This window comes from Prevotella sp. E9-3, from assembly GCF_022024015.1.
In the GTDB taxonomy this organism is placed as follows: domain Bacteria; phylum Bacteroidota; class Bacteroidia; order Bacteroidales; family Bacteroidaceae; genus Prevotella.
Map to the genome: position 1 here is coordinate 2,133,841 of NZ_CP091786.1, position 57,671 is coordinate 2,191,511.

A 57,671-nucleotide genomic window follows, 5' to 3' on the forward strand; every position below is an offset into this window, starting at 1 on the left:
TAATGGCTCTTGCTGGAGCAGAGATTCTAATCTACCCCACCGCTATAGGCTATGAAAGTAGTGACACGCCCGAAGAACAAGAGCGCCAACGTATGGCTTGGCAAACGGTAATGCGTGGACATGCAGTAGCAAATGGATTGCCTGTAGTAGCTGTGAACAGAGTGGGTCATGAGCCTGATCCCAGCGGACAGACCAATGGTATTCAATTTTGGGGCACCTCGTTTGTATGCGGACCTCAGGGAGAAATTCATTATGAGGCCTCAACAAATGAAGAGGAAAGCATTATAGTAGGAATTGATATGCATAGAGCTGAACAGGTTCGCCGTTGGTGGCCATTCCTGCGCGACCGACGCATAGAAAATTACAACGACATAACAAAGCGATATATAGACTCACACTAAGAGACAACAATGAGCAATTTAAGATTTCAGGTAGTTGAAGAGGCGTTCAAGAAACACGCTCTCGAAGTAGAAACCCCAAGTAAACGTCCTTCGGAGTATTTCGGTAAATATGTGTTCGACCGAAAGAAAATGTTCAAATATCTTTCAAAGGAAGTTTACGACAAACTGGTTGATGTGATTGACCATGGTGCAAGATTAGACCGTTCTATAGCCGACGAGGTGGCTGCAGGCATGCGACAATGGGCCATTGAAATGGGGGTTACCCACTACACGCACTGGTTCCAACCATTAACAGAAGGTACTGCGGAAAAGCACGATGCCTTTGTAGAACATGATGGAAAGGGAGGTATGATTGAGAAATTTAGTGGAAAGTTGCTTGTACAACAAGAACCTGACGCTAGTTCATTTCCAAATGGTGGTATTCGAAACACGTTCGAGGCTCGCGGATATTCAGCCTGGGATCCTACTTCACCTGTATTTATCATTGATGATACACTCTGTATTCCTACAATCTTTATTGCATATACAGGTGAAGCGCTCGATTATAAAGCTCCACTATTACGTGCTCTTCATGCTGTAGGAAAAGCTGCAACAGACGTTTGTTCGCTGTTCTACGACAATGTAACAAAGGTACAAGTAAACTTGGGATGGGAACAGGAATATTTCCTTGTTGATGAAGGACTCTACTCTGCCCGCCCCGACCTGATGCTGACCGGCAGAACTCTGATGGGACATGAAAGTGCAAAGAACCAGCAAATGGACGACCACTATTTTGGTACTATACCTGACCGTGTTCAGGCTTTCATGAAAGATTTGGAGATCCAGGCATTAGAACTGGCTATTCCTTGCAAGACACGCCACAATGAGGTTGCTCCCAATCAATTTGAATTGGCGCCAATCTTTGAAGAATGCAACTTGGCTGTTGACCACAATATGTTGCTGATGAGTCTAATGAAGAAAGTTGCTCGCAAGCACGGTTTCAGAGTACTACTACACGAAAAGCCATTTGATGGTATCAACGGCAGCGGCAAACACAACAATTGGAGCCTCTCAGCCGACAATGGAGTATTATTGCACGCTCCTGGGAAAACACCTGAAGAGAACTTGCGTTTTGTGACATTTATCGTGGAAACACTGATGGCAGTTTACAAGCACAACGGACTGCTGAAAGCTTCAATCATGAGTGCCACAAATGCTCATCGCCTTGGAGGCAACGAAGCTCCCCCAAGTATTATCTCATCATTTCTTGGAACTCAGCTCACTGAACTGCTTGACCATATCGAACAGAGCGAAAAGAAGGAGTTATTCAATCTGAAAGGCAAACAGGGAATGGTAATTGATATTCCACAGATTCCCGATCTTATTGTTGATAATACTGACCGTAACCGAACTTCACCATTTGCATTTACCGGAAACAGATTTGAATTCCGTGCACCTGGTTCAAGTGTTAATTGTGCATCAGCTATGATAGCACTGAACTCAGCAATGGCAGAATCTCTAAACTGTTTCAAAGAACGAGTTGATGCGCTGATAGCTAAAGGAGAAGATAAGATTGTTGCCATATTAGAAGTCCTAAAAGAAGACATCAAGATCTGCAAACCTGTACGTTTCGACGGAAATGGCTATAGCGAAGAATGGGTGAAAGAAGCCGAGAAGCGAGGATTGGATGTAGAGCGTTCTTGCCCAGTTGTATTCAAACATTATTTAGATGAAGATAGCATAAAGATGTTTGAAAGTACTAAAGTGATGAACCGCAAGGAACTTGAAGCTCGCAACGAGGTAAAATGGGAGATGTACGTAAAAACTGTTCAGATTGAGGCTCGAGTAATGGGAGATTTATCAATGAATCACATCATTCCTGTAGCTACCCACTATCAGAGTCAGTTGATTAAAAACGTACAAGGCATGAAAAGCGTGTTCAATACAGAAAAGGCTGAAAGGCTTTCGGCTCGCAACATGAAACTGATAGAAGAGATTGCAGAGCGTACAGAGCGTATTGAACAGTTAGTTGAAGAACTGACTGATGCACGCCGCGTTGCTAATCGCATCAGCGATATAGAGCAACGAGCCGTAGCTTACCATGATACTGTTTGTCCGCACATGGAAGCCATTCGCAATGAAGCAGATCATCTTGAAATGATTGTGGAAGATGGTCTATGGACGCTGCCAAAGTATCGTGAGCTATTGTTTATCAGATAATTAACTCTCACTATTAAATACAAAATTGGGCAAGCATCATTTGAGTGCTTGCCCAATTTCATATTAGAACAGAAGAGATTATGCATCACTTACATTGACATTCTAATACACGACGATCTTCAATAAATCCTTCAAGCAGATCGCCCACAGCTACAGGACCTACTCCAGAAGGAGTACCTGTAAACAACAGATCACCAGTCTTCAAGGTAAAATAACGTGATAAATAGCTAATAATCTCATCAACCTTAAAAAGCATATCACCCGAAAAACCTTGCTGTACGGTTTGACCATTTTTGTCCAAATGAAAATGAAGCGATTGAATATTGTCAGATAGTGGCAACCATTCACCTATTATTGCACTACCATCAAAACCTTTACATATTGTCCAAGGAAGTCCTTCTATACGAGCTTTAGCCTGCATCTCCCTAGCTGTAAAATCTAAGCCAATGGTAACTGCATCATAATAGCGATGAGCAAAACGTTCAGGAATTGCCTTACCCAACCGACATATTCTTACTACAATCTCTGCCTCATAATCAATACGTCCCATATCATCAGGTACAAAGAAAGGTTTACGATCTTTTAGTAAAGCAGAATCAGCTTTGGTAAATATGACAGGCTCTTGAGGAGTGTACTCTCTGCCATCCAATTCCTTTGTATGCATGAGATAGTTCATGCCCACAGCAAATATTTTCATTGCAAGAAACAATAATTTACGTCGTAAAAGAAAAAACTGGAAGAACCTTTTCGATTCTTCCAGTTCTCATATCATATTAGCTAAATAATTTACTCTGCAGCGAGAGTGAAGCGACGGAAATCGCAGATAGCCAACTCTTTGTCCTGCTGACTGAGCCACTGAGCAACAGTAGCCTTATCGCCATCACCAAACTGGAACTCCTGATCTACCAGACAGTTCTCTTTCAAGAACTTTTGAACACGACCCTTTGCAATGTTCTCAATCATGTTCATGTTCAGTGTTGCAGCTTTTTCAGCAGCAGCGCTCTCTTTCAGTTTGCGAGCCTCGTCAGCCTGTTCCTGAGTGAGCCAACCTTTAGCCATATTTGACTCGATGTGGTCTTCGCTATCAACAAGATTGGGGTTAATACCTGCTTTTTTCAGAACAACCTCTACATACTTCTCAACCTGCTCAAGCTTAGTCTTTTCAACAGCTGTCTTGTACTCTTCGTCAAGAATAGCTTGGTCAACATGAGCGGCATCAAGAGCTACAGGCTTCATAGCAGCAACCTGCATAGCTACCTTGTGACCGGCATCAGCATTGGTCTTGTTAGTCTGAACCATAGTGCAAAGAGTATGCTTACCCATATGGTCATAAGCCTCAATATTATCACCCTCAAGAATCTGGTAGCCATCGAGCTCCATCTTTTCACCAGTGATACCAGAACGCTGAGTAACAGCCTCCTGAGCCTTAACACCATTAATATCGAGTTCTTTCACCTCATCAAGAGTCTTGCACTTATTAGCTACAGCTGCATTAAGAATGCTCTGAGTCAGGGCAATGAAGTCTGCGCCATTAGCAACAAAGTCTGTCTCACACTTCAAAGCAAGAATAGCACCAAAACCGTTTTCAACTTTGGTCAAAACACAACCATTTGAGGTTTCACGGTCGCTACGCTTTGCTGCGATAGCCAAACCACGCTCACGGAGAAGCTCTTTAGCACGGTCGAAATCGCCCTCTGCTTCGGTAAGAGCCTTCTTTACGTCAGCCAAACCAGCACCGGTCATGGCGCGAAGCTTCTTAATATCATCAATTGAAATTGCCATAGTTTAATTCTTCAATTAATTAATCTTTCAAATACTAATTACTCTGCAACTGGAGTCTCTTCAGCGGTAGTTTCCTCGGCAGGAGCATCGGCAGCTTTGCGAGCACGACGAGCTGGACGCTTTTCTTCAGTTTCAGCCTCAGCCTGGGCTTCAGCAGCTTTCTCGTCAGCCTTCTCAGCCTTACGTTCTTCCAAGCCCTCAGCGATAGCAGCACAGCAAGCGTTCAAGATAACTTCAACGCTATCCTTAGCATCATCGTTGGCAGGAATTACGAAATCGATATTCTTGGGATCAGAATTTGTATCAACAATACCAAATACGGGGATACCAAGACGATTAGCTTCACGAACAGCAATATTCTCTTTTAGAACGTCGATAACGAAGAGAGCACTAGGGAGACGAGTCAAATCAGCGATAGAACCCAGGTTCTTCTCCAACTTAGCACGCTGACGAGTAACCTGAAGCAATTCGCGCTTTGAAAGGTTACCATATGTACCATCGTTCATCAATTTATCGATGTTTGCCATTTTCTTCACAGCCTTGCGGATTGTGGGGAAGTTGGTGAGCATACCACCAGGCCAACGCTCGATAACATAAGGCATATTTACACTTGTAGCTTTCTCAGCAATTACTTCCTTAGTCTGTTTTTTAGTACCTACGAAGAGGATTTTCTTACCCTGACGGGCGATGGCCTTCAATGCCTCTGCAGCGTCGTCAACCTTAACAACGGTCTTGTGGAGGTCAATGATGTGAATACCGTTACGCTCGGTATAAATGTAGGGAGCCATGGCGGGGTTCCACTTGCGCTTCAGGTGTCCAAAGTGACAACCAGCCTGAAGCAGCATATCAAAATTTGTTCTTGCCATTTTCTTTTTCTTTAATTAAATTGTTTACTTTCTTTTTAAATCTTTGTTAGATCAACTAAGTGGTAGTCTAGTTTGACTAGTTCGACTAGTTTTATCTAGTATAACTAGCCAGAATCCACAAAGTTTAGATACTAAACATGTCCAGTATATATTAACGCTTACTGAACTGGAAGCGACGACGTGCCTTTGGCTGACCTGGTTTCTTACGTTCTACCTCACGGCTATCGCGGGTAAGGAATCCTTGGGTCTTTAAAGCTTTCTTATCCTCAGCATTGAGTTTAACCAATGCACGAGCGATTGCCATACGCAGAGCCTGGCTCTGACCGGTAAAGCCACCGCCATCGAGGTTTACTTTGATGTCATACTTTTCAGCAACTTCAAGCAGGTTCAGTGGTTGTTTTACCACGTACTGCAGAATAGCTGAGGGGAAATACTCCGTAATATCTTTTTTATTGATCGTGATCTTACCAGTACCTTCAGTAAGATAAACGCGAGCTACTGAACTCTTACGACGACCTATTGCGTTAATTACTTCCATTTTCTTTTACTTATTTATACTGGTTAATATCGATAGCTTTTGGCTGTTGTGCCTCATGCTTGTGCTCTGTTCCCTCGTAAATATAGAGGTTATTCAACAGACTGCGACCGAGAGGTCCTTTGGGCAGCATACCTTTAACTGCATGGCGAAGCATCTTATCAACACCATTTGGCTTCTTACGGAGCTCAGCAGGAGTGTTAAAACGCTGTCCACCAGGATAGCCAGTATAACGAGTGTAGACCTTATCGGTCTCTTTCTTGCCGGTGAATACCACCTTGGCTGCATTAATAATAATAACGTTGTCACCGCAATCAACGTGAGGAGTGAAGCTAGGCTTGTACTTACCACGAATCAACTTAGCGACCTTTGAAGCGAGGCGTCCTACCACCTGATCGGTAGCATCGATTACGACCCACTCCTTTTTGGCTGTCTCACTATTAACTGAGACGGTCTTGTAACTTAATGTGTTCATTCTTAAAATTAATTTTACTAAAAAACAGTTTTTTAATTTTGCGGCACTGCCGCATTCACAATTGTTTGAATGACGATTCACAAACCACGTAGTCCGGCCAAAGACAAACGCTATTTACACGTCACCCGCGGGGATTCTAAGAACCTCCCCTAATAATCGGACTGCAAAGGTACAACTATTAATTGATATTCAAGAAAGCATATTCTTTTAGCATGTTAATATTTATACTTATTTAACAAAACACCCCCAATTCTCGTTTAAGAATTGGGGATATAATACATTATTAATATTATAATATCAATCTTATAATATAATCATTTATTTACCTGAAACTTGGTATCTCCATCCTTGAAGAAAGCATTAATTTGCTTAGCAGCAGCAATACCAGCATTAATGTTGGCCTCAGCAGTCTGAGCACCCATCTTCTTAGGAGTTGAGAAGTAACGACCCTCGAACTTCAGGAACTCGTCATTGGCATCGGGCATGATATCGGTAACGAATTTCAAGTCCTCACGCTCAGCCATCAGCTTGATGAGTTCAGGCTCGTTAATCACCTCCTTACGAGCAGTGTTAACCAGCACACCACCCTTTTTCATCTTACCAACTAGTTCAGCGTTAATACTCTGTTTGGTCTCAGGTGTAGCAGGAATATGGAGTGAAACCACATCGCAAGTTTCGAACAACTTCTCCGGACAGCAAACAGCATGTACGCCAGCAGCTTCGATTACGTCTGCAGGGCAGAATGCATCGTAAGCATAAACTTCCATACCGAAGCCCTTGGCAATACGAGCCACGTTTCGACCTACATTACCAAAAGCCAAGATACCGAGTTTCTTGCCAAGCAGTTCGCTACCGCTCTTACCGTTGTAGAAGCCACGAACGGCCATCACAAGCAAACCGAAAACCAATTCGGCTACAGCATTAGAATTTTGTCCTGGAGTATTCTCGGCTACTACGTTGTGAGCTGTAGCGGCAGCCAAATCGATATTGTCGTAACCTGCACCTGCACGAACTACAATCTTCAACTTCTTAGCTGCGTCAAGCACCTCAGCATCAACTTTATCCGAGCGGATAATAAGTGCGTCGGCGTCGGCTACTGCAGCCAAGAACTGAGCCTTTTCTGTATATTTCTCAAGCAGTACTAGCTCATTGCCGGCTGCCTCAATCTCTGCTTTGATTCCATTGACAGCTGCAGCTGCAAATGGCTTCTCTGTTGCAACAAGAATCTTCATAATTTCAATTCTTCATTTTTTCAATTCTTTGACTCTTCAATTCTTAGTGCTGAGCTTCAAATTCCTTCATGCAAGCTACGAGGGCATTAACACCTTCGATTGTCTGAGCATTGTAGCATGATGCACGGAAGCCACCAACATCACGATGACCTTTCACACCAACCATTCCCTTTGAAACGGCGAAATCAAGGAAGTCCTTTTCAAGTTCCTTATATTCAGGAGCCATAACAAAGCATATATTCATCAGTGAGCGATCAGCTTCCTGAGCAGTACCTACAAACATCTTGTTACGGTCAATTTCGCCATACACAATCTCAGCACGCTGATGGGCCAATTTATCCATAGCCTCTACACCACCCTGCGCCTTGATCCAACGCAGATTTTCAAGAGCGCAATAGATGGGCACTACAGGAGGAGTATTAAACATAGAACCCTTTGACACATGTGTACGATAGTCAAGCATAGTAGGAATCTCGCGTGGAGCTTTGCCAAGAGCATCATCCTTAACAATCACAATAGTTACACCAGCCATAGCCAGATTCTTCTGAGCACCAGCATAGATAGCATCATACTTAGCAACATCGATAGGACGGCTAAAGATATCAGATGACATATCAGCAATCAGACGCACAGGAACATCAAGATCCTTGCGGAGTTCAGTACCATAAATAGTATTATTAGTGGTAATATGCAAATAGTCGGCATCAGCAGGAACGGTCCAATCTTTTGGAATAAAAGTATAGTTGGCATCAGCTGAAGAAGCCACCTCTACTACCTCACCGAAAAGTTTAGCTTCCTTCATGGCTTTCTTTGCCCAAACGCCAGTGTTCAAGTAAGCAGCTTTATTAATGAGGAAGTTATAAGGAATCATACAGAACTCGAGTGATGCACCACCGCCAAGGAAAATAACTGAATAGCCCTCAGGAACCTGCAGCAGTTCCTTAACCAATGCTACAGCCTCATCAACAACGGGCTGGAAATCCTTTGCACGATGGCTGATCTCCATCAGAGAGAGACCCGAGCCATTGAAGTCTAAACACTGTTGAGCGGTCTTCTCAATAACTTCGCGAGGAAGCATCGAAGGACCGGCGTTGAAGTTATACTTCTTCATAATTCTTGAATGTTTATTGAGTTTAAAACGTTTTCTGTTATTGCGGTGCGAAATTACAATTTTTCCACGAAACGGGCAAATATTTTGGCACAAATTAATCTAACAACGCCATTTTGTAATCATTTTGCAAACTCTAGCTAACAATTAGCTATAAAAATGACATTTTAGCAATTAATTATAGCCAACACCTAATGTTCCTCATTTTATTGTAACCTGCGTGGCCCCATATCCGTATTCTTGAAAAGAAGCATCCTGATAGGTATAGTTTTTGAATCGATAGCGTAGATCGTTTATCAAAGCCTGCCTGAGTACCCCTTCTCCCTTACCATGAATAAAGACAATCTTAGTGCCTTTTTTCTTAGCATGTTCATTCAGAACTTTACGGAATGTATCGAGTTGATAGTTCAAGATATCAGCAGCATTCATTCCTGCAGTCGTTTCCAATAATTCATCTGCATGAAGATCGATCACTATAGGGTCTCCTTCTTTTCTTGCAGGGGTCACTAACGGACGAGAGAGTTTTTGGTTCCCAACCGACTTTTGAAACATCTGTTCTTTCAAAGTATCTACACTCACCACGAGAGGTTTCATAGGTCTATCATTTTCAATAAGAGTATAGATAAGTGCAGGTTGTTCAAAAAAATCATTCTGCTGAAACGTGTGCAGTTTGTAGAACTTTACAGCATCCAAACGGAACTGAACATCGATGGTAGGTTTTAGCAGAAAAGGTTTCTCACGTTTATAGGGCAAAATCTGAACAGTAATACGTTCCATATCGTTCAGCATCTCGCGTCCGAATTCCTCCAAATAGAGCTTAGTATTTGGTTCGACCTCAGATGTGGTACGAAGCTGCCAACTGTTTCCTACCGAAGAAAGATAGGTAAAACGCATATAATAATTGGAATCGTTCACAAAATAGGTTTCGAAGCGTGTCTGTGAGAGTTCTTTTACGTCCATTGGAACAAAAGCCAAATAAGCCGAGAGTCGTTCTCCTCCCTTTCGCTCTTCAGGCTGTGCCTTGAAAGTTACAGGACGGTCAGCAGGTTCTTCTTCCTTAGACGTATTCTGCTTGGATTGTTGTTTTACTTCCACTATATGCTGAGTTTCATAGTTTTCTTCACCAATAACAACAACCTCATTTGCTCGCATAGGTACCTGAAAGCCATCCTCGTCTTCAACAAGAACAATATCCTTTCCTTGGAAACCAGCCACTCGACCGCCTCCTATCTCACTTAAGAATCTTACTTTATCGCCAATTTTCATTATCTTATAATGTTTTTATGATAGCAACTGTCAACAAATAATATATAGACTCTACCTATTTATGGAATTAACAACGAACTGTCTCCATAGCTCAGGAATCGGAAATCATGTGCCAAAGCATAGTCATAAATTTTATGCCAATCGCCATGAACGAATGCACTAACCAGTAAAAGTAAAGTACTCTGAGGCTGATGGAAATTAGTGACCAGCATCTTAACGATTTTATAATCATAGCCTGGAGCAATAATAATCTGCGTACTGCTATGAAGTGTTGGTAAATGATTGCGATCAAGCCAGTCAAGCAAAGCCTTAATACTTTCTTGTGGAGAAGCTATAAAACTCTCCGAGTGTTTCAAAGAAACGCCTGAAGTGTTTGGCTGAAACTCTCCATAAGGTTCCCATTGACGAACATGAAGTTGATCTTCTTTGATATCAGGATTGTGAAGCACTTTACAACCCATATAATAGAGACTTTCCAAAGTTCGAACGCTGGTCGTTCCGACAGCAATTGCCTGACAATTATGCTGCAATAGTTTTTCAAGCGTTTGGCGGCGTACTGCAATATATTCAGTATGCATCTCGTGTCCCTCTATTTCTTCACTTTTGACGGGTTTGAAAGTACCGGCCCCAACATGCAACGTTAATTCTTCTCTATCAACGCCCTGTTCATCCAAACGAGCCAACACCTCTGGAGTAAAATGCAGGCCAGCAGTAGGTGCTGCAACACTACCTTTAATCTTTGAATAAACTGTTTGATAAGTTGTTTTGTCACTTTCTTGTGTCTCACGATTCAAATAGGGAGGAATAGGAAGTTCACCAATAGCATCAATTATCTCAGCAAATGACACTCTTTCATTATCCCAATCGAAATCGATACGATGGCTCGTTCCATGTACCTCTCCGCGAGATGCCTTGATGGTTACTGGTACATCTTTGACAGTAATAGTGCGTTGAAGAGGCTCACTTTTCCATTTTTTCAAATTACCCACCAAACAATACCAGGCACAATGACTATACGATTGGAACATTAGTTCATAGTCGTTTGGTTCTGCTGGTTCCAAGAGAAAAATCTCTATAAGAGCACCCAACTGACCATCTTTCGCACTTTCCTTACGGAAATGCATACGAGCCTGAATCACTTTAGTATTATTAAAAACCATTAAAGCACCTTTAGGCAAATATCCCGGAAGGTTACAGAACGTATCCTCACTCACTACACCTTTCTTATATATAAGGAGCTTCGAATGATCGCGCTGAGCCAAAGGGAACTTGGCTATGCGCTCATCAGGCAAAGGATAATTATAATCACTAATGCGTATATGTTTTGTATCCATTATCTACAAATATAATTATTTACACATAAAGAAAATAGCAGGCTCTCAGAATGGCATAAAATAGTGTGAATACAAGCACACATATTACCACATCAATATCGCTAACCATATAACCTGTTGAAGTGTACTGTTCAGAAACATAATGACGAGGAAAGGCCCAGCGTTTTCTTATTTTTTGATGGACATACCATACAAAAGTTCCAACGGTACCTCCCCATAGTAAACCTATCAGAATATCGCCAGGATAGTGAACACCTAGATACAAACGCGTCCAGCAGTTTATGAGCGACCATCCAATGAGAAACAAAGAGAATATCCGGTTTCTGATAAGCAAAGAAAAGAAAACTGCAATACTGAAGGTGTTGCTGGCATGAGCAGAGAAAAAACCGAAGTTTCCGCCCCTATATCCATTAACAACATCAACAAGAACACCTATCTCCGGATCGTGTGTAGGACGCCATCGGGCTACCAATGGTTTCACCAGCAAATCATCGACTGAGCCTGCCAATAACACGCAAAATGCTGCACATACAACAATCAACAGAATTTTCTGTACTGTGTCATTATTCTTTAACACGACATAGAAAAGAGCCAAATAAAGAGGAATCCAAGTTGCGGCAGTAGTAAGCGTCTTAACAAGTCCATCCAAGAACAACGAGTCGCTACCATTTAGCATCAGTAGCAACTGTTTGTCAAATTCAATTAATGAAGCCCAATCCATCGCGTAACAATAATATTATTAAATAATCTCAATCTGCTTAACCTCAATCCACCCCTGCTTACCGTCGGCTACACGTACCTCTTTCCAGTCACGCATTGTATCGTCGATAATCGTCACTTTTGTTCCTTCGTGAAGAATGAACAAATCAGTACCATTGTTGGCTGGCGTACTTTTAACATTAACAGCAGATTCCATAATGATAGCCCCCTTCTGAGAAGCCAGATTATGTTTTTGTTGCCAAGCCAAAAGATTGCCAACAAAAAACAGGAAAATGGCAAAAACGGCTCCAAAGAAGCCAATCTTTCGTAACCATAATGCATTAGCAAAAAGGTATAGGAGTGCTAAAACAACTGCCAAACCTAACATAATCAAGGCCATAACTCCCCATCCGTCAACACTCTCCATATTGACAAGCGAACGATACCAAGTCACAAAAAACATTTCCGACTCAGGAACAATCTTGTCAATAGTCTTCGAACGAGCCATTTGTAAGTTAAATCGAACATCCGAATCGCCAGGAGCAAGCTGTAAGGCTCGCTCATAGTTTAAAACAGCATGAGTCATATCGTCAAGACGATAATATGCATTACCGAGATTGTAATACAGTTCATAACTGATACCTTCAGACAGTAGTGAATTATATAGAGAAATAGCCTTTTTATAATTTCCCTCGACATAGGCACTATCGGCCTCCTCCTTTGTTACGGCCTGAGCCATTGTACTGATACCTAAGAATGAAAGTATGATAAAAAACCACTTTTTCATATTATTCGTTCCTCCTTACTTCTTAATTGTACCCTCAATCTTTTCAATAGCTCCCATAGCCGACTTATACACTTTCTGCATATTACCTTTTGGATCACCAGGTGCATAACGTTGGAACTCACACTCGTCAAGGGCTTCTATAAACAGTTTAACAGTGTCACTATCAACCTTACGTACAGAAAGACGTTCCTGAATATTCTCACGCGACAGTTCAGTTACAGGAATATTCAACTTATCGCCTACATACCCCCAAAGTGCACGAAGCACCTCATCAAAGAACTCGCCAGCTTTTTCATCCTTCATCAAACGTGCAGCCTTTTTCAATCTCTTCGTGGCTACCTTATTAGCTTTCCCTGCACGAGCACCCACAAGATCAGCATTCGCTAAGGCACGTTGACGGAAGATAATGAACAAAGATATGAATACTGCCAATAGAACAGCAATTGTTATCCAGTAGAATGTGCTTCCAAAGAAATAATCTCCAGCAGCATGCTGACGTACACTTCCTTGTTTGATATGGCGAATATCCTTTGCCAATAACTGTACATCTTCCTGACCAGTGAAGTCCTGAACGGTATTACCTCCGCCCTCACCTTTATCAACATGCAAATGGAACGATTCCGACTTAATTGTCTTGTATTGCTTAGAGGCAGTATCAAAATAGATAAATTCAACAGCAGGAATATCATAATCGCCTTGGTGCCGTGGCACAGCAAGGAAATCATAGACCATGCTTCCTTCTACACCATTAGTTGTCAGTTTGGTTTTGTCGGTTAGTTTAGCATCATAACAGTCAAAATCCTTAGGAAAACCAACAACCGGTTCCTTAATCAATTTCAAATTACCAACGCCACTCACTGTCACACGAAGATTGATTGGGTCATTGGCCTTCACTTCATTCTTATCTAAAGTAGCTGAAATACTAAATTTACCAACGCCTCCTGAAAAACCTACAGGGCGCTCTGGCAGGGGATCTACTTGAATATCTATACCTGGAGCATTAATTGCTTTCTTCACTTCTACATAACCTGAGCCACCATTAAAGAATGCCTCAAAAGGATCTACATTACGATTGCGTTGTACTACTATACCATTGAAAGTAATACTTGGTATTTGCAGTTTACCTGTTATCTGAGGAAACATCACATACTGACTCCATGTCACAGTCCTATAGGGTCTTCCATTCAGTTGTTCAACAGAGAAGCTCTTCTGCTGGGGTAAAGGAACCTCCTGCGTATGGAAACCTTTCAAGTCTGGCATTTTTCCTTCCAATTGAGTAAGGTCAACCAAAGTATAGACCTTATAGGTGAGTAAGACAGGTTCCTGCTCTACCACTCTTTTTTTATTGGCACTAACACGAATAAATAAGTCGTTAACACTTATAGCCGTTCCGGCATCTCTCATTTCATGATCCTGCTGACGCTGACGTCCATTTGAAGTGCCACCATTTTGAGCCTGACCACTAACAACAATCTTCACAGTATTCGATGAAACCTTAGCACCATTAATATTGATTGTTGCTGCAGGAATTGTAAACGTTCCGTTTTTAGTAGCACTCAAAATATATGTATAGGTAACCGAGGATGACTGCGAAGTTTTTCCATTTATCATCTGGAAACTTGAGGAAGTCGAAGTACTCGGGCCCATCAATGTCTCAAATGCATCTGGTATTTGTCCGATACGGAAACCATTCACATCATCCGTATCAGCTGTATATGTTAGTCTGAACTGCTGTCCTACGGCTACCTGCTGGGGAGCACGAGCTGTCAGTCTTTGAGCCAATAACTCATTGGTATAAAATGAACAGTACAATATTATTAATGCTACAAATACTGCCCACCTGTTTCCTATCATTATCTGTTTCATCATAACTCTCTTTGAAATCACTTACCAGTTCTTATCATTTTGACGGCGCTGACCTTGTTTTTGAGCCTCCTTCATTCTCTTCTGGGTCTGTTTTTCTTGCTGCATGGCCGCATTTAGCAACTGTTCCGCATTCTCTTTACTCATCTGAGGTTTCGGCTGTTCTTGCTTTTGCTGTTCTTGCTTTTGCTGCTGGTCCTGTTTCTGCTGATCTTGTTGTTGATTTTGTTGATTCTGATTATTCTTCTGTTGATCCTGTTTTTGCTTTTCATGCTGACACAACACAAGATTATATCGTGACTCATCATCGCTGGGATTCAAACGCAAAGCCTGCTTATAAGCCTCAATCGCCTCACCATACAATTGTTTTTGCTGGCATACTACCCCAGTATTATGATAAGCCTGAGACTTGCGGAGCGGATTAGTTTCCAACTGCCCCGCTTTCTGAAAATGTTCAACTGCAGCAGAATCTTTATGCTGGGCCATAAAGGCATTACCCAAATTAAAATGGGCCTGTGCATTCTTATCATTTTTTTCCAAAGCCTTACTATAGGCAACCTCAGCATGCTCAAAATCTCCCTTTTCAAACATCTTATTACCTTGACGAACATATTGACGATCTGTCTGAGCATACGATGGTGTTGAAATGGTAAAGAATGCTATACTCATTAGAAACAGTATCAATATACGTTGAACGCTCCCTACCCCATCTTGACGATTAACAAGACTGCGCTTACCAAAAAGTGATACTTTCTTAAGCATGGGATTCTTACTTTCAAGAATCATGACCTCAATAACTAAAAGTAAAAGGATTATAATTCCAATAGCCTGAAATTGTTCATCGAAATCACTATAAATAGTACTATCTGTTTCGCTTTTTTCCAACTTGTCAAGTTCTTCATTTAGTTGTCGCTGCGCATTAGAGTTATTTTCCACATGTATATAGGCGCCTCCACCAGCTTGAGCCACCTCCATACACATCTGCTCGTTAAGGGCCGACATAACAGTATTTCCGCTATTATCACGCATATAGTCACCTGTTTCAGGATAAGGTATAGGAGCACCTTTAGTCGATCCTACACCTAATACATACACACGCATTCCACGCTCACGAGCTGCCTGTGCTGCTTCTATAGCACCACCTTCATGATCTTCACCATCAGTAATAACGATAATGGCCTTACCAACATTTTCCTGTTGGGTAAAACTATGAACACCCATTTCTATAGCTGCAGCCAAATCTGTACCTTGATTCTGCATCATATCAGGATCAATACTATTCAGGAACATTTTGGCTGAAACATAATCACTTGTGATTGGCAATTGTACAAAGGCATCTCCAGCGAAAACAATCAATCCGATCTTATCGTTTGTAAAATTGTCAACCAGGTTTTCAACCATCATTTTGGCTCTATCCAATCGACTAGGCTCTACATCCTGAGCTCTCATGGAATTACTAATATCCATTGCGATAATAGTTTCAATACCATTTCGTTTCTCATGACTGATTCGAGTACCAAACTGAGGACGTGCCAACATAACAAAAAGTAATGCCAAAGCAGACTCTAATAGCCAGAACTTCACAACAGGACGAAAACGCGACACGTTTGGCATGAGTTGGCGCAACAGTTGTGGGTCACCAAACTTGCGAAGACGACTACGCTGCTTGCGATAAGTAAGAAAACGAACCAGTGCCATCAATACTACAAGCACTAATCCATAAAGATATATAGGATCTTCAAATCTGAACATTATGGTATTCTTCTAAAAACGGTTATACGGAGAAAAATTTCTAAAAGCAGAATAAGCATAGCTGCAAAAGCGAAAGGTTGATACGCCTCATAGCGACGACTGAACTGTTTCACATTGAGCTTAGTTTTCTCCAACTTATCTATTTCATGATAAATCTGATTCAACTCCTTGTTATTTTTAGCACGATAGAAATCGCCATCAGTAGCCGAAGCTATTCCTCGCAAGGTATTTTCGTCAATTTCTACAGGAACGTTTACGTATTGTATAGTTTCTCCATAGTTCATTGGATACCGGGCAGTACCTGTAGTACCTACACCTATCGTATAGACACGGATACCAAGACTTTTTGCAATTTCAGCTGCCGTCATAGGCGAGATATCACCACGATTGTTCGAACCATCGGTAAGCAGAATAACTACCTTACTTTTGGCTTTCGAATCTTTCAGTCGGCTCACGGCATTAGCCAATCCCATACCAATGGCCGTTCCATCCTCAATAAGGCTACGTGCCGCTATATCTGTTCGAACATTATGAAGTAATGACAACAACGAAGAGTGGTCAGTGGTCATAGGACATTGAGTGAAGGACTCACCGGCAAAAATTGTCAGACCAATATTATCATTCGGGCGCCCTGCTATAAACTCAGCAGCCACATTCTTTGCAGCCTCAATACGATTGGGCTTCAAATCTTCAGCCAGCATCGAAGTTGACACGTCCATCGCCATCATAATATCAATACCTTCAACTGTCTGATTCTTCCATGAGTTTTGTGTTTGTGGACGAGCAAGGGCTAATACCAAAGCAGTAAAAGCAGCAATACGCAATATCGGAAGAATTGGCATTAAAGTAACACGCCAACTACGTGGAGCATAACGGAAAGCAAATGTATCAGCCATGCGCATAGTGGGCTCACTCTTCTTGCGATACATGACATACCAAATAAGATAAGGTATAATCAAGAGAAGTGCAAACAGATATTCTTTATTCGCAAATTCCATAGGGCTAAGCTAATAACATATAGAGACTGTAAACAATATAAGCCAACAAACCTGTTCCTATAAGGGCAACGCCCAATATAGTTCTTTTCAGCACGTTGCGTTGTGTTCGAGAGCGTTGTTCTTCTTCTGTAAACGTAGGTTTCACCTCTTGAACAACAGGTTCGTTTTCCTGTTTCGTTTCATTAATAAACTCAATAGCACTCATCAAGTTAGCATCGTTCTCATTAATCAGCGTTGAATATTTGGCGAACTTCACCAAGTCAGCTGTTTGGAACAGATGACGCAACTCTTCAAGTGATTTTGCATCGGCCGACTTCATCAAGTGGTCGATAATCTGACTACTAGTCATCTCCATTGCAGAGAATCCATAACGTTCCTCAATATATTTTCGAAGAGCATCAGTCAATTTTGTATAATAAAGTTTTAGACTCTCCTGGTTATCATCTTCAGGACGAAGATCAGCACGTAAAGTCTCAATTTCCTGCATTGCACGCTGATGAGGTAACAAACGTTTTACAAAACGAATGGGCCGTATGATTGGTTTATTATCATGCAGTCTTAAATACAGATAATATCCAATGGTCAACAACACGAGCAGAAATACACTAAGCCAAAACGACAAAGACCACTCTTCCCAAAGGAATGGATTATTCTGAACATTTTTAGGACCATAGAATTTTTCCGGATGCAATGTATCGACCTCAACAGTAAGCACTTTCAAAGCAAGACTTTTACTCTTGCATGACTGGCCATCAATAATCACTTCAAGAGGAGGCAGATAGTAGAGTGTATCTTCAAAAGAAGTCAGAGTATAAACCACCGAACGCTCTACGAAACCATTCTCTTTCTCATGAACGCCTTCTTCTGTACTAGCTAAGACCTCCACCCCTGGTGTAAGATACTGACCTGCTTTGAACACAGGAAAAACTGCGGTTCCCCCTTCCTTCATAGTTGCAGTAAGGCGCACTTGAGTCTGTTCGCCAACCAATATTTCTATGGGGTTAATGGTTGCCTCAACACTGGCTTTCTGAGCCTGAATAACAAGGTGTCCCAAAAACTGAATGAACAAAAGAACGAATAGTCTGTATTTCATCAAATCTGTAATCTTTAAAAAAATCCCGAAGGAACTATCCACGTTGCTTGAAAAGTCCTAACAATGCCTTGACGAAATCCTCGTCGGTGGCAATGCTTACACTATCGACATTACTTTTAGTAAAAGTTTCCTTTAACTCGTTCTGTCGTTTCAGCCAATAACGACGGTAAGCCTCACGCAGTTTCTTACTACTGGTATCAATATACTGCTCGAAACCAGTCTCTGCGTCGACTACCTTCATAAGTCCTACATCTGGAAGATCGCGACCACGTTTATCATACACCTGAATAGCTACCAAATCGTGTTTACGATTGGCAATAGTCAACTGCTGGAGAAAATCCTTACGGTCATAGAAGTCACTCAACAAGAAAGCTGTACAGCGACGTTTTGAAACACTAGTAAGAAATTCAACAGCCTGTGCTATATTAGTATGACATGAATCAGCATGAAAGTCAAGCATTTCCCTAATAATGTAGAGGATATGCTTGCGACCTTTCTTAGGAGGAATATACTTTTCTATTTTATCAGAGAAGAAAATCACGCCAATCTTATCATTATTCTGAATGGCTGAAAAGGCAATAGTGGCGGCTATCTCAGTTACCATGTCACGTGCCATTTGATGCTGTGTGCCGAAATCTTGCGAACCACTGACATCGATAAGCAGCATCACAGTCAGTTCACGCTCTTCTTCAAACACTTTTATAAATGGCTTGTGAAAACGTGCAGTAACATTCCAATCAATATCACGCACATCATCACCATACTGATATTCACGCACTTCACTAAAAGCCATACCACGACCCTTGAAGGCTGAATGATACTGACCAGCAAAGATGTTCGAACTCAGACCACGAGTCTTGATTTCTATCTTTCTGACTTTCTTTATGATTTCCGATGTTTCCATCTTCAGTCAATTCTAAAAGCTCAATTATCAATTAACAACAATCGCTCTTAAATAAATCAAGGTACTTCTACCTTATTGATAATTTTAGAAACGATTTCTTCGCTGGTCACATTACTGGCCTCAGCTTCATAGGTAAGACCAATGCGATGACGCAAAACATCATGAGCTACTGCTCGCACATCCTCAGGAACTACATATCCACGTCGCTTAATGAAAGCATAAGCACGAGCAGCCTTTGCCAGATTGATACTTGCACGCGGTGAACCACCAAATGAAATCATATCTTTCAGTTCCTTTAAGCCATACTTTTCAGGATAGCGGGTAGCGAAGACAATGTCTGCAATATACTGCTCAATTTTCTCATCCAAATAAACTTCACGTACCACCTCGCGTGCCTTCAGTATTTCCTGTGCAGTAGTAACAGGAGTTACCTTAGGAATACCACCGCCAATATTCTCACGAATAATTTTCTTCTCTTCCTCAATAGTTGGATAACCGATAACGACTTTCAACATAAAACGGTCCACCTGCGCTTCAGGCAAAGGATAGGTACCTTCCTGTTCAATCGGGTTTTGAGTTGCCATCACGAGGAAAGGAGTTGGTAAATCAAAGGTTTCACTTCCAATGGTCACCTGTTTTTCCTGCATAGCTTCAAGCAATGCACTTTGAACCTTGGCTGGAGCACGGTTTATCTCATCTGCCAATACGAAATTTGCAAATACGGGACCTTGCTTCGTCAAAAAGCGTTCATCCTTCTGAGAATAAATCATTGTACCAGTTACATCCGCAGGAAGTAGGTCTGGAGTAAATTGAATACGACTATATTTAGCGTCAATCAGTTGTGACAATGTCTTAATGGCCAATGTCTTAGCCAATCCAGGAACACCTTCCAACAGTATATTTCCATCGCTCAACAGACCAATCAAAAGCGACTCAACAAGATGTTTCTGTCCTACGATAACGCGATCCATTCCAGCAGTTAAGTTTGTAACGAAAGCGCTCTGCTGTTCAATCCGAATATTCAATTCACGAATATCAATTGCTTCTGCCATAATACTTATATGTTATATAATTTTGTTTTTAAATTAATTCTTCTGTTTGGCCATACGTTCTTTCATAGCCTTTTTAGTTATCAGTTTAGGAATCTTGATACTTTCTCCTTCCTTCAAGACTGATGATGAGGTAATACCATTATATACTTCCACATAGCACTGCATATCCTTTCCAAGATAACGTCGGCTAATACGTGCAAGATTATCACCTGGACGCACTTTTTCAACACTAGCTGTACCTATGATATAATAAGCGCCATGACGTAAACGAGCATCCATCGCATCATATTTCATATAATCAGGTTCAGCTATAGGTTTATCTTTTTTACCCTCTTCAACTACTGGTTGCTTACTCGCTTCTTTCGCTGCATCAACATTCATTGGAAGGTCTTTGGAGGCTGGCTCTATTTCATTTTTAGAACTATCAACAGCTGATACTGTAGTTGAAAGTGTCTTAATTGTGTCAACCACATCCTGATTTTTAGAGACTTCCTTTTGAGTATCATGAACAACAGAAAATGAAGGTTCCTTAAAATCTCTTATCATGTAGCCTATTCCGATACCAGCAAGCATACTAAGCAATACTAGTAACCAATTATTGGATTTCTTAATCATAGATTCTTTGCCTTGTTCTTCTGGTACTGGAGTCGTAGATGGAACTTCTTCAGCAACAGTAGGAGTTTCTTCAATATTAGTAGGGATTTCCTCGGTATTAGCAGGAACTTCCTCAGTATCAGATGGAACTTCCTCAGTATCAGGAGATATCTCGTCTACTATATCTGGTTTCTGATCCAAAACAGTAGGTTCGTGATATTCCTGACCGTCAGCTTGCACATCTTCGTCATCAACAAATTCCATAAGAGGATGTTCTTGACTATCTTCAGATTGAACAATTTCTTCCTGCGGTTGAACTACGTCCTCAGGCAAGACTACTTCTTCAGGCTGAACGACTTCTTCAAGTTGAGAGACATTTTCCTCATGCTGGACCGACTCATTTACTACATTTTCTGAAATATCAGAAGCATCTGCAATATCATCATCACCCATTGTCAGAGACTCAACATCAGAAGAGACAGGCATATCATCAAATTCCACACCTTCATTAAGAACGACAGTCTCAAAGCCAGAGAAAGGTTTGTTCACCAACTCTTTCATCATAGCATCCGCAGTAAATGAAATCTTTGAATGGCTATCAATCAGCACACGTTCCCCCGTATTTACATTTACACTTTCGCGAGCATCAACACCTATGACTTTGAATGTACCTAACCCTTTTACTTTAACCAGACGGTCTTTTTCAATACCATCTTTAATGACATCAAAAATTGACGTTACAAAGTTTTGGGCAGTCTGCTTTTGCAGTCCATTCTTCTCAACAAGAACAGCTGCCAGTCCATCTATTGACAGCTTCCCCATTATTCAGTTCCTCCATTCTTTATTTTATCTTTCCATGATGGATGTGGCTTGAATCCAAGCACCATCTTAGGCGGAACAAGCATACGTTGTCCCGTTGTAGGATTAACCATAACTCGTTCAAGTTTCTTTTTAACTTCAAAAGTACCAAAGTTCGGCATCTGAACGATATCACCCTCAAGAAAGCTATCGCCCATGGCATTAAGTACTGAAAGCAACATTTTTTGGGTCTGATCAGTCTTGTAGCCTACTCTTCGAGAGAGTTCTGAAATGAATTCCTTGTTATTCATATGGTTAAGATAATTACATTTTACATTTCCTTTTCTACAACTATTCCATATAGATCAAATTCTTCAGAATCAGTAATCTTCACTTTATAGAATGAACCGATTTCAAGTGGCTTCTCGGCACGAATCAATACTTCCGGATCCACTTCAGGAGAACAATATTCGGTGCGTCCCACAAAATAATCGCCTTCTAACCGATCAATAATAACGCGCAATACCTGTCCTACTTTCTCGGCTTCCAACTCAGCACTAATATTCTGTTGAACACGCATCAATCGATCCAATCTCTGTTGCTTAACATCATCAGGCACATCATCCTCATAATGATTAGCTGAATATGTACCGTCTTCTTCCGAATAAGCAAAAGCCCCCATACGCTCAAAACGAGCCCACTTAGTGAAATCAACGAGTTGCTGAAAGTCATCTTCAGTCTCACCAGGAAAACCCACCATCAAAGTTGTACGGATATGTATTCCTGGAACTTCCTTACGCAAACGTTCGATTAGAGCCATTGTTTCAGCCTTTGAAACATTGCGACGCATACGAGTCAACATATGATCAGAAATATGCTGTAATGCGATATCAAGATAGTTACACACATTTTTCTTCTCACGCATTACGCGTAACAAATCCCAAGGGAAATGGGTAGGATAAGCGTAATGCAAGCGAATCCACTCTACTCCTTTAATATCGGCCATTCGCTCTACCAACTCAGCAATACGTTGCTCGCCATAGAGGTCTACGCCATAGTAAGTCAGTTCTTGTGCGATGACTTGGAATTCCTTCACGCCTTTTTCTACGAGAAAACGGACTTCATCAAGTATCTCATCCATAGGACGACTCTGATGCTTACCTGTGATAATAGGAATAGCACAATAAGCACAATGACGGTCACAACCTTCGCTAATTTTCAAATATGCGTAATGTGAGGGGGTGGTAATGTGGCGTAAGTATTGATTATTATCAGAGATTTGATTCTCTTGCAAATCATTCAAGAGTTGCTTATAGTTAAACTTACCATACCAGCCATCTACCTCTGGAATTTCCTTTTCCAGATCAGCTAAATAGCGTTCTGACAAACATCCCATCACATAGAGCTTTTCTATTCTACCTTCTTCCTTAGCTTGAGCAAACTCTAAGATGATGTTAATACTCTCCTCTTTAGCATCAGCAATAAACCCGCAGGTATTTACTACCACAATCTCTCCGTCGGGGTTTTCACTATCATGGGTACAAGTATATCCATTAGCTTCAAACAATCCCATCAATTGCTCAGAATCAACAAGATTCTTTGAACATCCCATGGTAATAATGTCCACTTTTTTCCGATTCATGCTAAAAAGATTTATATTCCTTGAAACAGAGAATCAACAAACTGTCTTCTATCAAACAACTGAAGATCTTCCATACCTTCACCCAAGCCAATATATTTCACGGGAACTTTCAGTTGATCAGAAATACCGATGACCACTCCACCTTTAGCTGTTCCATCAAGTTTTGTAATAGCCAACGATGTAATCTGCGTAACAGCCGAAAACTGTTTTGCCTGTTCAAAAGCATTTTGACCGGTAGAGCCGTCCAGCACTAACATTACTTCGTCAGGAGCCTCAGGAAGCACTTTCTTCATCACTTCCTTAATTTTTTTCAGCTCATTCATCAAACCTACTTTATTATGCAAGCGACCAGCTGTGTCTATAATGACCACATCAGCCCCATTGGCCTTAGCACTCTGAAGGGTATCAAAAGCCACTGAGGCAGGATCACTTCCCATTTGCTGCTTAATAACAGGAACGCCTACACGTTCGCCCCAAATGCATATTTGTTCAACAGCTGCAGCACGGAAAGTATCCGCTGCGCCTAAATACACCTTTTTCCCAGCTTGCTTAAATTGGTAAGCCAGTTTACCGATTGTAGTGGTCTTTCCCACTCCATTCACGCCGACTACCAAAATAACGTAGGGGGAGTGATCAGATGGTAAATCCCAATTAATATTATCTTCTGTATGATTTTCAGCCAGTAGCGACGATATTTCATCACGTAAAATGCTATTCAACTCCGATGTTGATACATACTTATCGCGCGCTACTCGTTCTTCAATACGCTGAATAATCTTTAGCGTAGTATCAACACCTACATCAGAAGTTATCAAAACTTCCTCCAGGTTATCAAGCACATCGTCATCCACCTTAGATTTGCCGGCCACAGCACGAGCTATCTTGTCGAAAACCGATGTTTTGGTCTTCTCAAGCCCTTTATCCAAGGTTTCTTTTTTCTTACTACTAAATAATCCGAACAAACCCATATAGCTATATTTATAATGTGCAAAGGTAACAAAAAAAGACTGCAATCCAAAAGATTGCAGTCCCAATTTATAAGTATTTAATACTATTCTTAAAGCTTAGTTCTTAAAAAAGTCCTTAACGTCCTCATTAGGAACCATTTGCTCATCAAAGATGTAAGCGCCTGTTTTAGGACTGCGAACCATCTTGATTACCTTTGAGTAAGCGCGACCATCCTTCGAACCTTCGTGGAGGGTAGCAACGGTTTTCTTTGCCATGTGTTAGTTACCTTTCTTACTTAATCTCCTTATGAAGAGTCATCTTCTTAAGGATAGGATTATACTTCATCAACTCCATGCGCTCAGGCGTATTCTTACGATTCTTGGTCGTAACATAACGGCTGGTGCCAGGAAGTCCACTATTCTTCATCTCGGTGCACTCCAGAACAACCTGGACTCGGTTACCCTTTGCTTTCTTGCTTGCCATGGTCTTAGTCTCCTATAACTTTAATGTCTTTCCAATCCACGAAGCCTTTGGCAACAGCCTGCTTCAAAGCGGCGTCCAGACCAACTTTATTAATCATGCGAAGACCAGCGGCGCTAATCTTCAACTGAATCCAGCAATCCTCCTCTACATAGTAGAATTTTTTGCTGAACAGGTTTACGTCAAAGCTTCTCTTAGTACGATGCTTTGAGTGAGACACATTATTACCAATCTGTGCCTTCTTTCCTGTGATTTGACAAACTTTAGACATTGCTATCTACTTTCTTTTTAAGTCTTTTAATACTTACTTACTCCAAACAGGGTGCAAAGGTAAGAAAAAGTTTTGAGTTTTAAGATTTAAGATTTGAGTTTTATCGGTATATTAATTATTTTTAACTACTCAATCTTGTTTCTTCTTTTTATCTAATTCAAAAAATAACAAAGAGTTACGCCTCTGTCACTTCCTCTACATCTTCCTGTTTCAGATAGTCACGGAATAACTGAATGGCTTTATTAGTTGCAATAGCCAGATTAATATCACGCCCATGATCTTCTTCCACCTTGAGAGTTACTACCCTCTGGGTATTACCACAAGCTAGCCAAATTGTGCCTACAGGAATATCTTTTGTACCACCACCAGGACCGGCAAAACCAGTTGCAGCAATAGCATAATCAGTATTAAGTGTTTTACATGCTCCTTTCACCATTTCAATGGCTACATCTTCACATACAGCAGTTTTCTCCTCCAAAAGATCGTGAGAAACGCCAAGAAGATTCTCTTTCACTTCGTTTACATAGCAGATAATGCCACCTTTAAAATATTTTGATGCGCCAGGAACAGCGATAATAGCCTCAGCTATACGACCACCCGTACAACTTTCTGCTGTTGACAGTGTTTTTTCTTTTTCCCACAGCAGTTCACTAATTTCTCTACTGATAATTTTGCTTTCAAAATCCATCTTTAATGCCCCCCAGAGTTAGGGGGTTGGGGGTCTGAACAAGCGTTTATCAGACCATTTATATGTTTGACTTTAGAAGTCTGCGCTTGTTCAGACTCCTGTCATCCCCTAACTTAGGGGATTAAGAAAACGTAACCTTTGAAAATGCCGGTGCATCTATCGCACAGAACTCCTTATCCAAATACTTATAATGACCTACGATTCCTATCATTGCAGCATTATCTGTAGTATAGCTGAACTTTGGAATATATATGGTCCACCCATAACGCTTAGCATGATCATGAAATGCATTACGAAGACCATTATTGGCACTTACGCCTCCTGCAACTGCCACATGTTTGATACCAGTCTGTTTAACAGCCAGTTTTAGTTTTTTCATAAGAATATCCACAATTGTCCATTCCAAAGAAGCAGCCAAGTCTTCCTTATGATGCTCAACAAAATCAGGATCGTCTTCAACCCACTTACGAAGATTATAAAGGAAAGATGTTTTCAAGCCAGAGAAGCTATAGTCAAGCCCTGGTATATGAGGCTCGGCAAACGAATAGGCTTTTGGATTTCCTTGACGAGCCAATCGGTCAATAATAGGGCCTCCAGGATAGCCTAACCCCATTACTTTCGAGCATTTATCAATAGCCTCACCTGCAGCATCATCAATTGTTTGACCGAGTACTTCCATGTCATTATAAGCCCGTACCAATACAATCTGCGAATTGCCACCCGAGACGAGAAGACAAAGGAAGGGAAAGGGTGGTGGATTAAAATCGCCTTCACCACCATCAATAAAATGAGCCATCACATGGCCTTGCAAGTGGTTTACATCAATCAGGGGAATACCCAGCGAACGGGCAAATCCTTTAGCAAAGTTTACGCCGACCAACAAAGATCCCATCAGACCTGGTCCTCGTGTAAATGCGACAGCCGACAAATCTTCTTTTGAGATTCCAGCGCGTTTTATTGCCTGATCTACAACGGGAACAACATTTTGTTGATGTGCTCTCGATGCCAATTCAGGTACCACTCCGCCATAAGCCTCATGTACAGCCTGTGAAGCTGTTACATTCGAAAGCAGAACACCATTCTTCAGCACAGCGGCCGAAGTATCATCACAACTCGACTCAATACCAAGTATGTATATATTCTCTTGCATTTCCTTAATATGTCAGCACTTCAACACCATGTTCGGTCATTACCAGCGTATGCTCCCATTGTGCAGAAGGAAGTTCATCTTGCGAAATAACCTCCCATCCATAAGGATCATCTGCATCTATAAACACTTTCCACGTACCCATATTAATCATTGGTTCTATGGTAAACACCATACCAGGAACAAGCAACATACCAGTTCCGCGATGGCCGTAGTGATCGACATCAGGTTCCTCATGGAATTTCAGTCCCACCCCATGACCAGCAAGGTCGCGCACAATACCATATCCATATTTTTTGCAATGCTTCTCAATAGCATGACCAATATCGCCTACAAATCCATAAGGCTTGGCTGCTTCCATACCTATCTCAAGGCACTCTTTTGCAACGCGAACAAGTTGTTCTTTCTCTGGAGTTGTCTTTCCCATGATAAACATACGCGATGCATCTGCATAATAGCCATCAAGAATTGTGGTAAAGTCAACATTGATGATATCGCCTTCCTGCAACACATCTTCTTCTTTGGGAATACCGTGACACACCACTTCGTTGATACTGGTACACACACTCATCGGGAAGCCCTCATAGTTCAAACAAGCTGGTATGGCATTGTGCTCTTCGCAGTACTTTCGACAAATCTGGTCAATCTCTAATGTTGACATACCGATATGGATTTGTTTGGCTACTTCATCCAAAACCCCGGTATTCACTACGCCAGCCCGACGAATACCTTCTATCTGTTCAGGAGTTTTAATCAGTTCACGAGTAGGTACAAGTTTTCCCTTTTCCTCCCAATACATTATCTGCTTATCCATCTCTGTAGGCTCCTGACCAGGCAGGCAATGCCAACGACGTTTTTTCCTTTGTTGCATGTTTTATTCTTGAAAACGTATTCTTTTAAAACGCTGCAAAGTTACAAATAAAATATGAATGCGAGATGGAAATAGTAGAATAATTATTCTTTTTTGGCTCGTAGTCTCACCACAAGAGGCAAATGATCACTTACCCCCGTTTTTCTATATTCCCGTCCATAAAAAGAACGATGTGGTCGCACCCCACCATATCTAGGTTCCTCTTCAAGCAGAAAAGATTCATCGTTTATATATGCGGTATCGACAGTATTCACTAACGATGGAGAAAGAAGGATATGGTCAAGTGAATGCCATTCTCCTTGATATCGATACGTACCTCCTACCCCATTCCTACCTTGTAGTGACTTAGTAACATTTTCCAGTCCTTGTTTTTCCAATAGCTGAAGAGCTGGGCTGTCACCATAATCATTAAAATCGCCAGCCACAATCACATGAGCCCCTTTAAGATTACCAACGGCCTGTCTTATCACCTGTGCCACATTCATACGATATGGACGTGACACTTTCTCACCTCCTTGCCGGCTGGGTGCATGCACAACAAAAATATGCAAGGTATCAAAACCAAGAGTCAGTCCTTTTACATATAATATATCGCGCGTAGGGCGCATACCTTTTATTAATGGTATTTTCAGATAGTCATAGCACAGAGGACGGAAACTGGCTGGCTGATAAAGCAAGGCCACGTCAATACCTCGCAAATCATCAGATTTTGTCATCATATACTCATAGCCCAAAGTACGGAGCAAAGAACGTCGCGTCAAATCATGCAAAGCAGTATCGTTCTCTACTTCACATAAAGCGACAAAATCAGGCAATTCCCTCGAACATGAGAGAATTGCCTGAGCAATATTATTTTGTTTGCGCCAATAGCGTGTTGGAGTCCACCTTCTGTTACCTTCAGGAAGAAACTCCTGATCCTGTTTCAAAGAGTCGTGCCGACAATCAAACAAGTTTTCGCAATTCAATTCAACGAATGTAAGAAACGACACGAGCAACAAGGAGAATACCGACATCCCTCACTTATCTATATGGCATCATTCTTACTAGCAGACTTTTTCCAGTCGCTTCATCATAGCAAACATGAAGAGGGCTGCCACCAGACAAACGCTTGCGAATACGCCCCAAACAGCCCACAAGGGGAGGTCACCCCAAAGGATACCGCCGACCATTACCAACTGATTACCGATTGCTGTAGAAACGAACCATCCGCCCATCATCATGCCTTTATACTTAGGAGGAGCAACCTTCGACACGAACGAGATGCCCATTGGCGAAAGCAGCAACTCACCAAAAGTCAAAATCAAGTAAGTGGTGATCAACCAGTATGAAGATACACGAGGAGCAGCTTCGCCCAACGCAGCCTGCTCATTAGGAGAAGGAAGGGTAAGTGAAGCATAGAGCATCAGACAGAAAGCCACTGCAGCCACAATCATACCATAAGCGATTTTACGAGGAGCCTTAGGTTCTTTATTATTGGCAGCCAGCCAACCGAAAAGAGCCAAAGACACAGGAGTCAGCGCAACCACATAAAACGGGTTGAACTGTTGGAAAATAGGCGCTTTCACTTCTACCACCTCACCATCCAGCATACCATAGTTATATCCCAAGAAGCACAGTGCAGCCAGAACCACCACCACAGCAATGCCTTTGCTCTTAACAGTCTTACCCTGGAAAATAGAGAACGAAGCATAGACCATAAAAATGACAGCTACGAGGTTCCACACATTGAAAGCCATCGCCTTGATACCCTCTGCACTCTGCTCATTGAATTCATTTGCGAAATAAGTCAATGAGAGTCCATTCTGATGGAAAGCCATCCAGAAGAAAATAACCACCGCGAACACTAAGATCAGTGCCGTCATACGCTCTTTCGTTTCTGCAGGTGAGAGTTCTTCGACAGCTGCTGCCTCTGTTCCCTTCTTGCTACCACCTTCAACATGACGGAATGTACTGCGGAAAGCATAGTAGATAGCGATGGAAAGGATGAGTGAAGCACATGCTACGGCAAAGGCGAAGTGATAAGAGTCGTTCTCGCTTACGCCCAGTTCCTGCTGAGCCCACTCCATGATTCGGATAGCGGCTGTAGGTGCAAACAAAGCACCGATATTGATAGCCATATAGAAAATTGAGAAGCCTGAGTCTCGCTTGTCGGCATACTGTGCCTCGTTGTAGAGGTCACCGACCATCACCTGCAGGTTACCCTTGAATAGTCCGGTACCAAAACCAATTGCCAACAAGGCTCCCAACATTACCACCAGGGCAAAAGTATCGCCGCCAAGGGGTACTGAGAGTAATACATAACCGGCAAACATAATCAGGATACCAGTTGTCACCATCTTGCCAAAGCCGAACTTATCGGCCAGCATACCGCCAAACAATGGGAAGAAATACACAAACATCAAGAATGAACTGTAGATCACTCCAGCAGTTCCTGGTGCGAGACCGTAGTTGGCTCTCAGGAACAGAGCAAAAACGGCAAGCATGGTATAATAACCAAATCGCTCGCCAGTGTTGGCTAAAGCCAACGCATAAAGGCCTTTCGGCTGTCCTTCAAACATAGAATTTATTTAATTTTAGAGTTATTTGTTTTCTTCAAATCGAAGAGGTAACTTAGTTTTACAACGATATTGGTTAGGTTTGATCGTCCAAAATAGTCACGCTTTGAGTTTCCATAGATATCGCCTAAACCATAGTAGTATCTACCTTCAAGCAGAAAATGTCCAACATTGCGAGCAGAGAATTCTATACCTGCACCACCAGTAATTCCATAATCCCACTTACGTTCAATAGGCATCGTTTCTTGCTTGACCACTTTTGAGGTTCGAGCAGCCATGTTACGTGTATCTAAAGCATAGTTACTCTCCGATTGTGAAGTCAGAAAGATACCCACCTGTGGACCAACCTGGAAGAAGGCCTGGAAGCCTTTCCGTTCGCGCCCCCACCCTAGACGGGCAAGAACAGGTATCTGTAGATAGCCTAACGTGCGCTCATATTGTTCGTTAAGACCTGTAACAGGATTAACAACGGGGTCATCTTCCGGAGTCAGGATTTCCTGTTTCCAGCCTACCTGAACATAATTGACTTCGGCTGTTACGGCACAGATACTATTGAAATACTTCTCACTGGTATATCGAAAAGTCAAACCAGCCGAGATTCCTGTATGTTGAGCCTGAGGAACTTCAGGCATAAAACCTACCTGACTCATCACGTAGCCCATACTTCCACCAACTGCAAACTCACTTCTGTACTCTCCCACCTGTGCAAAGGCCTGGAAAGCAGACATACAGAAAAGGAATAAGAAAATCTTACTCTTGCTCATTCCATTAGTAATTTACAGTTTCTATCTTATGATCAGGCATATAGTGAACAAACATATAAGCTTTGTTCATAAGACCGCCATTTCCTACACGCTCAAACTTCAGGGGAGTTTGAACAGGTGGATAGCCAAAACGTCCTGCGGCCCCATCAAAGGCTTTTCCATTTTTGTAGAGTCCGCGAAGGAAGAAATAGGCATGATCGAAACCTGTCAGTGCAAAACGGGGCAATGCAGGCATCATGTCCTGATGGAAGTTCCACCGATACTTCTGCATCAAACGTTCGGTAGCCGAAGACAGCATGTTGGTATAGAACGGAGTGGGCAAATAGACATTATAACGATAGAAGTTTTCCACCTGATGAGTAGCATACATCATCCATTCTGTATATCCGAACATTGCGATATGAATATCAGGATTTGCTGTAGCCACAGCGCTCAGACGTCCGAAAGTTGCGAGCAACTCAGGCGAGCGTGACGTGTTCAGCACGACGATATTCTTTTTTGTCACATCAAACGACTTCAGGAAAGCCCTATCGCTCGAATTCTTCAGATTAGTGATATTGTAACTGATGCCACGCTGTTCGAGCGAACGGCGAAGGGCCGAAGTGAATGGACCTTTTGTACTGGTAGAGTCACCGCAGTCAACGATGATGGGATGATAGTCCTTGAACCAATCACAAAAGCGGCGTACAGTTTTGTCGTTCAGCTCGTTCGTATTCTGATAAACTTGAAAGATATGACGGTTCGAGTACACTTCAGGAGCATTAATAGAAAATGGTATTACCATCATTATATTATGCCTATCGACGAACTTTGACAATTCAGCCACCTGTTTGGAATAGAGCGGTCCTATCAGCAAATCCAGTTTTGCAGCATTCGGATCGCTCAGTATTTGCTTCACGCTGCCATTTTCAGCAAGATTCCAAGCAAACACATCGGTTGCGATACCCAGCTTCTTTAAACTATCGCAGGCCATGAGCACTCCACGATAATACTCTACCATTCGTTTTCCGTCGCCATTAATATCGTGCAAGGGAAGCATCACGCCCACTCGAATGGCCCTATTCTGAAACTCAGACTGGTTGTTGTCCTGAGCCTGGCTCCACGAAGGAGTGGTCAGTAACAACAACCAGCATAAGAAGTATTTCAAATATTGTTTCATGTCAGAATTTCTATAACTTTGCTGCAAAGGTACGAAATTCTTCTTGAAAGCCAAATAAAATCGTTCAATTTTCGACAGCATGCAGGTACTCGTTCCACAAAGCATCGATTGTATAGCCTTTTCCTAAGGCATATCCAAGAGCTCCATCCCATGACCAAGGAATGACCACCCTACATGAAGCATTCATTTTACGTATAAAATCGGGATCTTTTGTTTCGCGTACCCAATTGAAGAAATAACCTATATACCGATAGCCATCGTGGTAGCTGCCGCCCTTGGGGCGGTCCTGTTCGCCATGAAAGCCTCCACATGCCACACGTACGGCATCGGCCGTTCCTTCCACCATTTCCCAAACAGCCTTATTCGGACCGCCATAAGGGCCTATACCTTGAGGTTCCAATTGGAAAGCATGAGTAAGTTCATGGAGTAGCACTCCACGTGTTTCAAAATCTACCCGGGCTGTATCGTTCTGAGCGAACGATTTCTCTACATGTCCTGTAGTATAGGTAATATTGACGAATCCATTACCACCACCCTTCCAGGATATTCCATCGGCATCACGAACAATATAGTCCAGACGTTTCAAGATTGGCATACTGTCTTCAGGAGTGAAATAGAGACATTTCATCACCTCTCGAGCCACACTTCGTATATATGGATCTGGATTGGGAATCAGGGCGTGGTAGATTTGCGAGCCCTTTGTTTTCGGATCCTGGTCAACGAAGTTTATATCGAGCAAGTGCTGGTTCCACTGTTTGTCTTCCTCTGTAAGGCGAGTGTTCATACGGCGTGCTATCGATGCACTTGCCGACTGAAGTTCGTCTGTCAGCGAATAGGGTTTGTCAGCCTTGCTTGATCCGCGTTTCAAATTGGGTTTTGCTCCCATTTTGAATTCTATGACACATCCTTTCACTAATTGCTCGTGGGTGATATAGAGTTTATTATATGCCTGTCCGTTCACTTTCACAGACTGAACATATCTGTTTTTGTCGCTCACTTTAGGTGCACGAATCTCGATAGTATTGCCATTCTCGAGTGTTACTTTCATATAGGGTAAGTACGGAGCACCCAATACATACTGGTCGGAACCAGGACATACGGGATAGAAGCCCATAGCCGAGAAAATATACCATGCCGACATTTGTCCGCAATCGTCATTACCGCCCAATCCACGAATATGGTTGCGATACATTTTGTTCATAATAGTACGCAGCCACTTCTGAGTTTTCCAGGGTTGAGAAGTCCATGCATAAAGATAGGGCACATGATGACTGGGCTCATTCCCGTGCACATAGCCGCCCACCAGACATTCAGACGTGATATCCTCATTATCGGCATAATACTTCTCGGGCAGGTTCATTTCAAATAATTGATCCAATTTCTCCAAGAAGCGTTTTTCACCTCCCATTGTCTCAATAAGTCCGCGCACATCGTGAGGAACGTGGAAAGAGAAGTTCCATGAGTTTCCTTCTATAAATCCTTCGCCATAAGTCTGATATGGATCCATCTGAGCCTTGAACTTTCCGTTACGATAACGGGGCGAAGCGAACCCTATTGACGGGTCGAACACATTCTTATAGTTCTCGGCACGTGTACGGAACTGCAGGGCCAAATCATCACGACCAAGAAGTTGAGCAGCACGATAAATCGTCCAGTCATCATAGGCATATTCAAGTGTGTTTGAGGCTGCCGTAGCATCTTTATCGTAGAGGGCATAGCCAAAGCGACGATAGTCACTGATACTGGGGAAATAGCTATTATTGGCAGTAGCCACCATTGTCTTCAAAGCCTCTTCGCCATTCAGTCTGCCTTCTTTAGCCAACGCATCGGCTAAAACGCTCACAGCGTGATAGCCTGTCATGCACCATCCCTCGTTGCCCATCAAGCTCCACACGGGAAGCATGCCAACAATATTCTGCTGCTGATGGGCAATCATCGAACGAATCATGTTTGTGTTGCGTGAAGGTTTCAGGAGTCCAAGCAGAGGATGTTCGGCACGATAGGTATCCCAGATAGAGAATACAGTATAGTTGTCGAAATCGACAGCCGTATGCACATTCCCGTCAACGCCCCGATACTGCCTGTCCACGTCCATATAGATAGAAGGATTGATCATGGTATGGTAGAGCGATGTGTAGAGCATTACTTTCTGATCGTCACTTCCCTGACAGTCAATTACCGAAAGTTCGCGTTCCCAAGCATCATTTGTCAAACGCTTAATGGTTTCAAAATCCTTTCCTTGTGCTTCGACCGCCAGATTCTTCTTTGCACCTTCTGTCGATACAGCAGAAAGGGCCACTTTTACTTCCAACTGCTCTTCACGCTTGTCAAATTCGAAATAGGCTACCACATTACGTCCAGCAATGTCGGGAAAATTCTGATAGCGGTTAAATTTTCCCCAGAATCCATTGTAAGCCTCTTTCTTACGGTCACGATAGCCATAATTGCGTATGGGCTTACTGAACGAAATTGCAAAATAGGTATAGTTAGAGCGTGCCCATCCATCCGTGATTCGATAGCCGGTCAAGAGTGTATCGTTTTCTACTCTAAGTGTTGACCAGAGCACCTTTCCGTCATAGTTATAGATGCCGTGTACCAAGTCAACTATCATTCGCTGTTCAGCACCTTCAGGAAAGGTATAACGATGAACACCAACACGCTGGGTAGCAGTAAGTTCCACACGAACGCGACTATCATCAAGTATCACCTCATAATAGCCTGGACGCGCTATTTCTGTATCGTGAGAAAAACGTTGGCGATAGCCCCCATCGGGATTCTGTTTTGTTCCAGGATTCAACAGTAGCGAACCCGTCTGCGGCATCAGTAGTATGTCTCCCAAATCGGAGTGGCCCGTTCCGCTCAGGTGTGTGTGACTGAAGCCCACTATCGTATTGTCTGTGTGCTGGTAACCGGCACAGTAATCATACACTTGCCCCTGATAGCGGCCGTTCACATTGTGGGGAATGGTATCGGTGTCGGGCGAAAGTTGCACAATACCAAATGGTGCGCAAGCACCAGGAAAGGTGTGCCCCATTCCCTCGGTACCAATCATTGGATTTACATACGTTGTTTTGTCATGATAACTTTGGGCTAGGCCCGTCATCGTAAATGCTGTCATCAAACAGCAAGCAAAAAGACTTCTCATTATTACTACTTTTAAAATTATTTTTCAAATGCAAAGGTACATTTTATTTCTGAAACTATGGAAGAACGGGGTATTTCTATTAACAGAAGTTAAATATTAGTTTAAATTTCACCCTATCCATTGCATTATTAAACATTTCTTTATACCTTTGTTAACATTTAATTAGAACACAAAGCAAATTACAACGTTTATAACATGCGTTTTAAGGGAATTAACAATCATCATTGCACCAATCAGCTAATCCAAATCATTATTACTGGAAGCGATTTCTTAGTACTTTGGACATTGCTTCCTTTGGCGATAAGATACATTCATCATTCATATAAATGGAATGACGACAGTACGCGCATTTTCTGGCTGCTATGCACGTTTTCAATGGGCATAGCAGAATACTTTTTCTCTTCTACCATTCATGAACGACAGGTAGGAGCAGGCAGCATACTGCGTCGTAGCACCATGCTGGTCACCACACAGACCTTATTGTCATACCTGATGCTGCGTGCTGTTCATTTTACCTTCCGACTTGGATGGCAATTGCTCTTCATGGGTATCTGCATGCTGTTTATCATCATCCTGCTGAGGTTTGTAGCCCGCTGGATACTGAAATATATGAGAAAGAAGGGCTTCAATCTTCACAGAATCTCCTTTGTCGGTTCTGACAAGGAGATTCAACGCTTACAGGAGAAAATTATCAACAACCCTTCGTATGGCTATAAGATAAGTAGTAATTATGCATCGGCCGACGAGTTTGCTTCCATGCTGGATCATCCCGACGACTTGGTTCTGGGCGATGAACTCTATTTGTGTGTATCGCGCATGAACCGTGAACTTATAGAGCGTACAGCCAACCTGTGTTTTCACCGGATGGTTAAGTTTTACTACGTTCCTATAGCCAAAGAGAAACTCAATCTGCAATCTGTACTCATAGACGATATGGAGGTGATGGGTACTTATTCAAGTCCGTTGGAAGAGCCTGCCAACAGGCTCATCAAGCGAATAGCCGATGTGTTGCTATCCATTGTATTCCTGATACCCACCGGTCTGTTACTGCCTTTCATCGTCTTCATGATCAAGCGGCAAAGCCCGGGCCCGATATTCTTCCGTCAGGAGCGTACCGGACTTGACGGTCGTACTTTCTATTGCTACAAATTCCGTTCCATGCATGTTAATAACGATGCCGACCGCCTTCAGGCTACAAAGGACGATCCGAGAAAATTCCCGTTCGGGGATTTCATGCGAAAGACCAATATCGACGAACTTCCTCAGTTCTGGAACACTTTTATAGGCGATATGAGCATCGTAGGCCCACGACCACACATGCTGGCCCATACTGAACAGTACAACCGCCTGATAGAAAAATACATGGTGCGCCACTTTGTGAAGCCCGGCATCACAGGATGGGCACAGGTGACCGGTTTTCGCGGCGAGACCCGCGAACTGTGGCAGATGGAAGGCCGTGTTGACCGCGACATATGGTACATTCAGAACTGGAGCATATGGCTCGATTTACGCATTATATGGATGACAGTAAAAACAATTTTCAAACATGACAAGAATGCCTATTAAGGTTCTCATAATCCATCATCGTATGATGCGCAAAATTCTATCCATCTTCTGCGTTCTTTCATTCATTTGCTGCTTCCAGCAGGCCATAGCTCAACAGCAGCAGCCCATAGCCGGACAGGTAGAGTTGTTCTGCGGGGCTACGCTGGATTATGCCGACACCAACTGGCTACGGTTATACGACGTTCAGTTAAATGCCACGCCAGGTTTCCGATGGCATCCGGGCCGAAACTGGTCGCTAGCCTTTCAGGGGCTGATTCCTGTAGTTAGTGAAGGCTACACTTTTCGTGACAAAGTAAATCAATACTGGCGAGTATCTATGGCCACTATATCACATCAGTTGCATTTCAACGAAGCCAACCAGCACTTCAAGCTTACAGCAGGACTATTCGGCTATCGCCGATACGGTGGCGATTTAAAGTGGGCTTGGCCACTGAACTCCTGGCTTATGCTGAATGCCCAGGCTGGCGTTACCGCTTCATGGATGATCGGTGCCGACCTTCATGGAAATTCCGACTTTGATTTTGGCCGTAACTACAAATTCACTGGCCAGTTGGGCACCAATGTATATCTGCGCCCCCAGAATATTGAAGTCAGGCTTGCCGGCGGCCGCTATTTAGGAGGCGACTATGGTTCTCAGATTGATGTGATGCGCCATTTCAGTCATGTCACGCTATTGGCATACGCGCAGGTTCGCTTTGGCGATATGAAAGCCAGTGAATTTGACAACAAGAAATATCGTACGAACGGCGGTTTCAAGATTATCTGGATGCTTCCTCCCTACAAGCGAAGCAGTCAGAAACTCGAGGTTCGTCCAGCATCCAATTTCCGGCTTACGAACAGTTCGCGCAGCGATGGGCAGTTTATGCAGACCTATACCGTTGATCCTGAAGAAAACGAGCGTGAACATCAAGTAGATGTAGATTGGGGATTGAGAAAGGAGGGTACCCGATGAAAAAGATATTTGCATTCTTACTGCTGCTGTGCACCTTCGCCACCAATTCTTTTGCTCAGCTATACACAGGCATGAACGGACTGATTCATGTTCCGTCGGCAGAAATGGATACTATCGAGACGCTACGTTTTGGTGTTCATGCACTTCCAAAAGACATGATGCCCAACCACATGATCTTTGAAGGCGAGAAATACAACTCGTCCAACTGGTACATCTCGGCTACACCCTTAAAATGGGTAGAGGTTGGCTACAGTTTCACGCTGATGAAATTCCGTAAGAATCTGAACAAGAATTCCGACGAGATTGGCTTCTACTCCAAAGACCGCTATTTCTCCTTGCGCTTTCGTCCACTATGCGAGAGCCGTTATCTCCCATCGCTGGTTGTTGGCGGCAACGATGTGCTGGGACAGCGCGACGGCGACTCCAAGAGTTTCTACTTCCGCAACTTTTATGTGGCAGCATCCAAGCATTTCCAGTGTTCTTTGGGAGAAATTGGAACCCACCTTGCATATCGGAAATTCACAAAGTCTTACAACAGCCGCTGGAACGGTGCGGTGGGAGGTATCACCTTTCGCCCGGCAATTTACAGTCCGTTGCGCATCATTTCCGAATTCGACGGCAATGGCGTGAACATCGGTACCGACTGCGTGTTGTTCCGCTATGTACAGTTACAGGCTTCACTCATCAAAGGTCGCTATCCGTCGGTGGGAGGTGCATTAAGAATAGAATTAAGATAATGGAAAATGACTAAATATAAATCCAACACATCTTCAGTTCCCTCTCAACAAAGGGATAAGCGCGGAGCAAGGATTCTCGCCTTTCTTCGCTATTCTATCGATCCTGAACACTTCGAGGCTCCTGCCATGAGTGAAAGTGACTGGTATCTGTTGTACCAGTTTGCTTTTGAGCATACCATTCTGGGAGTGGTGTTTGAAGGTATGAACAGATACCCACAAGAGGACTCTGCCCCACCCCGTAAAATCGTTAGGGATTGGGTGCTCAAGATGTTGAAAATTGAACGGAGAAACAAACTGACCAACCATTCCATCTCAGAAATTACCAAACAGATGGAAGATGATGGTTTTAAGTGCTGCATTCTGAAAGGACAGGGCAACAACCCGTTATATCCTAACCCATATAGTCGGACCCCAGGCGATATTGATCTGTGGATGGTACAGGCAGAGGATGGAAAACCGAACGTCAGACACACCATTCAATATGTAAGAAAGCATAACCCCAAGGGAAAAGTGATCTATCATCACATAGACTATGGTGTTTTCAATCATATCGACGTGGAGGTGCATTACCGTCCGTCGTTCATGAACAATCCTGTTTATAACCATAGACTCCAGAAATGGTTTTTGGAGCATATCGATGCCCAATTCACCAACAAGATGATCTTACCCGAGAATTCAGGCACCATTGCTGTTCCCACTCTGGAGTTCAACGCCGTTTTCCAACTAGTTCATATCTATAGCCACCTGCTAAACCGAGGCATCGGTATGCGCCAAATCATTGACTACTACTATGTAGTAACAGCGCTCAAAGACAAGCAACATTTGGCTTCTACCTTACGCTATTTAGGCTTAGAGAAAATTGCGAGTGCCGTGATGTGGGTACTCGGCCATATACTTGGCATGAACGAGTGCCATTATATCGTACAGCCCAACGAATTGCTGGGGCGTATGATGGCACGTGAGATTCTGAATGGCGGCAATTTCGGGAAATATGGCAAAGAAGGTCGTCATCTGCAGCAGCTCAAGGGTAGTTCGAAATGGATATTCTGGTTTGAGAAAAACTTGCAGCGCCTCAAGTTCGACTTTCAGATGGTACGTTTCTTTCCTGCCGAATGTTTGTGCGAACCATTGTTCCGTATATATCATTTCTTCTGGCGGTGTGCTCATATAGTTTGACTAATGAGACAAAGGACAATCAAAAGGACTCAATAAATAAACGATGACGGCAAGCATACTGCTATAAAGAGCCGTTGAAAATACATATTTATACCATTTGATTTTCGAAAATCTTGACAAAGAAAAATCGCAAACTAGAACGGAGAAGCTACCCCAAAAACAACCTTTGGTTCAACAAAATACCCTTTTTACCACAACTCAATATATCTTATACCGAAACCTAATAGCAATTATACTGAAACTGAACGGCAATTATACCGAAACTGAACGGCAATTATACCGAAACTGAACGGTAATTATACTGTAACCTAATAGCAATTGCATCGAAACTGAACGGCAATTGCAACACAGGATAAATGTAGTTATGGTATAATAGAAGTTCTATTGCAGCCTTTTTTCAGGACTATTATAGGAAATAGATAGGCCTTTTTGAGTACAAAAATCATAAACATATGATTTTCAGAACGTTACAGATTGTTCACAACGCGCTCATATTTCGCACAGAGAAGTCCGAAATAGGAGTTGGTGATTTCCGTGCGATTCTCACGCGAGTTCGTAACATAAATATGCATTTTAAAGATGCATAAATATCAAGACTATGATAATCATAGTAAAAAAAAACATAGATACGAGTCTATAAAAAAAGCCGTCAACATTCTCATCAGAACGTTGACGGCAATTATATTTACCTTAATATTGTATCAAAACTACAGAGCCGCACCGGCTATCCACTCATAGATGCACGAGCAAATACCGAAAAGACAAATGCCGGCAGTACAAATGACGAGCGACAACTTGGTTGCGCCATCGGTGGCAAAGGTGGGCAGCGGATGCTCTTCCTTGGTGATATACATGGCTTTCACAATGAGCAGGTAGTAGTAGAGTGACACTACGGTATTGATCAAAGCAATGAACACTACAAAGTAGGGCCAGAAAGGAGCTACCTCATGACCACGCACAGCGGCGAGGAATACGAAGAACTTAGAGAACATACCTGCAAACGGTGGAATACCTGCCAAAGAGAAGAGAGCCAGAGTCATGAGGAAAGCCAGCTTGGGGTTGGTCTGATAAAGACCATTGTAGGCACTCATCTCGGTGCTTCCACCATTATGCTCAACAGAACTGATAACGGTGAAGACAGCCATATTGGCAACCACGTAAACCAACACATAGAAGGTCAGCGCAGTAGCTCCAGCCTGTGCATCGGCACCAATCACAGCCAGCATAATATATCCGGCCTGAGAGATTGATGAGAAAGCCATGAAGCGCTTCAGCTCGTTCTGACGGATGGCAAACAGGTTGGCCACGGTGATAGAGAGTACGATGACTATCCACAGCATGGGATTCCACACATCGACCATGGAACCGAACACCTTGGTCAGGATGATGCAAAGTGTCAGCGCAGCAGCTCCCTTTGAAACAACACTCAGATAGCCAGTCACTGGTGTGGGTGCACCCTGATAGGTGTCGGCAGTCCAGAAGTGGAAGGGTACAAGTGAAATCTTGAAACCAAGTCCGCTGAAGAAGAATACCAAGCCCATCACGGTGAGAGCAGAAAACTGTGAGCTGAGAACTGAGAGTTGAGCTGCCACATTGTCGAAATACAACGAGCCCGTAGCTGCATAGATGAACGAGATACCAAAAAGCATCACGCCACTGGAGAACGTAGCCAAAAGGATATACTTGGCTGCGCCCTCAGCAGAGTTCTTACGCTGCTTGTCGAAAGCCACCATACAGGCCATAGGCACTGAGGCCATCTCAAGACCGAGGAAGAACATGAGGAACGAACCGGCCGACATCATCATATACATGCCAAGAAGCGTAGAGAGTACCAACATGTAGAACTCGCCTTCAAGACGAATGGTCTTCAACCAGGTCTGTGCCATTACCACAACGATGAAGGTTCCTACGGTGAGGATTGCTTTCATCACATTTACCATCTGTGAGGTAACGTAGATTCCGCCAAAGGCTTCGGCAGGCTCTACTGTGGAAGATACACATGCCGTTACAAGCAGCAAGGCTGCTGTCAGCTTGCTAAGAAGGCTGTTTTTTCGCTCGCTCTTCGCAAGACAGAAGTCGGCCAGAAAGACCAATACCAGTGAGAGTACCAAGAAGGCCTCCGGAATCATATTAAAGAATTGATTGTAATTCATATTTCTTTTGTCCTCCTTTTACTTTACATTACACCAATTGACTGAAGAATTGTACCGGCGCTGGGCGAGATAATGTTGGATACCCAGAAGGGGAATGTGCCCAGACCTGCCACACAGAAAATGAGGCAGATCACAGCAACGCGCTCGTCCCAAGTAGCATCGGTCAGCTCAAGGAAGTGCTTGTTCTCAACCTCGCCATAGAGAATCTTGCCCACAACACGAAGAATATAGACTGCGGTCACTACAATTGACATACAGGCAATGATGGTAGCTACCATTCGGAATGAGGTATTGGGGTCGCCACTAACGGGGGCTGCACCAAACGAACCTACAAAGATGGTCATCTCGGCAATGAAGCCTGAGAAGCCTGGCAATCCGAGGTTGGCCAAACCGGCTATCACATAGCCAACGGCCAGGAAAGGCATAATCTTCATCAGACCGGCCAACTCGCGGATGTCACGCGTGTGGGTACGGCCATAGATCATACCAATCAGAGCAAAGAACAGGGCTGTCATCAAGCCATGTGACAACATCTGCAGAATGGCACCAGTAACGGCTGTCTGACTCATCATCAGCAGTGCAAAGAGCACCAGACCACAGTGTGACACTGAAGAATAGGCATTAATATACTTCAAGTCGGTCTGAACACAAGCACTCAGTGCACCATAGACAACAGAAATGGTGGTCAGAATAAGGAATACCCATGACAGTTCCTGAGCAGCCTCAGGCAAAAGGTACATTGCCACACGGAAACAGCCGTAGCCTCCTAACTTCATCAACACGCCAGCGTGCAGCATAGACACTGCTGTAGGCGCAGAAGCGTGACCGTCGGGTGACCATGTGTGGAAGGGGAACAAGGCTCCCAGTACACCAAAGCCAATGAAGATAAAGGGGAAGAAAGCACACTGAATGTCGGTAGGAATGAGATGCGAAGTCTTGGCAATCTCGTTTACATTCATGGTAAACACACCACTATATTCGCCGTTGAAGTAGTAAATGCCCAGAATGCCCAGGATAAGCAAAGCAGAACCGCCCATCAGCATCAAGGTCAGCTTCATAGCTGAATACTCTTTGCGACCAGAACCCCACACACCAATCAGAAGGTACATAGGAATAAGGGCCACTTCGTAGAACATGAACATAGTGAACATGTCGGTGCAGATGAAGAAGCCATAAACACCCGTGGAAAGAAGGGTGAACCAAAGGAAATATTCCTTGGTCATGGGTTTCAGCTGCCACGAGGCAAAAGTACCTGTGAATACGATAATGCTCGACAAAAGGAGCATCACTACAGAAATGCCATCAACACCAACACTGTAAGCAATGTTCAGTGGCTCGAACCAAGGTGTGCTATAAGTGAGCAGCATCTCGGCGGTATTGCCAGCCGAACGCTCCTGGATGAAATAGATGGTCAGCCAAACAGAGAGGGCCAGCAAACATGAAGCTCCCGTTACCATCACACCACGCACCTGATTCAGACTCTTTGAAAGCCAGAGGCCCAACAGCATCAGGGCGGGAATTATTACGAAAACACTTAATATACTCATATTTTTAGATGCATAATAGGATTAATGTTAATGCCACAGCGCCTGTAAGGAACCAAACGGCATACTGGCGTACATCGCCGCTCTGCCAGGGGCGCAAACTTTCACCTGCCTCGTTAGCCCCCCAAGCCAGGAAGTTGAAAGTACCATCAACAATATGACGGTCGAACCAGGCAATAGGAGTAGAAACGCAACGGAAAATAATCTTGTGGGTCACAAACTGCCAAATCTCATCCTGATAGAAACGCTTGTAGGCTGCACGATGAAGTTTGGGGAATGTCTTGTACAAGCGGTCGGCAATAGGCTGGCGCTCACCTATATATATATAGGTGGCCAGACAAATGCTGAGAACAGCTACAACCGTTGAGGTTAGCGCAACCTGCATATCGAAATGAATGGTGTAGTCTTTTCCACTTGCTGAAACAAACGAACCGAACGAACCTCCCCAACCGAAAATACCGGCCAAGGTAGTATAAACGCCCACGCCAACAGTAATCGCCGAAAGGATTACCAACGGCAGCCACATGACAACAGGTTCGTGCATCTCGTGATGCTCATTTTCCTTACAGGGGGTTCCCCAGAAGATGCCGTAATACAGACGGAACATGTAGAAAGCGGTCATGGCGGCAATACCAGTCATGATATAGCCAACTACAGGACTGTACTCCATACAGGCGGTAATAATCTCATCCTTAGAGCTGAAGCCCGAGAAGAAGGGAATACCGGCAATGGCCAGACAAGAAATGAGGAACGTCCAGTGAGTGATGGGGAGGCGCTTGCGCAGCTGGCCCATCTTAGCCATCTCGTTAGAGTGAACGGCATGGATGATACAACCTGCCCCCAGGAACAAGCAAGCCTTGAACATAGCGTGGGTGAAGAGGTGGAACATACCAGCCATATAGCCTAACTGTGCGTGATCATCTAGCAGAGCACCGTGATGACCAGGCAGCGAAACGCCCAAAGCCACCATCATGAAGGCAATCTGAGAAATGGTAGAGAAGGCCAGCACACGCTTGATATCGCTTTGGGCACAGGCCACAGCAGCTGCATAGAAAGCGGTGATAACGCCCACCCATACAACGATAGACAGCGCTTCGGGTGCATACTGAATCCACAAGGGGAACATACGGGCAATCTGGAACACACCGGCAACAACCATGGTGGCTGCGTGGATAAGGGCAGAAACAGGTGTCGGACCCTCCATAGCATCGGGCAACCAGATGTGCAAGGGGAACATGGCACTCTTACCGGCACCACCAATGAACATCAGTACCAGTGCGGTAGGCAGAATGAATCCACCGGCAGCAACGGCCTTTGCCATATTGCCCTCAATGAAAGGTGTGGTCCCCTGCCCCATCACGATATCGCCAGCAAAAGAGAAGCTGAACGAATCGGTGAAGTAGCCGAAGGTCAAAATACCCACGAGGAAGAACATATCGGCAAAGCGGGTCACAATGAATGCTTTCTTAGAAGCTGCAATAGCTGGTTTCAAAGGATAGTAGAAACCAATCAGCAGGTAAGAAGAAACACCCACCAGCTCCCAGAACATATACATCTGGAAAATGTTGGTGGCAAGAACCAAGCCAAGCATAGACATTGTGAAAAGGCTCAGGAAAGCGTAATAGCGCTGGAAACCTTTTTCACCATGCATATAGCCGAACGAATAGATATGAACCATCAGCGACACCGTAGAGATGACAATCAGCATCATCACAGAAATGGGGTCGAGCAAAATGCCCATATCAAAATGGAGATTGCCAAGGGGCAACCAAGTAAAGTTGTAAGGAACTATCGTCTGATAGATATCATTCACACGGTCGGCAGTAAAATACTGGAAGGCAGTGAGATATGATAAAATGGTGACGAGTCCAAGCGAGCACGTGCCAATCAGTCCGGCAGTCTTGTGCTGCATCTTCATGCCACAGAGTCCTAACACAAGGAAGGAAAGAAGCGGCAGAAGGAGAATCCATATTGTGTAACTAAACATAATTCTTAATCTTTAATCCGTTTAACCTTTCATGTTAGTAATAGCATCAACATTATCGCTCTTGAAGTTGCGATACACATTGATAAGAATAGCAATTGCTACAGCACTCTCGGCAGCTGCCACACCAATAACGAAAAGGGTCATGAACATACCCTCCATACCATTGGGATAAAGCAGACGGTTGATAGCCGCAAAGTTGATGTCAACAGCGTTGAGAACCAACTCGACAGAAATAAGCATAGCAATCAGGTTGCGACGGGTCACAAAACCATATACGCCAATGAAGAACAATAGTGCACTAAGCACAAAATAGCATTCAACAGGTACCATTATTCTTTTTCCTCCTTTCTTGCTACTACTAATCCACCGATAATACATGCCAACAAGAACAGCGAAATGAACTCGAATGGCAATACATACTGATACTTCTCACTACCTACAAGGGCATAACCAATCTCTTTCATGGAAAGCTCAACATCGGCCATTGCGTCAAACTGAGATACAAAGCCGGCCTTCAATAAAATAAGACATACGGTAACAAGGCTGACAAGTACGACCAAACCGTTTCCTACCATTCGACTGGTCTTGATTTTCTCAACCATTCCCTGCAGGGTGCGCTTTGATACAAGCTGAATGGCAAACACGTAGATCATGGTTACGCCACCGGCATAAACACTAATCTGAGCTGCGCCAAGGAACGTGTAGTCAAGCAGGAAATAAATGCCTGCTACACCAAAGAGCACAAACAACATAAAGGTTGCGGCTCGCATGATTCGAGTAGTCGTCACACACAGCAAGGCTGAACCAAGGATAACTACTGCGAGAATAATAAACATAATAATATTTGCCATAGCAGTTTACTTCGTTTTGGTATTAAACTTTCCAACTTGCCACTCAGCACCACCCTCGATCAGGTTAGGCAAAGAACCGCCCTTGTATTGTTCCTTATCGAGATGAAGAACGAGTCTTGAGCGGTCAAATACCGCATTCTCGAAATCGTTGGTAAACTCAATTGCGCCAAAGTTGCAGGCATTCGTACAAAGCTGACAGAACATACAATCACCAAGATCGTATGCATAATCGTCAAGCACTTTCTTCTTTTTACCGGTTTCAGGATCTTCAGCCATATGGCTTACAATTTTGATAGTACCGTTCGGACATGCCTTCTCGCAAAGTGTGCAAGCCGTACACTTGTAACTGCCATCTTCGTTGCGTTTGAACACCAAACGGCCACGATGACGCTTTGATACGTGGAGTGTTGTCTTGCGGTTTTCAGGGTATTGCTCTGTGGACTTATTAGTGAAGAAGTCCTTAAAATACTCCTTCCAGGTAATCTTCATACCTGTAGCAAGAGTCTTTAGGCCATGCCCGATTTCTCCGAAATATGATTGTTCTTTTTCCATTTCTATTCTAGTTTTTCCGGATATCCCAGTTTTCTAGTTACTTAATATATAGCCCCAAAGCCACAACAACAGTCATAAGAACCAGGTTGATAAGACCAAGCGGCATTAAATACTTCCATTCCAATTTCAGAATCTGGTCGATGCGAAGACGTGGGAACGTCCATTTTATCCACATCAGAATCCATACCAAAGCGAAAGCTTTTCCGAAGAACCAAACGATTCCAGGAATATAGTTCATTACAGCATCGAATGCTTCGATACCCACATTCAAGGGAGCCCAGCCACCCAGGAATACCGTTGCGGCAATACCTGCAATGATAAACAGATTTAGGAATTCTGCCAAATAGAAAAAGCCAAAACCCATACCACTATATTCAGTATGATGACCAGCGGTAAGCTCGCTCTCTGCTTCAGCCATATCAAACGGGCCACGATTGGCTTCTGCATTTCCTGCAATAAGGAACACGAAGAAAGCAATCAACGCAGGAATATGCCCCTGACAGATAAGCCATTTGAAAGGACCTGTCTGAGCCTCAACAATTCCACTCATCTGCATTGTTCCGGTCAGAATGACTGCTGTAATCAAACAAAGGCAGAGTGACATCTCATAGGAGATCATCTGAACAGCACCACGCATGGCCGATACTACAGAATACTTATTGTTGGATGCCCATCCGGCAAGGAAAATGCCAACCACGCCAATAGATGAAACTGCTGTCAAGAGGAAAATGCCTACATTAAAGTCTAGCACAGTAGCACCATTGTTCCAAGGGAGGAACGAGAAGGCACCTACAGAACCTATTATAACCAGCAGAGGGGCTACAATATAAAGGAACTTATCGGCTTTGTCAACAAAGAAGATTTCTTTTATAAGCATCTTCAAAACATCGGCAAACACCTGCAACAATCCCCAAAAGCCTACACGCATGGGGCCAAGACGACATTGGAAGTAGGCGCAAACCTTACGCTCCATAAAAATCAGTACGATGGCTATCAATGCATATCCTACAAGAATACCTACACCTACCAGCACGCACTCAATCAATATCGACAGAAAATCTCCTAAGCCAAGAGTTTCGCGTAGAAGAGCGTCGAACCATTGTGTTACTATAGAAAAGTCGAACATAATTACTTCAATTTTTCAATTATTCAATTTTACAATTCTTCGACTTATCGGTCGATATCAGGAATCACAAAGTCAATAGCAGCACCCGTAGCTACAAGGTCGGCAATCTTCTGACCACGCAGCATCGGATCAAGAGCGCCAGTCAGAGAAAGACCCATCGGGCGCATCTTCAGACGATATGGGCTCTTGTCACCACGCGAGTCAAGATATACACCAAACTCGCCGCTGGCACCTTCTACTGAGAAATACCATTGGCCTTCCGGTACTTTGATAATGGGCTTCTGCTTTACATAGAAATCACCTTCAGGAATATTGTCGATAAGTTGCTCAATAATATGCAAACTCTGATACATTTCCAGAATATGACAAGTATAGCGATCCATTGTATCACAGCCGGTCAGTGTAATCTGCTCCCACTCCACCTTATCATACATATCATAAGGATGGTTTTTGCGGACGTCATTCTTCCAGCCAGAAGCACGACCAGCAGGACCGGTAACGGCATAAGAGATACAATTGTCGAGCGACATGGGACCAACATTCTCGAAACGGTTGTGGGTAATCACATTATCACCAAACACATCAACGTATTCCTGAATCATTGGCTTCAGGTATTTCACCAAGTCCTTCACATTCTTGACGAAGTTAGGATCGATATCATCCTGCAGGCCACCTATTCTATAATAGTTCTGAATCAGGCGTCCACCAGTAGTTTCCTCCATAACGTTCAGCACATGCTCACGATCGCGCATAGAATAAAGGAATGCAGTAAGCGCTCCCATATCTTGAGCACAGCAGCCTACATAAAGCAGGTGCGAGTCGATACGCTGAAGCTCGTCCATAATAGTGCGGATGTACTTGATTCGGTCGGTGAGTTCTACGCCCATACCTTCTTCTATCACACCAACCAACGCATGACGATGCATCATGGCGCTCAGATAGTTTAGACGGTCGGTCAGTGCAAGGGTCTGAGGATAGGTGTAGCTCTCGCACATCTTCTCAATACCACGATGGATATAGCCAAGATGAGGATAGACGCGCTTAACCACCTCACCATCGAGTACAGTTTGCAGTCGAAGAACACCATGAGTAGAGGGATGCTGAGGACCAATATTGATTACGTACTCATCATTAGTAAACAATTTGTTCTGCTTACATTGGAGTACTCCATCTTTGTCGAGATAGTATTCCAATCCATAATCGGGCTCTACGTCATCTTCTAATGTATATTTATCATTGAACTGCCAGTCCTTACGGAAAGGATAACCTTTAAAATCGCTACGAAGGAACAAACGGCGCATATCGGGATGGCCTAAGAACACGATACCGAAGAAATCATAAACTTCGCGTTCTAGCAAATCGGCTACTTTCCATATATCAATAACAGAAGGAATATAAGGAATATCGTTCTGCATTTGGGCCAACAACTTCACGCTGCAACGTTCGTGGGTCTCTGTATTCTCAAGAATATAGATGCATCCAAGTCCCTCTTCAGCGCCAAAGTCTTCACCAATAATAGTTACCAGATAATCGAAATGCTTTTTCTTTTTCAAGTTCTGCATTTCGTTTGTGAACTTTTTAGACCAGCTAAGCGGTGAATCCGAACGGTCAATAATGAATGATAAGAAATCTAATTTCATGCTTGTTCCTCCTTATCTTTAGTTGACTGTTGAGAGTTTAGAATTAACTGTTGTTCAGCCTTAAGTTCTTCTTCAAATTCTTTAGGGACACTGGTCACAACAATAGGCTCACGACGGTGATCGCCCAATTTATTACGGAAGGTCAATTCCTCGTTAGATACGCCCAGCTCTTTCTCAGCAGCATTCTGCTTGTGGTTTGCTCCACCAAAGAATTTTTCAATTTTAACTTTACGCTGCAACTGCATCATGCCATACATAATAGCTTCTGGACGTGGAGGACATCCTGGAATAAAAACATCAACAGGAACAATTTCCTCGATTCCTTTCACCACATGATAACTCGATTTAAAAGGACCACCGCTAATAGCACATCCTCCAACTGCAATCACATATTTAGGCTCAGCCATTTCGTCATAAAGACGTTTCAAGGCAGGCGCCATCTTATGGGTGATTGTTCCAGCACACATAATCAAATCGGCCTGACGTGGAGAGTTACGGGTAACTTCAAAGCCGAAACGGGCAAAGTCATAACGAGAACAACCACACGCCATGAATTCAATACCACAGCATGAGGTTGCAAAAGTTAACGACCAAAGCGAGTTTGCACGTCCCCAGTTAATGAGTTTGTCAAGAGATCCAACCACAACATTGGTGCCGCCCTCCTGTAGTTCATCAACCAGTTTATTAAGCGTTTCGTTGTCATTCCATTCTTCGTATGGAATAGACTTGATTTTAGGATTTCTTATTTCCATTCCAACGCTCCTTTCCGCCAGGCATAAGCGAGACCCAGCACTAATACTAACAAGAAGAATCCGATGCTGAGCAAAGCCATTGCACCAAAGTCCTTCACTACTACTGCCCATGGATAAAGAAACACTGTTTCTACATCGAACATGAGGAAGAGGATGGCGAAAAGATAGAAACCGATGCTCATTGGAAGCCAAGAGGTTCCATGAGTAGGAATACCACACTCATAGGGTTCACCTTTCACCTTGGCATACGAGCGGGGACCTATCAGCTTAGCAACTACGTAAGCTCCCACCACCAGTGTAATAGCCGTCAGCAAGACGGTAATTAACAATGTGAAATTCATAAAGATTTAAAAAAATGTTGTAATAATATTGTCTGCATGCTTGTCTTAGTATTTCCCTAAATGGTAGATCTAAGCGCGTGCAAAGGTACGAAATTAATAACAACTATTGATATAAATATCAAATTATTTTCCAAAAAATCATTTAACCAAGTACAACGTCGAGCACCATCATGAGCACAAATCCAATGGCAAAACCGATTGTACCGATGTTGCTATGCTCGCCTTCTGAAGCTTCGGGAATGAGTTCTTCAATAACCACATACAACATAGCGCCAGCTGCAAAAGCCAGCAAATAAGGCATAGCGGGTGTCATCAAAGAAGCTAATAACACAACGGCAAGACCACCAATGGGTTCTACAGCTCCACTGAGGCTTCCTAAAAAGAAAGAACGCCATTTGGAGTTGCCGGCAGCCCGCATCGGCATTGAGATGATTGCCCCTTCCGGAATATTCTGTATTGCAATACCAACGCTAACAGCCAAAGCACTTGCCAAAGACAATCCGACAGCACTTTCTTCGGCACCAGCAAAGACAGCTCCCACTGCCATTCCTTCCGGCAAGTTATGGATAGTGACAGCCAAGGCAAGCATAGCCGTTCGGGAAAGATGAGACCGAAGTCCCTCAGGTTTGTCTGTACCTACATGCAAATGGGGTGTTACTTCATCCAAAATCAGCAAGAAGAACATGCCAAGTAAGAAACCTATTGCAGCAGGTATGACTGCCAGTTTCCCCGCCTCCAATTCCATTTCAATACTTGGAATTAGCAACGACCAAACAGATGCTGCGACCATCACACCTGAAGCAAACCCTAATAAAGCTTTCTGCAAACGAAGAGACATTTCATCCTTCATCAGAAAGACAAAAGCCGCTCCTATCATAGTTCCTAACAAAGGAATCAAAAGTCCAACAATCAAAGTCATTGTTATTATTTTTTTGCAAAGTTATATTTAATAACCGAAAAATATTATATCAGAATGACATTTTTTTTTGATAAAGCACGTAAATATCCTACATTTAAACAAAAAAAGTCAAAAGTTATTTTGCGTGTTGAAATAATAGTGGTACCTTTGCAGCCGCTTAAAAATCACTTTAAAATTAAAAACACTTTTATGCGTAAAGAATGGCGTGGGTTCAAAGGAACCAAATGGACTGAAGAAGTCAACCTAAGAGATTTTATTCAGAATAACTACACAGCTTACGATGGTGACGAATCGTTCCTTGCTGCTCCAACAGAAGCAACAAACGAACTATGGGGACGTCTTCAGGAACTCCAGAAAGAAGAGCGTTCAAAGGGTGGCGTGCTTGACATGGAAACCGAGATTGTGTCAAGTATGACTGCTTATGGTCCTGGATATATCGATGAAAACAAGAAGGACCTGGAAAAAGTTGTAGGTTTGCAGACAGACAAACCTCTGAAACGCGCTTTCATGCCTTTCGGTGGAATTAAGATGGCTGAGCAGGCTTGCACCAACTACGGTTACCAGCCCTCAGAAAAACTGCACGAGATCTTCACAAAGTATTGCAAGACTCACAACGAAGGTGTGTTCGATGCATATACCGAAGAAATGAAGCACGTGCGTCACAACCACATTCTGACAGGTCTGCCCGATACTTATGGACGTGGCCGTATCGTAGGTGACTATCGTCGTGTGGCTCTTTATGGTATCGACTATATTATTGCTGAGAAGGAAGCCGACAAGCGCAACTGCGGCGCTGGCGTGATGAGCGATGACATCATTCGTCAGCGTGAGGAAATCTCTATGCAGATAAAAGCTCTGAAAGAGATGAAGGCTATGGCTCAGATTTACGGTTTTGACATTTCACAGCCTGCTAACAACGCGCGTGAGGCTGTACAGTGGCTCTACTTCGGCTACCTGGCTGCCATTAAGACTCAGAATGGTGCTGCGATGTCAGTAGGTCGTGTATCTACTTTCCTCGATATTTACATCCAGCGTGACTTAGAAGAGGGAACTCTGACTGAGAATGAGGCACAGGAGCTGATTGACCACTTGGTAATGAAATTCCGTATGGTGAAGTTCGCACGTATTCCTTCTTATAACGAGCTTTTCTCTGGTGACCCCGTATGGGCTACACTGGAAGTTGGCGGTATGGGCATGGACGGCCGTCATATGGTAACCAAGAACGACTATCGTTTCCTCCATACTTTGGAGAATATGGGTCCTTCACCCGAACCAAACCTCACCGTGCTGTACTCTCCCCGTCTGACAGACAACTTCAAGAAGTATGCTGCCATGATTTCGGTAAAAACCAGTTCTATTCAGTACGAGAACGACGAGGTGATGCGTCCTGTATGGGGCGACGACTATAGCATCTGCTGCTGCGTAAGTGCTACACAGACAGGTAAGGAGATGCAGTTCTTTGGTGCACGTGCTAACCTGGCTAAGTGCTTCCTCTATGCTTGTAACGGTGGCGTGGACGCTAAGACCCGCGAGCAGGTTGCTCCAGGTTTCCGTCCTATTAAGGATGAGTATCTGACATGGGAAGAATTGGAGCCTCGCTTCGATCAGGCTATGGACTGGTTGGCCGGTGTTTATGTAAACACCCTGAACCTCATCCACTACATGCACGATAAGTACTTCTACGAGGCAGCCGAGATGGCCTTGATTGATACTAACGTACGTCGTACCTTCGCTACGGGCATCGCTGGCTTCTCTCACGTGGTTGACTCAATCTCTGCTGTGAAGTATGCTAAGGTGAAGATGATCCGCGACGAAGAAGGCTTCAACGTTGACTATGTGGCTGAGGGCGACTTCCCCCGCTATGGTAACGATGACGACCGCGCTGACGAGATTGCAGTATGGTTGCTGAAGACCTTCGTTAAGAAGATCCGTAAGCATGCTACCTATCGTAACGCTACTCCTACCTGCTCTATCCTGACCATCACTTCTAACGTGGTTTACGGTAAGTACACTGGCAACCTGCCCGATGGTCGTCGTGCTGGTACTCCTCTGTCACCTGGTGCTAACCCCAGCTACGGTGCTGAGAAGAATGGTTTGCTGGCTTCGCTGAACTCTGTTGCTAAGCTGCCATACGAGTACGCACTCGATGGTATCTCTAACACACAGACCATCAGTCCCAACACATTGGGTCACAATGATGATGAGCGCGCCACGACACTGGTTCGCGTGATGGACGGCTACTTCAGCCGTGGTGCTCACCACCTGAATGTAAACGTTTTTGGCGTTGACAAACTTCGCGATGCTATGGAACATCCCGAGAAGCCTGAGTACGCAAACTTCACCATCCGTGTTTCTGGTTACGCTGTGAAGTTCATCGACCTGACTCGTGAGCAGCAGGAAGACGTAATCGCACGTCAGTCACACGAAAGACTGTAATCGAACTAGAATAACCCATAAAACTAGTATGACTAGCAAAGGTTATATACATTCAACCGAATCCTTTGGCTCCGTTGACGGGCCAGGGATTCGGTTTTTGATTTTCCTACAAGGATGCCACATGCGTTGCCGATACTGCCACAATCCTGACACCTGGAGAAAAGGTGAAGCAGCATCACTATCGACTATTAAAGATCTTTTAGATAAAGCCGAGCGTTACCGAAGCTATTGGGGAACAGATGGGGGGATTACCGTAAGTGGAGGCGAAGCTCTTCTACAAATAGATTTTTTAATTGAACTGTTTGAAGAGGCTCATCGTCGCAATATTAACACATGTCTGGATACATCTGCCCAACCTTTCACACGTAGCAATCCATTCTTTGAGAAATTTGAGCGACTGATGAAAAGTACCGACGTAGTACTTTTAGACATCAAGCACATCGACTCAGAGCGTCACCAATGGTTGACTGGTCATCCTAATGAAAACATCCTTGATTGTGCCAGATATCTGAGTGATATCAATAAACCTGTTTGGATTCGCCACGTATTAGTACCTGGTATAAACACAGACGATGATCAACTGAAACGCTTGCGGTGTTTCATTGAGACGCTCAGAAACGTTAAGAAAGTTGAAGTATTGCCCTACCATACCTTAGGAACATTTAAGTGGCAGCAATTAGGATTGGAGTATTCACTTAAAGACACCCCGACCCCAACTGCTGAACAAATTAAACATGCTGAACAGATATTGGTTCAACAATAGTTTTGAGTCCTTTTAACTTCTGCCCTTTAACTTTAGCCAGAACACTCTTGAGTGAAGAGCGAGATATGGCAACATAAGCATAACGGTCGTTCACATCAATACGACCTATTTCAGAAGGCTTTAATCCACCTATCTTGCAGAGAAAGCCTACGATATCACCTTTCGATATTTTATCTTTCTTCCCCTTACCAATATAAATGGTAGCCATTAAAGGTATAGGAATATCGGCAGAAGAGTCAGAATTGATTTCCCATAACTGGGACTGAAGATTTCCTTCGGTCCCTTTTTCATTTCTGAAATCAGGCATCTTCTCATCAGGCCCCACAAGAAAGAAAGTGCGTCCCATTTCATCCCAACGAGCAGTACGTCCAACCCTATGAATAAGCGCTTCTTCATTAAGCGGAAGATGATAGTGTATAACATTATCAAGTTTGGGAATATCTAGGCCGCGAGAAGCCAAATCGGTAGAAACAAGAACTGTAGCCGAACCGTTAGCAAATTGATATAACGCATCCTCACGTTGCCGTTGCTCTAACCCGCCGTGAAAGCTGCTGACTACAATTTCTTTTTTGCGCAAGAAGTCACTAACTCGTTCTACGGAATCTCGATAATTGAGGAATACTATACTCTGAGTATTGCCCAACTGTAGAAGTAACTGATAAAGTGTATCAAGTTTATCTTTTTGAGGACAGGCAACTTGATAGACTTCAACGCGGTCAGGCACAGGTTCCTCAGTATCCAGATACCCTAAACGGGAAGTACGTTGCATTTCAACGAAATGAGGAATTTGCTCAGCATCAGTAGCCGATAATAATATGCGTCTTTGCAAAGAAGGTAACTGTTGGAGCAAACGCTGCATCTCGTCATGAAATCCCATCTCTAAACATTTATCGAATTCGTCAATAACGAGAAACCTTATGTTTCCTGCATTAATATTGCCTTTTGAAAGATGGTCGTTCAATCGTCCCGGAGTTCCAAAAACCAACTGTGGACGATTCTTCCTTAAAAGCCGATGTTCATCCATTGCCGCACGACCACCATAACAACTCTGTGAACGCAAACCGCTTCCCATCGACTTTAATACATGGTCACTCTGCCAAGCCAATTCTCGACCAGGTACCACAACTAACGCCTGTACCTCAACACTATCAGCATTGAGCAATTGAACCAAAGGCAACATATAAGCCAATGTTTTGCCAGAACCTGTAGGAGAAAGAATCAGCACATCATTACGTGTTCGCAAAATAGCTTCATAAGCCTCTTGCTGCATAGCATTCAACTCGGCAATGCCCAATTTCTGTAGTATATCTTCGTTCTTCATTTTCACTCCTTACTATTTATCATTCTTGACATCTTCGCCACGCTTAGGAAAGGCAGGAACATGTCTCATCTCACGTTCTATTCGTGCTTGTCGTTTCTTCATGTACCCACTCGGATTGAGTGAACTGAAACGTCGTGGGTTGGGCAATGTTGCTGCAATCAATGCACATTGACTACGACTGAGTTCAGCGGCTGAACATCCGAAGTGTTCATGAGCTACAGCATCTGCACCATATATACCTTCTCCCATTTCAATACTATTCAGATAGACCTCCATTATACGCTGTTTTGGCCACGTCAGTTCTATCAGAATAGTAAAATATGCCTCAAATCCTTTCCTCAACCATGATCGGCCGGGCCATAGAAATACATTCTTTGCAGTTTGCTGAGAAATGGTAGATGCACCTAACCTACGTTTTTCCGGATGTTCCCTATTACGCTTAGCAGCTTTTTGAATAGCGTCAAAGTCAAAACCATGATGATGTAAGAAATTCGCATCTTCACTTGCGACAACAGCCACAGGCATAAAAGGAGAAATATCTTCGAGCGCCACCCAATGATGACTTAATTTCACATCCTTTCCTTCCTTGATTTGTTCAGCCACTCGGATTACCATCAAAGGGGTAATCCAAACTGGCACAAAGCGAAAAAGGATAACAGAAAGAATCGTGGAGGCAAAAAATGCCACCACGATCCATTTCATAATCTTTTTAATATAGCTAAAAAATAGCATCGTCTGCTTATCGGGGATTACTTCAGTGTACCAGCCTCAGCAGCCTGAATCATGGCCTGGCTAGCATACATGTAAACCTCAACGCGACGGTTCTGAGCCTTACCTGCAGCAGTAGAGTTATCAGCAACAGGGTTAGCCTCGCCATAACCTGTGGTAGAACGAATCTGAGAAGCGCTCACGCCAACAGACTGAAGATAAGAGGTAACAGCCTGTGCACGCTGTTCTGAAAGCTGCTGATTCTTAGCAGCACTCTGCTCAGCTGTGCTATTTTTCCAACCAGCATTGTCAGTATAACCCTGAATGGCTACATCGCAATCGGTGTTCTGCTTCAACACGTTAGCGAAATTAGACAGTGAATTCTTAGCGGTCTGACTCAAGGTAGCGCTACCAGTAGTAAACAGGATACCCGAATCAAAAGTAACCTTCACAGCCTGAAGACCATTTGCGTCAGTAACTGACTCAACTTGTGCATTCTGAACTGCCTGAGCTTGAGCCTTCACCTTGTCCATTTTCTTACCGATCAAAGCACCAGCGCCAGCACCAACAGCTGTACCTACAGCAGCACCTACTGCAGTATTGCCAGCAATCTTACCAACAACAGCACCAAGTACAGCACCACCAGCAGCACCAATAGCTGTTCCTTTTGCCATGTTGCTGCAACCAGCCATCACAATTCCTGCACAAAGTGTCAGGATTACTACTTTAAACTTCTTCA

54 protein-coding genes and 1 pseudogene (2 of these 55 only partly in view) are annotated in these 57,671 nt (G+C 43.4%); 8 read left to right on the plus strand and 47 right to left on the minus strand.

Annotation, left to right across the window (positions count from 1 at the left end; translation table 11 throughout):
• Together L6475_RS08020 and L6475_RS08025 are read left to right on the plus strand one after the other, a co-directional pair.
• Positions 1–401, plus strand: partial view of a carbon-nitrogen hydrolase gene (locus tag L6475_RS08020; RefSeq protein ID WP_237818852.1) — the 3' portion only. 490 nt of this gene lie to the left of the window's left edge; 401 of the gene's 891 nt are visible here — the last part of the coding sequence; the start codon falls outside the window, past its left edge; its stop codon occupies positions 399–401.
• A 9-nt stretch (positions 402–410) separates the two neighbouring features.
• Positions 411–2,600 carry a glutamine synthetase III gene (locus L6475_RS08025; protein WP_237818854.1) on the plus strand — a complete coding sequence of 730 codons (2,190 nt, stop codon included), beginning with the start codon at positions 411–413 and terminating at the stop codon, positions 2,598–2,600.
• Positions 2,601–2,685: 85 nt separating this feature from the next.
• On the opposite strand, the gene L6475_RS08030 is transcribed toward L6475_RS08025, so the two are convergent.
• The 33 genes and pseudogenes from L6475_RS08030 to L6475_RS08185 all read right to left on the minus strand — a co-directional run.
• A complete protein-coding gene (locus L6475_RS08030) occupies positions 2,686–3,297 on the minus strand; it encodes a fumarylacetoacetate hydrolase family protein (protein ID WP_237818856.1) in 612 nt (203 codons plus the stop codon).
• Between the two features lie 89 nt (positions 3,298–3,386).
• A complete protein-coding gene (gene tsf / locus L6475_RS08035) occupies positions 3,387–4,382 on the minus strand; it encodes a translation elongation factor Ts (protein WP_237818858.1) in 996 nt (331 codons plus the stop codon).
• Positions 4,383–4,420: 38 nt separating this feature from the next.
• The gene (gene rpsB / locus L6475_RS08040) at positions 4,421–5,248 is read right to left on the minus strand and encodes a 30S ribosomal protein S2 (RefSeq protein ID WP_237818860.1); all 828 of its coding nucleotides are present in this window, start codon (positions 5,246–5,248) and stop codon (positions 4,421–4,423) included.
• 151 nt (positions 5,249–5,399) lie between these two features.
• Complete coding sequence (rpsI, locus tag L6475_RS08045; RefSeq protein WP_237818862.1) at positions 5,400–5,786, minus strand: 30S ribosomal protein S9; 387 nt, start codon at positions 5,784–5,786, stop codon at positions 5,400–5,402.
• A 10-nt stretch (positions 5,787–5,796) separates the two neighbouring features.
• On the minus strand, positions 5,797–6,258 hold the full coding sequence (gene rplM / locus L6475_RS08050; protein WP_237818863.1) for a 50S ribosomal protein L13: 462 nt from the start codon (positions 6,256–6,258) through the stop codon (positions 5,797–5,799).
• Between the two features lie 314 nt (positions 6,259–6,572).
• Positions 6,573–7,490 (minus strand): NAD(P)-dependent oxidoreductase, encoded by a 918-nt coding sequence (locus L6475_RS08055; RefSeq protein ID WP_237818865.1) that lies wholly within the window; start codon positions 7,488–7,490, stop codon positions 6,573–6,575.
• A 43-nt stretch (positions 7,491–7,533) separates the two neighbouring features.
• Entirely contained in the window at positions 7,534–8,601 is a 1,068-nt protein-coding gene (gene serC, locus L6475_RS08060) for a 3-phosphoserine/phosphohydroxythreonine transaminase (protein WP_237818867.1), read from the minus strand.
• A 198-nt stretch (positions 8,602–8,799) separates the two neighbouring features.
• On the minus strand, positions 8,800–9,864 hold the full coding sequence (locus L6475_RS08065) for a DUF2027 domain-containing protein (protein ID WP_237818869.1): 1,065 nt from the start codon (positions 9,862–9,864) through the stop codon (positions 8,800–8,802).
• Positions 9,865–9,923: 59 nt separating this feature from the next.
• Positions 9,924–11,198, minus strand: a complete 1,275-nt coding sequence (locus tag L6475_RS08070) for an S-adenosylmethionine:tRNA ribosyltransferase-isomerase (protein WP_237818871.1) — start codon at positions 11,196–11,198, stop codon at positions 9,924–9,926.
• Between the two features lie 19 nt (positions 11,199–11,217).
• Positions 11,218–11,919, minus strand: coding sequence for a phosphatase PAP2 family protein (locus tag L6475_RS08075; RefSeq protein ID WP_237818873.1), 702 nt, complete (start codon positions 11,917–11,919; stop codon positions 11,218–11,220).
• An 18-nt stretch (positions 11,920–11,937) separates the two neighbouring features.
• Complete coding sequence (locus tag L6475_RS14580) at positions 11,938–12,684, minus strand: tetratricopeptide repeat protein (RefSeq protein WP_370641585.1); 747 nt, start codon at positions 12,682–12,684, stop codon at positions 11,938–11,940.
• Between the two features lie 15 nt (positions 12,685–12,699).
• A complete protein-coding gene (locus tag L6475_RS08080) occupies positions 12,700–14,553 on the minus strand; it encodes a BatD family protein (RefSeq protein ID WP_370641586.1) in 1,854 nt (617 codons plus the stop codon).
• A gap of 18 nt (positions 14,554–14,571) precedes the next feature.
• The gene (locus L6475_RS08085) at positions 14,572–16,299 is read right to left on the minus strand and encodes a VWA domain-containing protein (protein WP_237818875.1); all 1,728 of its coding nucleotides are present in this window, start codon (positions 16,297–16,299) and stop codon (positions 14,572–14,574) included.
• The gene (locus tag L6475_RS08090) at positions 16,299–17,297 is read right to left on the minus strand and encodes a VWA domain-containing protein (protein WP_237818877.1); all 999 of its coding nucleotides are present in this window, start codon (positions 17,295–17,297) and stop codon (positions 16,299–16,301) included. Before L6475_RS08090 ends, L6475_RS08085 begins: the two co-directional genes overlap by 1 nt.
• 4 nt (positions 17,298–17,301) lie before the next feature.
• Entirely contained in the window at positions 17,302–18,390 is a 1,089-nt protein-coding gene (locus tag L6475_RS08095; protein ID WP_237818879.1) for a BatD family protein, read from the minus strand.
• Positions 18,391–18,424: 34 nt separating this feature from the next.
• Entirely contained in the window at positions 18,425–19,294 is an 870-nt protein-coding gene (locus tag L6475_RS08100) for a DUF58 domain-containing protein (protein ID WP_237818881.1), read from the minus strand.
• A gap of 56 nt (positions 19,295–19,350) precedes the next feature.
• Positions 19,351–20,346, minus strand: coding sequence for a MoxR family ATPase (locus tag L6475_RS08105; RefSeq protein ID WP_237818883.1), 996 nt, complete (start codon positions 20,344–20,346; stop codon positions 19,351–19,353).
• A 33-nt stretch (positions 20,347–20,379) separates the two neighbouring features.
• Entirely contained in the window at positions 20,380–21,762 is a 1,383-nt protein-coding gene (locus L6475_RS08110) for an HU family DNA-binding protein (RefSeq protein ID WP_237818885.1), read from the minus strand.
• Positions 21,762–22,049 carry an HU family DNA-binding protein gene (locus L6475_RS08115; protein ID WP_237818887.1) on the minus strand — a complete coding sequence of 96 codons (288 nt, stop codon included), beginning with the start codon at positions 22,047–22,049 and terminating at the stop codon, positions 21,762–21,764. Before L6475_RS08115 ends, L6475_RS08110 begins: the two co-directional genes overlap by 1 nt.
• 20 nt (positions 22,050–22,069) lie before the next feature.
• Positions 22,070–23,380, minus strand: coding sequence for a 30S ribosomal protein S12 methylthiotransferase RimO (rimO, locus tag L6475_RS08120; RefSeq protein WP_237818889.1), 1,311 nt, complete (start codon positions 23,378–23,380; stop codon positions 22,070–22,072).
• Between the two features lie 11 nt (positions 23,381–23,391).
• Complete coding sequence (gene ftsY, locus L6475_RS08125) at positions 23,392–24,348, minus strand: signal recognition particle-docking protein FtsY (RefSeq protein WP_237824094.1); 957 nt, start codon at positions 24,346–24,348, stop codon at positions 23,392–23,394.
• Positions 24,349–24,444: 96 nt separating this feature from the next.
• Positions 24,445–24,603, minus strand: coding sequence for a DUF4295 domain-containing protein (locus tag L6475_RS08130; protein WP_237807601.1), 159 nt, complete (start codon positions 24,601–24,603; stop codon positions 24,445–24,447).
• Between the two features lie 16 nt (positions 24,604–24,619).
• A complete protein-coding gene (gene rpmG, locus L6475_RS08135; RefSeq protein ID WP_237818891.1) occupies positions 24,620–24,811 on the minus strand; it encodes a 50S ribosomal protein L33 in 192 nt (63 codons plus the stop codon).
• A gap of 4 nt (positions 24,812–24,815) precedes the next feature.
• Positions 24,816–25,079 (minus strand): 50S ribosomal protein L28, encoded by a 264-nt coding sequence (gene rpmB / locus L6475_RS08140; protein WP_237818893.1) that lies wholly within the window; start codon positions 25,077–25,079, stop codon positions 24,816–24,818.
• A gap of 175 nt (positions 25,080–25,254) precedes the next feature.
• Entirely contained in the window at positions 25,255–25,767 is a 513-nt protein-coding gene (locus tag L6475_RS08145; protein WP_237818895.1) for a CinA family protein, read from the minus strand.
• Between the two features lie 121 nt (positions 25,768–25,888).
• Positions 25,889–26,917, minus strand: coding sequence for a tRNA (adenosine(37)-N6)-threonylcarbamoyltransferase complex transferase subunit TsaD (gene tsaD / locus L6475_RS08150; protein ID WP_237818897.1), 1,029 nt, complete (start codon positions 26,915–26,917; stop codon positions 25,889–25,891).
• Between the two features lie 4 nt (positions 26,918–26,921).
• Positions 26,922–27,785 (minus strand): type I methionyl aminopeptidase, encoded by an 864-nt coding sequence (map, locus tag L6475_RS08155; RefSeq protein ID WP_237818899.1) that lies wholly within the window; start codon positions 27,783–27,785, stop codon positions 26,922–26,924.
• An 83-nt stretch (positions 27,786–27,868) separates the two neighbouring features.
• On the minus strand, positions 27,869–28,798 hold the full coding sequence (locus tag L6475_RS08160; protein ID WP_237818901.1) for an endonuclease/exonuclease/phosphatase family protein: 930 nt from the start codon (positions 28,796–28,798) through the stop codon (positions 27,869–27,871).
• 30 nt (positions 28,799–28,828) lie between these two features.
• Entirely contained in the window at positions 28,829–30,343 is a 1,515-nt protein-coding gene (locus L6475_RS08165) for a peptide MFS transporter (protein WP_237818903.1), read from the minus strand.
• Positions 30,344–30,348: 5 nt separating this feature from the next.
• Positions 30,349–31,104 (minus strand): porin family protein, encoded by a 756-nt coding sequence (locus L6475_RS08170; RefSeq protein ID WP_237818905.1) that lies wholly within the window; start codon positions 31,102–31,104, stop codon positions 30,349–30,351.
• A gap of 4 nt (positions 31,105–31,108) precedes the next feature.
• Positions 31,109–32,263, minus strand: a complete 1,155-nt coding sequence (locus L6475_RS08175) for a peptidoglycan-binding protein LysM (RefSeq protein ID WP_237818907.1) — start codon at positions 32,261–32,263, stop codon at positions 31,109–31,111.
• Between the two features lie 64 nt (positions 32,264–32,327).
• On the minus strand, positions 32,328–33,047 hold the full coding sequence (locus L6475_RS08180; RefSeq protein WP_237824096.1) for a basic secretory family protein: 720 nt from the start codon (positions 33,045–33,047) through the stop codon (positions 32,328–32,330).
• 36 nt (positions 33,048–33,083) lie between these two features.
• A pseudogene (locus L6475_RS08185) lies at positions 33,084–35,408 on the minus strand (GH92 family glycosyl hydrolase); the annotation flags it as partial.
• Positions 35,409–35,603: 195 nt separating this feature from the next.
• On the opposite strand from L6475_RS08185, the gene L6475_RS08190 reads away from it, so the two are divergent.
• Genes L6475_RS08190 through L6475_RS08205 form a run of 4 tightly spaced genes read left to right on the plus strand, consistent with a single transcriptional unit; the run spans position 35,604 to position 39,839 of the window.
• Positions 35,604–36,974, plus strand: coding sequence for an exopolysaccharide biosynthesis polyprenyl glycosylphosphotransferase (locus L6475_RS08190; protein WP_237818909.1), 1,371 nt, complete (start codon positions 35,604–35,606; stop codon positions 36,972–36,974).
• Positions 36,964–37,926: a YjbH domain-containing protein gene (locus L6475_RS08195; RefSeq protein ID WP_237818911.1), complete on the plus strand. Its 963-nt coding sequence runs from the start codon at positions 36,964–36,966 to the stop codon at positions 37,924–37,926. Before L6475_RS08190 ends, L6475_RS08195 begins: the two co-directional genes overlap by 11 nt.
• A complete protein-coding gene (locus L6475_RS08200; protein WP_237818914.1) occupies positions 37,923–38,663 on the plus strand; it encodes a YjbH domain-containing protein in 741 nt (246 codons plus the stop codon). The genes L6475_RS08195 and L6475_RS08200 overlap by 4 nt, the downstream gene beginning before the upstream one ends.
• Positions 38,664–38,669: 6 nt before the next feature.
• A complete protein-coding gene (locus L6475_RS08205; protein ID WP_237818916.1) occupies positions 38,670–39,839 on the plus strand; it encodes a nucleotidyltransferase family protein in 1,170 nt (389 codons plus the stop codon).
• A 707-nt stretch (positions 39,840–40,546) separates the two neighbouring features.
• On the opposite strand, the gene L6475_RS08210 is transcribed toward L6475_RS08205, so the two are convergent.
• The 11 genes from L6475_RS08210 to L6475_RS08260 all read right to left on the minus strand — a co-directional run bounded on the left by L6475_RS08210 (position 40,547) and on the right by L6475_RS08260 (position 51,704).
• Positions 40,547–41,992 (minus strand): NADH-quinone oxidoreductase subunit N, encoded by a 1,446-nt coding sequence (locus L6475_RS08210; RefSeq protein ID WP_237818918.1) that lies wholly within the window; start codon positions 41,990–41,992, stop codon positions 40,547–40,549.
• Between the two features lie 23 nt (positions 41,993–42,015).
• A complete protein-coding gene (locus L6475_RS08215) occupies positions 42,016–43,539 on the minus strand; it encodes a NuoM family protein (RefSeq protein ID WP_237818920.1) in 1,524 nt (507 codons plus the stop codon).
• Between the two features lie 4 nt (positions 43,540–43,543).
• Entirely contained in the window at positions 43,544–45,523 is a 1,980-nt protein-coding gene (gene nuoL, locus L6475_RS08220) for an NADH-quinone oxidoreductase subunit L (RefSeq protein WP_237818921.1), read from the minus strand.
• Positions 45,524–45,544: 21 nt separating this feature from the next.
• On the minus strand, positions 45,545–45,853 hold the full coding sequence (nuoK, locus tag L6475_RS08225; protein ID WP_237818924.1) for an NADH-quinone oxidoreductase subunit NuoK: 309 nt from the start codon (positions 45,851–45,853) through the stop codon (positions 45,545–45,547).
• Positions 45,853–46,374, minus strand: a complete 522-nt coding sequence (locus L6475_RS08230) for an NADH-quinone oxidoreductase subunit J (protein WP_237818926.1) — start codon at positions 46,372–46,374, stop codon at positions 45,853–45,855. The genes nuoK and L6475_RS08230 overlap by 1 nt, the downstream gene beginning before the upstream one ends.
• Positions 46,375–46,380: 6 nt before the next feature.
• The gene (locus tag L6475_RS08235; protein ID WP_237818927.1) at positions 46,381–46,926 is read right to left on the minus strand and encodes a 4Fe-4S dicluster domain-containing protein; all 546 of its coding nucleotides are present in this window, start codon (positions 46,924–46,926) and stop codon (positions 46,381–46,383) included.
• A gap of 37 nt (positions 46,927–46,963) precedes the next feature.
• Positions 46,964–48,052, minus strand: a complete 1,089-nt coding sequence (gene nuoH, locus L6475_RS08240) for an NADH-quinone oxidoreductase subunit NuoH (protein ID WP_237818929.1) — start codon at positions 48,050–48,052, stop codon at positions 46,964–46,966.
• A 44-nt stretch (positions 48,053–48,096) separates the two neighbouring features.
• Positions 48,097–49,614 (minus strand): NADH-quinone oxidoreductase subunit C, encoded by a 1,518-nt coding sequence (locus tag L6475_RS08245; RefSeq protein WP_237824099.1) that lies wholly within the window; start codon positions 49,612–49,614, stop codon positions 48,097–48,099.
• A gap of 74 nt (positions 49,615–49,688) precedes the next feature.
• Positions 49,689–50,444: an NADH-quinone oxidoreductase subunit B gene (locus L6475_RS08250; protein ID WP_237818931.1), complete on the minus strand. Its 756-nt coding sequence runs from the start codon at positions 50,442–50,444 to the stop codon at positions 49,689–49,691.
• Positions 50,435–50,785, minus strand: coding sequence for an NADH-quinone oxidoreductase subunit A (locus L6475_RS08255; RefSeq protein ID WP_237818933.1), 351 nt, complete (start codon positions 50,783–50,785; stop codon positions 50,435–50,437). The genes L6475_RS08250 and L6475_RS08255 overlap by 10 nt, the downstream gene beginning before the upstream one ends.
• A 142-nt stretch (positions 50,786–50,927) precedes the next feature.
• Positions 50,928–51,704 (minus strand): ZIP family metal transporter, encoded by a 777-nt coding sequence (locus L6475_RS08260; protein WP_237818934.1) that lies wholly within the window; start codon positions 51,702–51,704, stop codon positions 50,928–50,930.
• A 189-nt stretch (positions 51,705–51,893) separates the two neighbouring features.
• Here L6475_RS08260 and pflB point away from each other — a divergent pair, with 189 nt between their 5' ends.
• Positions 51,894–54,140: a formate C-acetyltransferase gene (gene pflB / locus L6475_RS08265; protein WP_237818936.1), complete on the plus strand. Its 2,247-nt coding sequence runs from the start codon at positions 51,894–51,896 to the stop codon at positions 54,138–54,140.
• A gap of 28 nt (positions 54,141–54,168) precedes the next feature.
• Positions 54,169–54,903: a pyruvate formate-lyase-activating protein gene (pflA, locus tag L6475_RS08270; RefSeq protein WP_237818938.1), complete on the plus strand. Its 735-nt coding sequence runs from the start codon at positions 54,169–54,171 to the stop codon at positions 54,901–54,903.
• Here the strand turns inward: pflA and L6475_RS08275 are convergent.
• The 3 genes in view from L6475_RS08275 to L6475_RS08285 are tightly spaced (at most 47 nt apart) and all read right to left on the minus strand, a layout consistent with a single transcriptional unit that may run on beyond the window.
• Entirely contained in the window at positions 54,869–56,224 is a 1,356-nt protein-coding gene (locus L6475_RS08275; RefSeq protein WP_237818940.1) for a DEAD/DEAH box helicase, read from the minus strand. The genes pflA and L6475_RS08275 overlap by 35 nt on opposite strands.
• Before the next feature lie 12 nt (positions 56,225–56,236).
• Positions 56,237–56,926: a monofunctional biosynthetic peptidoglycan transglycosylase gene (mtgA, locus tag L6475_RS08280; RefSeq protein ID WP_237818942.1), complete on the minus strand. Its 690-nt coding sequence runs from the start codon at positions 56,924–56,926 to the stop codon at positions 56,237–56,239.
• A 47-nt stretch (positions 56,927–56,973) separates the two neighbouring features.
• Positions 56,974–57,671 carry the 3' portion of an OmpA family protein gene (locus L6475_RS08285; RefSeq protein WP_237818944.1) on the minus strand. 1 nt of this gene lie beyond the right edge of the window, so the window shows 698 of its 699 coding nt (coding positions 2–699); the start codon is cut by the window's right edge — 2 of its three bases fall inside, at positions 57,670–57,671; the stop codon is at positions 56,974–56,976.

Excerpts from the sequence above, each read along its gene's own strand:
- L6475_RS08025 (WP_237818854.1), top strand. The coding sequence starts at position 411 with ATGAGCAATTTAAGATTTCAGGTAGTTGAAGAGGCGTTCAAGAAACAC.
- L6475_RS08030 (WP_237818856.1), bottom strand. The coding sequence starts at position 3,297 with ATGAAAATATTTGCTGTGGGCATGAACTATCTCATGCATACAAAGGAA.
- tsf (WP_237818858.1), bottom strand. The coding sequence starts at position 4,382 with ATGGCAATTTCAATTGATGATATTAAGAAGCTTCGCGCCATGACCGGT.
- rpsB (WP_237818860.1), bottom strand. The coding sequence starts at position 5,248 with ATGGCAAGAACAAATTTTGATATGCTGCTTCAGGCTGGTTGTCACTTT.
- rpsI (WP_237818862.1), bottom strand. The coding sequence starts at position 5,786 with ATGGAAGTAATTAACGCAATAGGTCGTCGTAAGAGTTCAGTAGCTCGC.
- rplM (WP_237818863.1), bottom strand. The coding sequence starts at position 6,258 with ATGAACACATTAAGTTACAAGACCGTCTCAGTTAATAGTGAGACAGCC.
- L6475_RS08055 (WP_237818865.1), bottom strand. The coding sequence starts at position 7,490 with ATGAAGATTCTTGTTGCAACAGAGAAGCCATTTGCAGCTGCAGCTGTC.
- serC (WP_237818867.1), bottom strand. The coding sequence starts at position 8,601 with ATGAAGAAGTATAACTTCAACGCCGGTCCTTCGATGCTTCCTCGCGAA.
- L6475_RS08065 (WP_237818869.1), bottom strand. The coding sequence starts at position 9,864 with ATGAAAATTGGCGATAAAGTAAGATTCTTAAGTGAGATAGGAGGCGGT.
- L6475_RS08070 (WP_237818871.1), bottom strand. The coding sequence starts at position 11,198 with ATGGATACAAAACATATACGCATTAGTGATTATAATTATCCTTTGCCT.
- L6475_RS08075 (WP_237818873.1), bottom strand. The coding sequence starts at position 11,919 with ATGGATTGGGCTTCATTAATTGAATTTGACAAACAGTTGCTACTGATG.
- L6475_RS14580 (WP_370641585.1), bottom strand. The coding sequence starts at position 12,684 with ATGAAAAAGTGGTTTTTTATCATACTTTCATTCTTAGGTATCAGTACA.
- L6475_RS08080 (WP_370641586.1), bottom strand. The coding sequence starts at position 14,553 with ATGATGAAACAGATAATGATAGGAAACAGGTGGGCAGTATTTGTAGCA.
- L6475_RS08085 (WP_237818875.1), bottom strand. The coding sequence starts at position 16,299 with ATGTTCAGATTTGAAGATCCTATATATCTTTATGGATTAGTGCTTGTA.
- L6475_RS08090 (WP_237818877.1), bottom strand. The coding sequence starts at position 17,297 with ATGGAATTTGCGAATAAAGAATATCTGTTTGCACTTCTCTTGATTATA.
- L6475_RS08095 (WP_237818879.1), bottom strand. The coding sequence starts at position 18,390 with ATGAAATACAGACTATTCGTTCTTTTGTTCATTCAGTTTTTGGGACAC.
- L6475_RS08100 (WP_237818881.1), bottom strand. The coding sequence starts at position 19,294 with ATGGAAACATCGGAAATCATAAAGAAAGTCAGAAAGATAGAAATCAAG.
- L6475_RS08105 (WP_237818883.1), bottom strand. The coding sequence starts at position 20,346 with ATGGCAGAAGCAATTGATATTCGTGAATTGAATATTCGGATTGAACAG.
- L6475_RS08110 (WP_237818885.1), bottom strand. The coding sequence starts at position 21,762 with ATGGGGAAGCTGTCAATAGATGGACTGGCAGCTGTTCTTGTTGAGAAG.
- L6475_RS08115 (WP_237818887.1), bottom strand. The coding sequence starts at position 22,049 with ATGAATAACAAGGAATTCATTTCAGAACTCTCTCGAAGAGTAGGCTAC.
- rimO (WP_237818889.1), bottom strand. The coding sequence starts at position 23,380 with ATGAATCGGAAAAAAGTGGACATTATTACCATGGGATGTTCAAAGAAT.
- ftsY (WP_237824094.1), bottom strand. The coding sequence starts at position 24,348 with ATGGGTTTGTTCGGATTATTTAGTAGTAAGAAAAAAGAAACCTTGGAT.
- L6475_RS08130 (WP_237807601.1), bottom strand. The coding sequence starts at position 24,603 with ATGGCAAAGAAAACCGTTGCTACCCTCCACGAAGGTTCGAAGGATGGT.
- rpmG (WP_237818891.1), bottom strand. The coding sequence starts at position 24,811 with ATGGCAAGCAAGAAAGCAAAGGGTAACCGAGTCCAGGTTGTTCTGGAG.
- rpmB (WP_237818893.1), bottom strand. The coding sequence starts at position 25,079 with ATGTCTAAAGTTTGTCAAATCACAGGAAAGAAGGCACAGATTGGTAAT.
- L6475_RS08145 (WP_237818895.1), bottom strand. The coding sequence starts at position 25,767 with ATGGATTTTGAAAGCAAAATTATCAGTAGAGAAATTAGTGAACTGCTG.
- tsaD (WP_237818897.1), bottom strand. The coding sequence starts at position 26,917 with ATGCAAGAGAATATATACATACTTGGTATTGAGTCGAGTTGTGATGAT.
- map (WP_237818899.1), bottom strand. The coding sequence starts at position 27,785 with ATGCAACAAAGGAAAAAACGTCGTTGGCATTGCCTGCCTGGTCAGGAG.
- L6475_RS08160 (WP_237818901.1), bottom strand. The coding sequence starts at position 28,798 with ATGTCGGTATTCTCCTTGTTGCTCGTGTCGTTTCTTACATTCGTTGAA.
- L6475_RS08165 (WP_237818903.1), bottom strand. The coding sequence starts at position 30,343 with ATGTTTGAAGGACAGCCGAAAGGCCTTTATGCGTTGGCTTTAGCCAAC.
- L6475_RS08170 (WP_237818905.1), bottom strand. The coding sequence starts at position 31,104 with ATGAGCAAGAGTAAGATTTTCTTATTCCTTTTCTGTATGTCTGCTTTC.
- L6475_RS08175 (WP_237818907.1), bottom strand. The coding sequence starts at position 32,263 with ATGAAACAATATTTGAAATACTTCTTATGCTGGTTGTTGTTACTGACC.
- L6475_RS08180 (WP_237824096.1), bottom strand. The coding sequence starts at position 33,047 with ATGAACACTCGCCTTACAGAGGAAGACAAACAGTGGAACCAGCACTTG.
- L6475_RS08190 (WP_237818909.1), top strand. The coding sequence starts at position 35,604 with ATGCGTTTTAAGGGAATTAACAATCATCATTGCACCAATCAGCTAATC.
- L6475_RS08195 (WP_237818911.1), top strand. The coding sequence starts at position 36,964 with ATGCCTATTAAGGTTCTCATAATCCATCATCGTATGATGCGCAAAATT.
- L6475_RS08200 (WP_237818914.1), top strand. The coding sequence starts at position 37,923 with ATGAAAAAGATATTTGCATTCTTACTGCTGCTGTGCACCTTCGCCACC.
- L6475_RS08205 (WP_237818916.1), top strand. The coding sequence starts at position 38,670 with ATGACTAAATATAAATCCAACACATCTTCAGTTCCCTCTCAACAAAGG.
- L6475_RS08210 (WP_237818918.1), bottom strand. The coding sequence starts at position 41,992 with ATGAATTACAATCAATTCTTTAATATGATTCCGGAGGCCTTCTTGGTA.
- L6475_RS08215 (WP_237818920.1), bottom strand. The coding sequence starts at position 43,539 with ATGAGTATATTAAGTGTTTTCGTAATAATTCCCGCCCTGATGCTGTTG.
- nuoL (WP_237818921.1), bottom strand. The coding sequence starts at position 45,523 with ATGTTTAGTTACACAATATGGATTCTCCTTCTGCCGCTTCTTTCCTTC.
- nuoK (WP_237818924.1), bottom strand. The coding sequence starts at position 45,853 with ATGGTACCTGTTGAATGCTATTTTGTGCTTAGTGCACTATTGTTCTTC.
- L6475_RS08230 (WP_237818926.1), bottom strand. The coding sequence starts at position 46,374 with ATGGCAAATATTATTATGTTTATTATTCTCGCAGTAGTTATCCTTGGT.
- L6475_RS08235 (WP_237818927.1), bottom strand. The coding sequence starts at position 46,926 with ATGGAAAAAGAACAATCATATTTCGGAGAAATCGGGCATGGCCTAAAG.
- nuoH (WP_237818929.1), bottom strand. The coding sequence starts at position 48,052 with ATGTTCGACTTTTCTATAGTAACACAATGGTTCGACGCTCTTCTACGC.
- L6475_RS08245 (WP_237824099.1), bottom strand. The coding sequence starts at position 49,614 with ATGCAGAACTTGAAAAAGAAAAAGCATTTCGATTATCTGGTAACTATT.
- L6475_RS08250 (WP_237818931.1), bottom strand. The coding sequence starts at position 50,444 with ATGGAAATAAGAAATCCTAAAATCAAGTCTATTCCATACGAAGAATGG.
- L6475_RS08255 (WP_237818933.1), bottom strand. The coding sequence starts at position 50,785 with ATGAATTTCACATTGTTAATTACCGTCTTGCTGACGGCTATTACACTG.
- L6475_RS08260 (WP_237818934.1), bottom strand. The coding sequence starts at position 51,704 with ATGACTTTGATTGTTGGACTTTTGATTCCTTTGTTAGGAACTATGATA.
- pflB (WP_237818936.1), top strand. The coding sequence starts at position 51,894 with ATGCGTAAAGAATGGCGTGGGTTCAAAGGAACCAAATGGACTGAAGAA.
- pflA (WP_237818938.1), top strand. The coding sequence starts at position 54,169 with ATGACTAGCAAAGGTTATATACATTCAACCGAATCCTTTGGCTCCGTT.
- L6475_RS08275 (WP_237818940.1), bottom strand. The coding sequence starts at position 56,224 with ATGAAGAACGAAGATATACTACAGAAATTGGGCATTGCCGAGTTGAAT.
- mtgA (WP_237818942.1), bottom strand. The coding sequence starts at position 56,926 with ATGAAATGGATCGTGGTGGCATTTTTTGCCTCCACGATTCTTTCTGTT.